General features: G+C 72.0%; 53 protein-coding genes (1 of these 53 only partly in view). 17 read left to right on the top strand and 36 right to left on the bottom strand.

Going from position 1 to position 54,867, the window contains the following annotated elements; genetic code table 11:
• On the top strand, positions 1-607 hold the 3' portion of the coding sequence (locus tag ABFJ78_RS09665; protein ID WP_436385541.1) for an FAD-dependent monooxygenase. The gene continues 575 nt to the left of window position 1, outside the view; only the last 607 of its 1,182 coding nucleotides appear in the window; its start codon lies beyond the left edge, outside the window; it ends in the stop codon at positions 605-607.
• Here ABFJ78_RS09665 and ABFJ78_RS09660 read toward each other — a convergent pair.
• The 7 genes from ABFJ78_RS09660 to ABFJ78_RS09630 all read right to left on the bottom strand — a co-directional run bounded on the left by ABFJ78_RS09660 (position 554) and on the right by ABFJ78_RS09630 (position 6,007).
• On the bottom strand, positions 554-1,111 hold the full coding sequence (locus ABFJ78_RS09660; RefSeq protein WP_436385540.1) for a hypothetical protein: 558 nt from the start codon (positions 1,109-1,111) through the stop codon (positions 554-556). The two genes, ABFJ78_RS09665 and ABFJ78_RS09660, sit on opposite strands and share 54 nt — an antisense overlap.
• 64 nt (positions 1,112-1,175) lie before the next feature.
• Positions 1,176-2,150 carry an ArsR family transcriptional regulator gene (locus ABFJ78_RS09655; protein WP_436385539.1) on the bottom strand — a complete coding sequence of 325 codons (975 nt, stop codon included), beginning with the start codon at positions 2,148-2,150 and terminating at the stop codon, positions 1,176-1,178.
• A 15-nt stretch (positions 2,151-2,165) separates the two neighbouring features.
• Entirely contained in the window at positions 2,166-2,510 is a 345-nt protein-coding gene (locus ABFJ78_RS09650) for a DUF3253 domain-containing protein (protein WP_436385538.1), read from the bottom strand.
• Between the two features lie 18 nt (positions 2,511-2,528).
• Positions 2,529-3,518, bottom strand: a complete 990-nt coding sequence (locus ABFJ78_RS09645; RefSeq protein WP_436385537.1) for an Acg family FMN-binding oxidoreductase — start codon at positions 3,516-3,518, stop codon at positions 2,529-2,531.
• A gap of 227 nt (positions 3,519-3,745) precedes the next feature.
• The gene (locus tag ABFJ78_RS09640) at positions 3,746-3,919 is read right to left on the bottom strand and encodes a hypothetical protein (RefSeq protein ID WP_436385536.1); all 174 of its coding nucleotides are present in this window, start codon (positions 3,917-3,919) and stop codon (positions 3,746-3,748) included.
• A 743-nt stretch (positions 3,920-4,662) separates the two neighbouring features.
• A complete protein-coding gene (locus ABFJ78_RS09635) occupies positions 4,663-5,391 on the bottom strand; it encodes a hypothetical protein (RefSeq protein ID WP_436385535.1) in 729 nt (242 codons plus the stop codon).
• A 34-nt stretch (positions 5,392-5,425) separates the two neighbouring features.
• Entirely contained in the window at positions 5,426-6,007 is a 582-nt protein-coding gene (locus tag ABFJ78_RS09630) for an RNA polymerase sigma factor (RefSeq protein ID WP_436385534.1), read from the bottom strand.
• 342 nt (positions 6,008-6,349) lie between these two features.
• On the opposite strand from ABFJ78_RS09630, the gene ABFJ78_RS09625 reads away from it, so the two are divergent.
• Genes ABFJ78_RS09625 through ABFJ78_RS09610 form a run of 4 tightly spaced genes read left to right on the top strand, consistent with a single transcriptional unit; the run spans position 6,350 to position 8,148 of the window.
• The gene (locus ABFJ78_RS09625) at positions 6,350-6,802 is read left to right on the top strand and encodes an LEA type 2 family protein (protein WP_436385533.1); all 453 of its coding nucleotides are present in this window, start codon (positions 6,350-6,352) and stop codon (positions 6,800-6,802) included.
• 10 nt (positions 6,803-6,812) lie between these two features.
• Positions 6,813-7,256: a hypothetical protein gene (locus tag ABFJ78_RS09620; RefSeq protein ID WP_436385532.1), complete on the top strand. Its 444-nt coding sequence runs from the start codon at positions 6,813-6,815 to the stop codon at positions 7,254-7,256.
• The gene (locus tag ABFJ78_RS09615; RefSeq protein ID WP_436385531.1) at positions 7,253-7,735 is read left to right on the top strand and encodes a hypothetical protein; all 483 of its coding nucleotides are present in this window, start codon (positions 7,253-7,255) and stop codon (positions 7,733-7,735) included. The genes ABFJ78_RS09620 and ABFJ78_RS09615 overlap by 4 nt, the downstream gene beginning before the upstream one ends.
• Positions 7,732-8,148 (top strand): hypothetical protein, encoded by a 417-nt coding sequence (locus ABFJ78_RS09610; protein ID WP_436385530.1) that lies wholly within the window; start codon positions 7,732-7,734, stop codon positions 8,146-8,148. Before ABFJ78_RS09615 ends, ABFJ78_RS09610 begins: the two co-directional genes overlap by 4 nt.
• Positions 8,149-8,231: 83 nt before the next feature.
• Here the strand turns inward: ABFJ78_RS09610 and ABFJ78_RS09605 are convergent, their stop codons facing one another.
• Entirely contained in the window at positions 8,232-9,080 is an 849-nt protein-coding gene (locus ABFJ78_RS09605; protein ID WP_436385529.1) for a helix-turn-helix transcriptional regulator, read from the bottom strand.
• Between the two features lie 130 nt (positions 9,081-9,210).
• Here ABFJ78_RS09605 and ABFJ78_RS09600 point away from each other — a divergent pair, with 130 nt between their 5' ends.
• The 3 genes from ABFJ78_RS09600 to ABFJ78_RS09590 are packed head-to-tail and all read left to right on the top strand — an operon-like array spanning position 9,211 to position 13,641.
• Positions 9,211-10,071, top strand: coding sequence for an SDR family NAD(P)-dependent oxidoreductase (locus ABFJ78_RS09600; protein WP_436385528.1), 861 nt, complete (start codon positions 9,211-9,213; stop codon positions 10,069-10,071).
• Between the two features lie 52 nt (positions 10,072-10,123).
• Positions 10,124-12,097 carry a hypothetical protein gene (locus ABFJ78_RS09595; protein ID WP_436385527.1) on the top strand — a complete coding sequence of 658 codons (1,974 nt, stop codon included), beginning with the start codon at positions 10,124-10,126 and terminating at the stop codon, positions 12,095-12,097.
• Positions 12,098-12,099: 2 nt separating this feature from the next.
• Positions 12,100-13,641 carry a hypothetical protein gene (locus ABFJ78_RS09590; RefSeq protein ID WP_436385526.1) on the top strand — a complete coding sequence of 514 codons (1,542 nt, stop codon included), beginning with the start codon at positions 12,100-12,102 and terminating at the stop codon, positions 13,639-13,641.
• Between the two features lie 86 nt (positions 13,642-13,727).
• Here ABFJ78_RS09590 and ABFJ78_RS09585 read toward each other — a convergent pair whose 3' ends face one another.
• Positions 13,728-14,639 (bottom strand): NADP-dependent oxidoreductase, encoded by a 912-nt coding sequence (locus ABFJ78_RS09585; protein WP_436385525.1) that lies wholly within the window; start codon positions 14,637-14,639, stop codon positions 13,728-13,730.
• A gap of 77 nt (positions 14,640-14,716) precedes the next feature.
• Here ABFJ78_RS09585 and ABFJ78_RS09580 point away from each other — a divergent pair, with 77 nt between their 5' ends.
• On the top strand, positions 14,717-15,286 hold the full coding sequence (locus ABFJ78_RS09580; protein ID WP_436385524.1) for a TetR/AcrR family transcriptional regulator: 570 nt from the start codon (positions 14,717-14,719) through the stop codon (positions 15,284-15,286).
• On the opposite strand, the gene ABFJ78_RS09575 is transcribed toward ABFJ78_RS09580, so the two are convergent.
• The 17 genes from ABFJ78_RS09575 to ABFJ78_RS09495 all read right to left on the bottom strand — a co-directional run bounded on the left by ABFJ78_RS09575 (position 15,270) and on the right by ABFJ78_RS09495 (position 37,990).
• Positions 15,270-17,099 (bottom strand): OmpL47-type beta-barrel domain-containing protein, encoded by a 1,830-nt coding sequence (locus ABFJ78_RS09575; protein WP_436385523.1) that lies wholly within the window; start codon positions 17,097-17,099, stop codon positions 15,270-15,272. The two genes, ABFJ78_RS09580 and ABFJ78_RS09575, sit on opposite strands and share 17 nt — an antisense overlap.
• A 59-nt stretch (positions 17,100-17,158) precedes the next feature.
• Positions 17,159-21,106, bottom strand: coding sequence for a ThuA domain-containing protein (locus ABFJ78_RS09570; protein WP_436385522.1), 3,948 nt, complete (start codon positions 21,104-21,106; stop codon positions 17,159-17,161).
• Positions 21,107-21,117: 11 nt separating this feature from the next.
• Positions 21,118-22,095: a multicopper oxidase domain-containing protein gene (locus ABFJ78_RS09565; RefSeq protein WP_436385521.1), complete on the bottom strand. Its 978-nt coding sequence runs from the start codon at positions 22,093-22,095 to the stop codon at positions 21,118-21,120.
• A gap of 19 nt (positions 22,096-22,114) precedes the next feature.
• Entirely contained in the window at positions 22,115-22,969 is an 855-nt protein-coding gene (locus ABFJ78_RS09560; RefSeq protein ID WP_436385520.1) for a TIM barrel protein, read from the bottom strand.
• A gap of 9 nt (positions 22,970-22,978) precedes the next feature.
• Positions 22,979-23,983 (bottom strand): sugar phosphate isomerase/epimerase family protein, encoded by a 1,005-nt coding sequence (locus ABFJ78_RS09555; RefSeq protein ID WP_436385519.1) that lies wholly within the window; start codon positions 23,981-23,983, stop codon positions 22,979-22,981.
• On the bottom strand, positions 23,980-25,128 hold the full coding sequence (locus ABFJ78_RS09550; protein ID WP_436385518.1) for a Gfo/Idh/MocA family protein: 1,149 nt from the start codon (positions 25,126-25,128) through the stop codon (positions 23,980-23,982). The genes ABFJ78_RS09555 and ABFJ78_RS09550 overlap by 4 nt, the downstream gene beginning before the upstream one ends.
• A 32-nt stretch (positions 25,129-25,160) precedes the next feature.
• Positions 25,161-26,216 carry a substrate-binding domain-containing protein gene (locus ABFJ78_RS09545; RefSeq protein ID WP_436385517.1) on the bottom strand — a complete coding sequence of 352 codons (1,056 nt, stop codon included), beginning with the start codon at positions 26,214-26,216 and terminating at the stop codon, positions 25,161-25,163.
• 20 nt (positions 26,217-26,236) lie between these two features.
• The gene (locus tag ABFJ78_RS09540) at positions 26,237-27,238 is read right to left on the bottom strand and encodes an ABC transporter permease (RefSeq protein ID WP_436385516.1); all 1,002 of its coding nucleotides are present in this window, start codon (positions 27,236-27,238) and stop codon (positions 26,237-26,239) included.
• Positions 27,235-28,734, bottom strand: a complete 1,500-nt coding sequence (locus tag ABFJ78_RS09535; RefSeq protein WP_436385515.1) for a sugar ABC transporter ATP-binding protein — start codon at positions 28,732-28,734, stop codon at positions 27,235-27,237. Before ABFJ78_RS09535 ends, ABFJ78_RS09540 begins: the two co-directional genes overlap by 4 nt.
• Entirely contained in the window at positions 28,731-29,888 is a 1,158-nt protein-coding gene (locus tag ABFJ78_RS09530; protein ID WP_436385514.1) for an ROK family protein, read from the bottom strand. The genes ABFJ78_RS09535 and ABFJ78_RS09530 overlap by 4 nt, the downstream gene beginning before the upstream one ends.
• Positions 29,889-30,538: 650 nt before the next feature.
• Positions 30,539-31,711, bottom strand: a complete 1,173-nt coding sequence (locus ABFJ78_RS09525; RefSeq protein WP_436386743.1) for an ROK family transcriptional regulator — start codon at positions 31,709-31,711, stop codon at positions 30,539-30,541.
• A gap of 67 nt (positions 31,712-31,778) precedes the next feature.
• Positions 31,779-32,384, bottom strand: coding sequence for a hypothetical protein (locus tag ABFJ78_RS09520; RefSeq protein ID WP_436385513.1), 606 nt, complete (start codon positions 32,382-32,384; stop codon positions 31,779-31,781).
• A 29-nt stretch (positions 32,385-32,413) separates the two neighbouring features.
• A complete protein-coding gene (locus tag ABFJ78_RS09515) occupies positions 32,414-33,553 on the bottom strand; it encodes a hypothetical protein (RefSeq protein WP_436385512.1) in 1,140 nt (379 codons plus the stop codon).
• Positions 33,550-33,888, bottom strand: a complete 339-nt coding sequence (locus ABFJ78_RS09510; RefSeq protein ID WP_436385511.1) for a hypothetical protein — start codon at positions 33,886-33,888, stop codon at positions 33,550-33,552. Before ABFJ78_RS09510 ends, ABFJ78_RS09515 begins: the two co-directional genes overlap by 4 nt.
• Positions 33,889-33,911: 23 nt before the next feature.
• A complete protein-coding gene (locus tag ABFJ78_RS09505) occupies positions 33,912-34,385 on the bottom strand; it encodes a YbaB/EbfC family nucleoid-associated protein (RefSeq protein ID WP_436385510.1) in 474 nt (157 codons plus the stop codon).
• A 295-nt stretch (positions 34,386-34,680) separates the two neighbouring features.
• Positions 34,681-35,640: a glycine betaine ABC transporter substrate-binding protein gene (locus ABFJ78_RS09500; RefSeq protein ID WP_436385509.1), complete on the bottom strand. Its 960-nt coding sequence runs from the start codon at positions 35,638-35,640 to the stop codon at positions 34,681-34,683.
• 19 nt (positions 35,641-35,659) lie between these two features.
• Positions 35,660-37,990, bottom strand: coding sequence for an ABC transporter permease subunit (locus ABFJ78_RS09495; RefSeq protein ID WP_436385508.1), 2,331 nt, complete (start codon positions 37,988-37,990; stop codon positions 35,660-35,662).
• Between the two features lie 208 nt (positions 37,991-38,198).
• Here ABFJ78_RS09495 and ABFJ78_RS09490 point away from each other — a divergent pair, with 208 nt between their 5' ends.
• Together ABFJ78_RS09490 and ABFJ78_RS09485 are read left to right on the top strand one after the other, a co-directional pair.
• Positions 38,199-39,467, top strand: coding sequence for a hypothetical protein (locus tag ABFJ78_RS09490; RefSeq protein ID WP_436385507.1), 1,269 nt, complete (start codon positions 38,199-38,201; stop codon positions 39,465-39,467).
• Positions 39,464-40,114, top strand: a complete 651-nt coding sequence (locus tag ABFJ78_RS09485) for a hypothetical protein (protein ID WP_436385506.1) — start codon at positions 39,464-39,466, stop codon at positions 40,112-40,114. The genes ABFJ78_RS09490 and ABFJ78_RS09485 overlap by 4 nt, the downstream gene beginning before the upstream one ends.
• Here the strand turns inward: ABFJ78_RS09485 and fahA are convergent.
• The 9 genes from fahA to ABFJ78_RS09440 form a co-directional block, all read right to left on the bottom strand.
• A complete protein-coding gene (fahA, locus tag ABFJ78_RS09480) occupies positions 40,111-41,277 on the bottom strand; it encodes a fumarylacetoacetase (protein WP_436385505.1) in 1,167 nt (388 codons plus the stop codon). The two genes, ABFJ78_RS09485 and fahA, sit on opposite strands and share 4 nt — an antisense overlap.
• The gene (locus tag ABFJ78_RS09475) at positions 41,274-42,104 is read right to left on the bottom strand and encodes a hypothetical protein (RefSeq protein ID WP_436385504.1); all 831 of its coding nucleotides are present in this window, start codon (positions 42,102-42,104) and stop codon (positions 41,274-41,276) included. The genes fahA and ABFJ78_RS09475 overlap by 4 nt, the downstream gene beginning before the upstream one ends.
• On the bottom strand, positions 42,071-43,270 hold the full coding sequence (locus tag ABFJ78_RS09470; RefSeq protein ID WP_436385503.1) for a homogentisate 1,2-dioxygenase: 1,200 nt from the start codon (positions 43,268-43,270) through the stop codon (positions 42,071-42,073). The genes ABFJ78_RS09475 and ABFJ78_RS09470 overlap by 34 nt, the downstream gene beginning before the upstream one ends.
• Positions 43,271-43,377: 107 nt before the next feature.
• On the bottom strand, positions 43,378-43,899 hold the full coding sequence (locus ABFJ78_RS09465) for a MarR family winged helix-turn-helix transcriptional regulator (RefSeq protein WP_436385502.1): 522 nt from the start codon (positions 43,897-43,899) through the stop codon (positions 43,378-43,380).
• A 32-nt stretch (positions 43,900-43,931) separates the two neighbouring features.
• Complete coding sequence (locus ABFJ78_RS09460) at positions 43,932-45,233, bottom strand: MFS transporter (protein WP_436385501.1); 1,302 nt, start codon at positions 45,231-45,233, stop codon at positions 43,932-43,934.
• Positions 45,230-46,660: an FAD-dependent oxidoreductase gene (locus ABFJ78_RS09455; RefSeq protein ID WP_436385500.1), complete on the bottom strand. Its 1,431-nt coding sequence runs from the start codon at positions 46,658-46,660 to the stop codon at positions 45,230-45,232. The genes ABFJ78_RS09460 and ABFJ78_RS09455 overlap by 4 nt, the downstream gene beginning before the upstream one ends.
• Positions 46,657-47,433: an SDR family NAD(P)-dependent oxidoreductase gene (locus ABFJ78_RS09450; protein WP_436385499.1), complete on the bottom strand. Its 777-nt coding sequence runs from the start codon at positions 47,431-47,433 to the stop codon at positions 46,657-46,659. The genes ABFJ78_RS09455 and ABFJ78_RS09450 overlap by 4 nt, the downstream gene beginning before the upstream one ends.
• A complete protein-coding gene (locus ABFJ78_RS09445) occupies positions 47,426-48,250 on the bottom strand; it encodes an SDR family NAD(P)-dependent oxidoreductase (RefSeq protein WP_436385498.1) in 825 nt (274 codons plus the stop codon). Before ABFJ78_RS09445 ends, ABFJ78_RS09450 begins: the two co-directional genes overlap by 8 nt.
• A 24-nt stretch (positions 48,251-48,274) precedes the next feature.
• Positions 48,275-48,661, bottom strand: coding sequence for a nuclear transport factor 2 family protein (locus tag ABFJ78_RS09440; protein WP_436385497.1), 387 nt, complete (start codon positions 48,659-48,661; stop codon positions 48,275-48,277).
• Positions 48,662-48,769: 108 nt separating this feature from the next.
• Here ABFJ78_RS09440 and ABFJ78_RS09435 point away from each other — a divergent pair, with 108 nt between their 5' ends.
• The gene (locus ABFJ78_RS09435; protein ID WP_436385496.1) at positions 48,770-49,459 is read left to right on the top strand and encodes an IclR family transcriptional regulator; all 690 of its coding nucleotides are present in this window, start codon (positions 48,770-48,772) and stop codon (positions 49,457-49,459) included.
• Positions 49,460-49,826: 367 nt separating this feature from the next.
• Here the strand turns inward: ABFJ78_RS09435 and ABFJ78_RS09430 are convergent, their stop codons facing one another.
• Positions 49,827-50,582, bottom strand: coding sequence for an IclR family transcriptional regulator (locus ABFJ78_RS09430; RefSeq protein WP_436386741.1), 756 nt, complete (start codon positions 50,580-50,582; stop codon positions 49,827-49,829).
• 140 nt (positions 50,583-50,722) lie between these two features.
• Between ABFJ78_RS09430 and ABFJ78_RS09425 the strand changes: the two genes are divergently transcribed.
• From ABFJ78_RS09425 to ABFJ78_RS09405, 5 genes are all read left to right on the top strand, one after another.
• Positions 50,723-51,493: a CoA transferase subunit A gene (locus ABFJ78_RS09425; RefSeq protein ID WP_436385495.1), complete on the top strand. Its 771-nt coding sequence runs from the start codon at positions 50,723-50,725 to the stop codon at positions 51,491-51,493.
• 1 nt (position 51,494) lies between these two features.
• On the top strand, positions 51,495-52,124 hold the full coding sequence (locus ABFJ78_RS09420; protein WP_436385494.1) for a 3-oxoacid CoA-transferase subunit B: 630 nt from the start codon (positions 51,495-51,497) through the stop codon (positions 52,122-52,124).
• 47 nt (positions 52,125-52,171) lie between these two features.
• The gene (locus ABFJ78_RS09415) at positions 52,172-52,759 is read left to right on the top strand and encodes a TetR/AcrR family transcriptional regulator (RefSeq protein ID WP_436385493.1); all 588 of its coding nucleotides are present in this window, start codon (positions 52,172-52,174) and stop codon (positions 52,757-52,759) included.
• Positions 52,756-53,946, top strand: coding sequence for an NADH:flavin oxidoreductase (locus ABFJ78_RS09410; RefSeq protein ID WP_436385492.1), 1,191 nt, complete (start codon positions 52,756-52,758; stop codon positions 53,944-53,946). Before ABFJ78_RS09415 ends, ABFJ78_RS09410 begins: the two co-directional genes overlap by 4 nt.
• Positions 53,947-54,022: 76 nt before the next feature.
• A complete protein-coding gene (locus ABFJ78_RS09405; protein ID WP_436385491.1) occupies positions 54,023-54,841 on the top strand; it encodes an IclR family transcriptional regulator in 819 nt (272 codons plus the stop codon).
• The last annotated feature ends 26 nt before the right edge of the window (positions 54,842-54,867 follow it).

The following is a 54,867-nucleotide window of genomic DNA, read 5'->3' as shown; positions in this document are numbered from 1 at the left end:
CGGCCTCCACCGCGAAGGCATCGCGTGGAGCACGCCAGGCAAGGGCGCGGCGCTCTACTCGGTCCTCGACAGCGACGAAATCCACGGTTTCCTGGTGTTCGCGCGGCAGGACCCGCCGATCGAGGCGTTCCGCGACCCCGGGGCCCAGCGCGACCTGGTCGCCGAGACGTTCGCGGGCGAGGGCTGGGAAACCGCGCGCATGGTCGCGGCGATGCGCGAAGCCGACGACCTCTTCTTCGACGTCGTCAGCCAGATCCACCTGCCACGGTGGACGGACGGCCGGGTCGCGCTCGTCGGCGACGCCGCCCACGCGCCGTCGTTCCTGACCGGGCAGGGCACCAGCCTCGCCCTGGTCGGCGCGTACGTGCTCGGGCACGCCCTGGCCACGATTCCCGACCACACCACGGCTTTCGCGGCCTACGAGAGCCGGTTGCGGGACTTCGTCGAACGCAACCAGGCCACGGTGTCGGAAGGCAAGTCGACGCTGTTCCCCGCGACGGCCGAAGACCTCGAACGCCGCAACGTCGCCCTTCGCCGGCTGGCGGAGAGCCCGTCAGGGAGCCCGCGGCCCGAGCATTCGGCCTTGACGCTGCCGGACTTCCCCTGACCGGTTCAGGTGCGCGACCAGGATTCCGGCCGCTTCCCGGGGCGTGCACGCGCCGATGAGCACGTGCGCGGTGAGGCCGTCGACCAGCGCCGAAGTCGCCCGCGTTTCGTTGCCGGACACCGGTTCGGTGGTGGCGACGCGCGTGTGGAGCTCCCGGTGCAGGGCGCCGAAGCGCAGGCGCACCGGGTCGGCGAGGTCCGGGCCCGCCGTCGAGCGGACGAGCAGGCCCAGCCACGGCCGGTGCCCGGCCAGGTCCGGCACCGCCTGCCCGGCCAGCGCGCCGAGCAGGCCGGGCTCGTGCCGGGCGGCGGCGATCCGGCGGTCCACGGCGTCGACGGTGTTCGTGAGGGTCAGGCGCAGCAGCAGTTCTTCGGCGGCGGCCTGGCGCGCCGCCCACTCCGCCGGCCGCCGGGCTTCCGCGGCGACGGCGGGCGCGGTCACCGCCGCCAGCCCGTCCCGCGCGATGATCCGCACCACCGCGTCCGCCACCTCGGCCCTGCGCATCCCCGGCCTCCCCGCCTCGATCGGTACCGCCATCGTCGCCGCGCGGGCGGGGGCGGCGCGACGATTAGGGCAGCACCGAATCGTCGTGCAGCAGGCCGGCGCCGCGCGCGGTGCGTTCGTAGAGCACGACCCGGCCGGCGCGGCGGGACCGGACCAGGTGGTTGAGCCGCAGCACGGCGAGGTGTTCGCTGACGGTGGCGGGCGTGACGCCGAGGTGCCGCGCGAGCTCGGTCGTGGACCGGGGCAGGTCGAGCAGGGCGAGCAGCGCGGCGCGGCTGCGGCCGACGAGCTCGGCCAGCGGTGCCCGCGCGACCGGCTCCTGTTCCCAGAGCCGGCCCACGCCGCGGGCCGGGTAACCGATCGAAACCTGGTCGTGGCCGTCGCAGACGCTCAGCCGCGGCCAGATGAACGCGCTCGGCTTGAGCAGCACGCCGACGCCGTTCACGGTGTGCCGGACGTCGTGGTGGGGCAACAGGACCCGCAGCACGTCGCCGGCGTACTCGATCCGCGGGTGGAGGTCGTCGAAGAGCCGGGCGAGGCCGCCGCCGGTCAGGGTGGCGGACCGGTGGACGAGGTCGGCGTCGTGCACCGCGCACAGCCGCGGCCAGACCGGCTCGATCGCCGCGCGCCAGTACGCGGCGAGCAGGTCGCAGAACGGGCCGAGCTCGCGCCCGGGGTCGTCGTACAGCGGGCGCAGGACCGCCGGGATCTCGCCGGGCGCCCAGCCTTCGTCGAAGTAGCACCGGACCCCTGCGTCGTCGGTGGCGCGCACGCGGTCGAGCTGGTCGGCGAAGGTTTCGCCGGGTTCGGTCAGCGGGTTGAGGAAGCCGGGGAAACCGTGGTCGAGGGACAGCAGGGTGAAGAGCGGGGTGAGGTCCAGGTCGGCCAGCCGGGAGCGGGCCATGGTGATCCACGGCCGGTGGAGGTCCGCGCCGCGGCGGCCGGCCAGGACGTAGACGCTGTTGCGCAGCTCCTCCATCGGCGACCGCGCGAACCGCACCTTGGCCAGGTCGAGCGTTCCCAGCAGCAGCTCGATCACGGGACCGATCGTACGTCAGGCGCGGGAAACCCGGATCCGGATCGGGCCCGTCCAGGCGCCGCCGGGGTCGAGCGGGCGGCCGTGCTGGGTGAGCTGGACCTCGCCGGTCTTCGCCAGTTCGCGGGCGAGCTCGCGGGCTTCGGGGAGCAGGGGCCGCCAGTCGTCGGCGATCGCCCTCGCCGCGTCCGACGGGCACGTGCTGCTCTCCGGTCCCCGTGCCGACGCCAGGGCCAGGATCGCGGCCCGGAGCCGGTCGGGTGGGGAGGTCGCCGTCAACGCCGTGCGGGCGTGGTCCGCGCCGGGGCCGCCGCCGTCGCGGACGCGCTCCAGTTCACGCCGCGGGGCCGGCTGATCGGGCATACCCCAGCATCGCACCGATCACCGCGGCCTGCCCGGCACCGGGTCGTCCCGGCGGGTGAGCACGTCCTCGACCGACCGGCGGGCGGTCGGCCGTGCCGGGTAGCCGTAACCGATGCGCAGCAACGTGTGCGGCTGCCCGAGCCCGGCGAAGAGCCGGTCGAGCGACTCGCGCGTGCGCGGGGTTTCGAACGGCTGCGACAGGAACGACGTCGCCAGGCCCTCGGCGGTCGCGGTGAGCAGCACGCGCTGCATCGCCATCCCGGCGCGGACCTCCGCGTGCGGCCCCCGGTCCCGGGTCAGCACCACGCCCAGCAGCGGTTCCCGCTCGTACGCGCGCTCGGGCAGGCGGGGGTTCTCGTGCGACGCCCGCATCGACACGACGCCGGGAGCGTCCGGCGGCGGCCCGGAGGCGGTCTCGGGCACGCCGTCGGGGCTGCCGGCCGCGCGGTGGGTCCAGAACGCGGTTTCCGCCTTGAAGGCGTGGTCGTCCGCTTGCAGCGCTTCGGCTTGCCGGACCAGCGACGCGACCGGCGTGTAGCAGCCGGTGGCGTCGAGGTATTCGACCTGGCCGCCTTCGCTCAGCGCCGCCGACTCGAGGGCCGCCCGCACCGCGGGCGGCACCTCCTTGTCCAGCAGCGGACGGCGGTTGGTGTGCCGGCGGAACACGGCTTCGGCGAGCTTGCGTTCGACGGCGGTCGCCTTTTCGTTGCCGTCGAGCCGGATCACCGCGACCAGATCGGGCTCGGCCGGGTCCGGCAGCAGCCGCACGACCGCGGCGAGCCCGTTGGCGCGCAGGCAGATCTGCAGGTTGAAGGCGGCCGCGCCGCAGGCGAGCCGGGCCTCCCGCCCGTGCGGGTCGGCGACGGTGAGCACCCGCGCGCGGTCCAGCCGCACTTCGGCCCGATCGCGCCCGAGCACGAACCGCCAGGGCTGGGTGTTGTGCGGCGACGGCGCGCGCACGGCGGAGGCGAGGGCCTGGTCGAACACGTCGGGCAGCGGTCGGTTCATCGCGGGCTCCGGTTTCCGAAGGGCGGACCACCCCAGCATCACCGGCGACGGTCCCGCGCGGCGACGGTCGCCGGTCTGGCGGGACCTAGGTCCTCACTTTCCGCCGGCACCACCTATGTCCACAGTGGACGGCGTCGTCCGCCGGTTCGGTTCGGCGAGGCCGATCAGCAGCAGTCCCTGCGGTACGCCGGGCAGCACGCCGGCCTGGCGGGCCCGCTCGGCGGGGGTCAGGAGGGGCAGCGGGACGCGTTCGGAGGCGAAGCCGCGGACCGCCGGGTCGCGTGGAGGGCCGCGCCGGCCAGCACGCTGTGGCGGCGGCTGTCGGCGGGCGTCGTGACGAGCAGGGACGACTCCCCGGTGAGGTGGGCGCCGAGCCGTTCGAGCGCCGGGGCATGGGCCACCTCACGGATCTCCGGGTGGGAGGGTGGGTGGGCGCGGCCGGCCAAGGGGTCGCGCCCACCCACCACTCGTCGCCGGACCAGGAAACCCCGGACCGGACGTTCGGCGCCTCGGCCGGATTCCCTGGGCGGGCGGGTCTTTCGGCACCTTGCGCGGACGGTCCCTCTTGGCGGTGGGCCAAAGAGGGGGCGGGCCGCAGCGGTCGCGTGGTCCGGCCGCAGCTGCGCATACGCCGGCCGGCGACCAGCGAGACCGCGGATCCCGAACATCGGCCACGACGGCAGGCGCTGCCTACCCGGCGAGCAGGTCCCCGACCGCGCACATCCTCCGCGACGGCAAGCCATGCCGACCGCCCGAAAATCTCCCGCGCCCGCCGCGGCTGCGCACGCGCTGCCCACCCGGCAAGCAGGCCTCCACACCGCGCACACCCACCACGACGGCAACCACGCCCACCGCCCAAAACCCGCACCCGCCGCCCACCCGGCAACCAGACCTCCACACCACGCACACCCACCACGACCGCAACCACGCCCACCGCCCAAAACCCCGCGCGGCCGCAAGGCATGCGGCGCGACGCCGATGCGCTACCCCGGGCCCGGCGCGCGGAGCCGGCCGAGCGCGACTTCACCCGTTCTTGAACGGGCGGCGACCGGAAACATTGGGGGTGGTCGGCCGCCGCCCGTCCGGGCGCGGCGATCCCGGAATGGGGGTGGTGGGATCGCCGCTGGTCCGTGGTCCGGCCGGGTCAGTGGCCGGGCCGGCCGGGTGGGGGGCCGTTCGGGTGCGTGCCCGGCGGGCCGTTCGGGTGTGTGGCGGCCGGGTGGTCCTTGCCGTTGTCCGCATTGCCCGGGCCGGTGGCGTGCCCCCGGCCCGAAGATTCGTCGTCCAGGAGGGCCGCGCAGTAGCCGTCGACCTTGGTCCGGTCCCCCGCCGCCGTGATCAGCGCCGTGAACGCGGGGCTGTCCAGCGCCTTGCCGTGCTCGGCCTTGCCGCCGGCAACGTAGGCGTGGCACAGGCCGGTCAGCGACGGGGATGGCGTCGCCGGGCCGGCCGTCCGGGTCCCCTCGCTCGGGCGCGCCGAGGTGGCCGCGGCCGACGAGCCGGCCGGCGGCCGGCCGTGCTCGGACGCCGCGGGGGCGGGGGTACCGCCGCCGCCCGGCAACGGCAGCACGCCGGTGGCGGCCGCGGCGACGCCGCCGACGGCGAACACCGCCGCCGCGACGGCCGCGACCTTCACCGCGCGCAGCCTGCTCTTGCTCATCGAGGGGCTCCGTGGTCGAGGGGCTCGGTCGTGACGAACCGACTCGAGGAACGCCGTCACGGCCGCGGGCTCCCCACCCAGCTCGCCGTCGCGCGGTGGGGCGGCCGCGGCGGCGAGCAGGCCGGCCAGCGCGTCCGAGGTGTCGGCCGGCGCACCCCGCAGCAGCTGCTCCGCGGTGTGCCGGTCGAGCCGGCGCCCTTCGTGCTTGCTCATCACACCTCCCTCAGCGCCGGGCGGCCCGAAAGTGTCACACCTGACCGCCGAGCCGGTCGGCGAGCGTGCGAAGTCCCCGGTAGGCGGCGGTGCGCACGGCCCCGGGGCGCTTCCCGAGCACCGCCGCGGCGGCCTTGGCGTCGAGGCCGACGACGGCCCGCAGCACCACGGCTTCGGCCTGGTCACGCGGCAGCGTCGCGATCAGCGCCAAGGCCGCGTCGGTGGTCGTCGCCTCGATCGCCGCGCTCGCGGTGTCGTCGGGCGCGGCGCGTTCGGGGAACCACTCGGCCGGCGCGTCGGCGACCGGGCGACGCCGCCGGTGACGCAGGTGGTCCAGCGCCCGGTGCCGCCCGATCGTGGCGGTCCACGCCCGGAAGCCGGCCAGGTCGCCCCGGAACGACGTCAGGTCGCGGGTGATCTGCAACCACGCTTCCGAGGCGACGTCCTCGGCGTCCTGGCCCACCAGCACCCGCAGGTACCGGCACAGCCCGGGCTGCACCGCCCGGTACAGCACCCGGAAAGCGTCCTCGTCACCCCGCCGCGCCCGCTCCAGGGCCGACGGCAGATCGGCGTCCCCCGCCGCGCGGCAAGGGACCGACTCCAGCTCCACACGCATCCTTCGCGGTCTGCCCCACCGCATTGGTTCCGAGCCATCATGAGTCATCGGCCGGACGCGCGAAAGCCCGCCCCCCGCCCCCTGGTCACAACGCCGCATCGGATCACGGCGACGCGTAGCACCGCCGCAGGAGATCGATCGCCCGCGCGCGTAACACGGCCTCGTCGCACGGGCAAGTGACATCGGTCCCCTTTGATCAGGCCGGTCGCCCGGGGACCACTCAGGCCGGTCGCCCGGAGTGACGAACGTCTCGGATTCCGCACACTCTTCGTGACGGTCCGCTTCGGACCAGCCGGTGCTCCCCGCCCCGGCGTCCTCCCGTAACAGCCAAGGAGCCTTCTCATGCGCAAGATCAGCAAGCGGTCCGCGGTCGTCCTGGGCGCCGCCGGCGCCGTCGTCGTGGCCGGCGTCGCCTACGCGGCCTGGACCAGCACCGGCGCGGGCTCCGGCTCCGTCACCTCGACCACTGCGGTCAACTCGGTGATCGGTTCCGACACGACCGGCACGCCGCTCTACCCGGGCGCGGTCAAGACGTTCACCGTGAAGATCGACAACCCGAACGACTACCCGGTCGTGGTGAACAGCATCAGCGCCGGCTCCTCCACCGCGACCGCCGGGGGCTGCGCGGCGGGCACCGTGACGAGTGCCGCAGCCACCAGCCCGAGCGGCACCATCGCCGCGCACGGCAGCTCGGTCTACACCCTCACCGCCACGATGAGCGGCTCGGCCACCGACGCGTGCCAGGGCGCGACCTTCACGCTGCCGCTGACCGCCACCCTCTCGTCGAACGCCTGATCGCGCGCCGATGTCCAGGTGGCGCTTCGCCCTTCCGGCCGGCGCGCTGGTGGTGTGCACGTGGCTCGTGGTAGGCCCGTCGGCACCGGCGCCGGCCGCGAACGGCAACGGCATCAAGCAGTTCGCGATCACCGACGTGCCCGGCCGGGCCACCGCGCTCGTCCCCGGCGCCACCGGGACGCGGTGGATCCGGCTCGGGAACGGCGAAAACTTCCCGATCCTCGTGCAGACCGTCACCACGACGGTCGGCAGGCCCGTCGACGGCGGCGGGCGGCCCGTGCCGGCCTGCCCGGCGTCGGCGGTGCGGGTCGACGCGCTCGCCGCGCCGGTCAAGGTCGCCGGCAACGGCACCGCCGACGTCGCGCTCACCACCCACCTGGTCGCCGGCGCGCCCGACGCGTGCCGCGGCCTCACCTTTCCCCTGACGTACACAGGAACGGCGGTCAAGCCATGAACAGCCCCACCCTGCGCCGCGCGGTCGTCGTCACCGCGGTGGTCGGCGCGACGCTGGGCGGCGGGATCGCCGTCGCGGCCTGGACGAGTTCCGGCTCGGGCTCGGCCACGGCGAAGGCCGGCACGGCGAGCGCCCCGACGACCGGCGCGGTGGACGCGTCGGCGATCACGACCGGCCTGCTCTACCCCGGCGGCACGGGCACCGCGAAGCTCCTGGTGACCAACCCGAATTCCTACCCGGTGACGGTCACGCACGTGGCCGCCGGGACCGGTGCGCCGACCGGTTCCAGCGGTATCGGCACCTGTACGCAGACCGGCGTCTCATGGGTCAAGGACCAGACACCGGGCACGCCCATCGCGGCGGGTGGCAGCGCGACGCTCACCCTGCCGGACGCTGTCGCCATGGCGTCCACTGTGGACGACGGCTGCCAGGGCGCGGCGTTCTCGATCCCGGTCGTCGTGACGGTGGCGAGCGCATGAGCCGCATCGTGTTCGCCACGGGCCTCGTGGCGGCGGCGTGGGCGCTGGCGATCGGCGGATCGGTCGCGGTCGGCGACGCGCGGGCCGAGGCCGCCTGGCTAAAGGACGGAACCGGGAGCGCGGGCGCCAAGGCTCTGCAGCTCGCCGTGCCGGCTTCCTTCTCGGTCACGCCGGCGAAGTGCAATGGCAACAACAAGTCGGTGAACATCGGCTGGGCCGCGGTCACCGGCGCGCTGAGCTACGAGGTTTACGCGACCGATTCCACCGGTGGCAGAGGCCAGGTGCTCACAACCACGACCGCGACCGGCCTGACCGGCTACGACCTGCCGTACAAGCCCGCGGTGATCACGGTGCGCGGCCTCAACAACAAGTGGCGCGGCCAAACTTCGCCCACCGCTACCGGCTGCCCCTAGCGGCGTTGGGGCGCGGTCCCGACGGTAGGCCGCGGACAAGCGCGCGGCTGTGGCCGTTCGTCCCCGGCGCCGGGACGAACGGCTCACTCCGCGGCGAAGCTCTCCGTGCCGAGCACCGTGAGCAGGGCGAGCTTTTCGTGGCTTTCCGTCCCCGGCGTCGCGGTGAAGACGAGCAGCGACTGGCCCTGGTCCGGCTCCAGCAGCAGCTGGCAGTAGAGGTCTAGCCGGCCGACCTGGGGGTGCGCGAACCTCTTGGTTTCGCTCCACCGCAAGCCCACTTCGTGACGGTCCCACAGCCGGGCGAACTCGTCGCTGGTGCGCCGCAGGACGTCGGCCAGCTCCGCCGCCGCCGAACCCGGTCCGTCGCGGGTGACCGCCCCGCGCAGCTGCGCGACGGTGATCCGGCCGTTCTTGTCGTGCTCCGCGGGGTCGTACCGCTCGCGGGCGGCGGGATCGGTGAACCAGCGGTAGGCCGCGCTGCGGGCGTTGCCGGTGTAGCGGGTCTCGTCGCCGAGCAACGCCACCGCGGACGGCGTCTGCAGCAGCGTCTCGCCGAGCGGGCCCATCACCTGGGCGGTGGTGCCCGTCAGGCCGTCCATGATCCGCATCAGCCCGGGACTGACGTGCCGGGCCCGCAGGTCGCGCCGGGCGGTGCGGTAGCCGGCGAGCAGGAACAGGTGGTCGCGCTCGTCGGGCGTCAGCCGCAGGCCGCGGGCGATGGCCGCGACCATCGGCTCGGACGGCTGCGGTCCGGTGCCGCGTTCGAGCCGGGCGAAGTAGTCGGCGGACATGGCGCACAGCTCCGCCACCTCCTCGCGCCGCAGGCCCGGAGCGCGCCGGCGCTGCCCGCGTCGCAGCCCGACGTCCTCCGGTTGCAGCGCCGCGCGCCGGGTGCGCAGGAACGCGCCCAGCGAGGCGAGGTCGAAGCTCATGGTCACCATCGTCGACGAACCGACCGGGTTCAGCCACGGTCTGCGAGTCAGTGGCTGAGCGCGTCCTTCCTCCCCTCGCGGCCGCCGCGTTCACTGGGGAAGCGATCGGACTTCGAGTCGAGGAGCGGAAATGACCAAGTGGACGACGGCCGACCTGCCGGACCTGACCGGACGGACGGTGGTGGTCACCGGCGCGGGCCGCGGCCTGGGACTGATCACGGCGCGGGAGCTCGCCCGCGCCGGCGCCCGGGTCGTGCTGGGAGTGCGGGACGTCGGCAAGGCCGGTGCCGCGGTCGCCGGGCTGCCCGGCACCTTCGACGTCCGGCCGCTGGACGTGGCGGACCTGACGTCGGTGCGGGCGTTCGCGGACGCGTGGTCCGGCCCGCTCGACGTCCTGGTCAACAACGCCGGCGTGATGGACGTCCCGGCCGCGCGGACGGCCGACGGGCTCGACCGGCAGACCACCACCAACCACACCGGCCCGTTCCTGCTGACGAACCTGCTGCTGGGGCACGTCACCGACCGGGTCGTGCACGTCACCAGCCAGCTGCACCGGCAGGGCGAGCTCGTCCTCGACGACCTGGACTGGCGGACCCGCGACTACCACGGGATGGCCGCCTACCAGGCGTCGAAGCTGGCGGTGGTCCTGTTCTCCCTGGAACTGCAGCGCCGGCTGGACGCGGCGGGCAGCCCGGTCCGCTCGGTGCTGGCCAGCCCGGGGATCGCGCGCACCGCGCTGGCCGCCCATTCGCGGTCGAACGTCGTCAACCGCTTCAAGTTCCTGACCAACTCACCGGAACAGGGCGCGCTCTCGGTGCTCTACGCCGCCACGGCGGACGTCCCCGGCAACGCCTACGTCGGGCCGGACGGGCCGGGCGGCCTGCGCGGCGGCCCGGCCCTGCGCCGGGCGGGCAAGGCCGGCCTCGACGCGGCGCTGGCCCGCCGCCTGTGGGACGCGACCGCCGGCCTCGTCGAAGCGGCAGCCCGGTAGGGAATTCCGCGTTTGCTCGTATCGGGCACCGGTACCTCCTACTCTCACAGGAGTGGACGGCATCGACAGTCTCCGGCACGCCATCGAGACCATTCCCATTCCCGGCGCTCCGCCCCGCCTGTCGCGGCAGGGGGCCGCCGTCGGGCTGGCCCTGCTCGACACCTCGTTGCGGCTCAACCACGTGCGCCGGCTCACCGAGCGGCTCACCGTCGTCGAGCACGGGACCGCCCGGCGCAGCACCGAGGTCGACGTCAGCCTCAAGCTGCTCGACGAAGGCCAGCGGCAGGCGACCGCGCAGCTGCAGGACCTCATCGGCCGGGAACACGGCGAGCGCGCCGCCTCCAGACCCGCGCGGCAGCGGTCCCTCTGGGTGCCGCTCGCCCGGCTGCCGCGCCGGGACGTCTCCCCCGTCGACGTCTTCGACTCCTCCGGCCAGAAGCTGCCGCGGCTGACGCAGCACGAGGCGTCCCGGCTGGTCGCCGCCGGGCTCTACCGGCTGCTGCGCGGGATCCTCGCCAGCGACGAGAACGCGCAGACCGCCAAGCACGAGCTGAACACCTTCCTGTTCCAGGTGCACGAACCCCGCTGGCTCATCCAGCAGGCACTGCTGACGCTGCTCACCGAACGGAACCACCCGGAAGAGCACTTCACCCTGGCTCCGACCGGCGGCACGGTCCCCGGGTACGGGCGCCAATGCCGGGAACTGGCGCTGGACATCCTCGCGGGCTGTTCCGAACTGCTCGTCGAATACGCGTACCTGCTCAACGTCGCCGTCCGGGACTACATGCTGGTGGTCGCGCTCGACGACTCGGTCGAGGAACACCGGCTCAGCTACGAAACCCCGCTGCACGTCGACGCGCGGCGGCCCGCCGCGCAGGAGCAGTGGCGGCGGCTCGCTTCCAGCCGCCGCGGGTACGTCGTCAGCTACGAGACCATGATCCCGGCGACGCTGAAGTCCTACCACCTGGTGGCCGGCACCGCGCCGGAGGCCGAGATCTCGCGGATGTACCTGTCCACGGACGCCGACCAGCACCAGGTCGACGGCTTGGCCGAGGACCTGGTTTCGCTGGCCGAACGGCAGGACGCCGCCCCGCTGCAGGAAGCCGACGGCGCCCGGCACAAGATCCTCGAGCTGCAGGCGCAGACCGTGCTGCGCCGGCTCGCCGACCTGCTGCGCCGCCGCAAGTGGGAGGCCGGCCAGTCCGGCGTCGAGCTGTCCCCGCGCAGCCTGCCCGCCTGCCACCGGCTCGCCGCCGCGGCCACGACGGGCGAGGCCGTCCGCATCGACACGAACGAGCTGGACAACTCGCTGCGCCGGCACCCGGAGTTCACCGCCGCGAACCTGCGCGAGGCCGCGCGCGAGCTGACCGACCGGGAGTTCGGGCAGGACCTCGTGCTGGTCACCGGCATCGCCGACAACGAGGCGCGCGCGTACTGGCGCCGCTCGGGCGGCCGCGACCCGCGCGGCGACCACGTCCGGGTGCGCGCGACGCTCGTGCTCAAGGACTCCACGAAGTCCGGCCCGCTCAACGTGACGTTCTACGCGCTGGCCGTCGCGGCGGTGTCGTTCGTGCTCGGGTGGATGCTCGTGGGCAGCCCGTGGCCGTACGGCCGGGCCGCCACCGACGCGCTCGGCCACATCGGTGACGGCCAGTCCGTGATCACGATGCTGCTGCTGTTGCCGGGTTTCCTCTACAGCCGCCTGTCGCTGCCGCCGCGCCGGACCGTGCTCGGTTACCTCGGGACGTTGCCGCAGGCGCTCGTCCAGCTGAGCATCGCGGCCGTCGCCGCGTTCGCCGCGGCCGTCGCGACGCAGAGCCGCGGCGAAGTCGTGCAGACCACGCTGACCGTCGCGGTGGCGCTGCCGGTGCTCGCCGCGCTGGTGCTGTTCGGCCAGGCGTCGTGGCGCGAGTCGGCGATCCCGCTGTCGCGCATCGGGGCGCCGCGCTGGGCCGGCACCGGGGCGTGGGACCGGCGCAAGCCGCTGGAAGCCGACGTCCGGTTCGACTCGTCCGGGGGGTGGTGAAGGTGCGCAGCCAGCGCGTTTCCGTGCGGAACGTGGCCGACCTCGCGCGGGCCGGGTTCGAGATCGCGCGCCAGCCGGTGACCAAAGTGGACTTCGAGGTGCACCACGCGCTGGCCCGCAACGGCTACCTGCGCGACCTCGTGTCCGCGGACGCCGACAGCGCGGTGTTCCTCGAGACGCTGTGCTCGGCCACGAACGGCGCCGGCGTCGTGATCGGCACCCGCACCCGGAAACCCCTGGACGGCACCGAAGCCGTCGAGCACAGCGACGGCAGGCAGCCGGCGGAACGCCCGGAGGAGAACTCGGGCGGCTGGGTCTTCCACCAGACGACCTCGCCCAACCCGACGTTCATCTACGAGTCCGCGCAGACCTTCGAGGGCCTGATCGCGATCGACCCGGGCGCGCGCGAGGTGTGCGAGTGGCACGGCCTCGCGGTCCGCGACCTGGTGCGGGAGATCTCGGACGCGGCGTCGGCGCTGATCGACGCGCCGCTGCTGTCGCTGCAGTGCCCGGCCCAGCTGCCGACGATCGTGAAGACCCGCAACCACGACCTGCGGACCCGCAAGGAGGTGGCGCCGCCCTGCTCGTCGCTCGCGGTCCGGTTCGCGATCGCGCTGCGGGACGTGTCCGCGGCCGCCCGGTTCGAGCTGGCCGACCGGTTCCGCGAGCTGTGCGAGAAGCACGGGTACAGCTTCTGGCTCGCCGACACGCGGCCGGGGCACCGGCAGGGCAACTGGTTCGAGGTCTACCACGCCGACGGCGAGTTTTCCCCGCTGTACAAGGGCGACCTCCGGTCCCGCCAGCGGATCGGCACGTGCCTGCCGGTGACGTTCGTCGGCCCGGCGCGGATCGGCTCGACGCACGCGATCGTGTCGTTCCTCCAGCGCTACCCGCAGGTGGGGGTGGTGGGCTGCGCGGGCACGACGCTGTCGGACGTGGCGTTCGTCCACCTGCAGCTGTCGGTCCAGGGCGTGGCGGCCGATCGGCTCAACCGCATCCTGACGAAGCTGCTGGGCGAATCCACGACCCCGGCCCGGCCGCAGAAGCTGCTGCGCGAGCTGTTCAAGCGCCTCGGCCTGCCCCCGGACCCGGAGGAGACGAGCGGGCCGTTCGCCGACCCGACGGCGGACTACCAGACGTTCGCGGGCCCGGCGCTGCCGTACCGCCCCTTCCAGATGCCGGAGAGCATGGCGGTGTGGGTGTCGTGGGAGATCGCCCGCCAGCACCGGGGTCTGGCGGCGCCGCTGGAGTGCCTGTACCGGGCGTTGGCCCAGGTGGCGTCGGCGGACGAGCTGGCGACGGTCGAGTACTTGATCTGCCGCGCGACGGAGCAGTCGGTGGTCCGGGGCAAGGCGAAGCTGGCGGTGCCGAAGTCGGTGTTGAAGCAGTTCACGGCGGGCGGGGTCGAGCTGCCGGCGTCCAAGCTGTGCGCGTCGCTGGAGGAGGCTTGGAAGGCGCAGGTGGATCGGTCCGGTGTGGACGGGGTGAGCGAGTTGACGGTGGCTTGGCGCGAGTCGTGGCTCGGCCATTGGACGTACTCGTGAGTCCTTGCAGCGGCCGGCTCGCATCCGGCCGCCGCGGTCTGCTTCGGTCGCCTTCTCGTCCACGCTGACCGCGGCCGGCCGCGCCCTCACAACGTCAGCACCACCTTGCCGTGGACGTGGCGGCCCGCCTGCAGCTCCACCGCCTCGCGCACCCGCTCGAGCGGGAACGTCGCCGCGATCGGGACCGTCAGCTCCCCTGACAGGATCGCGTCCGTGATCCGCTTCAGCTCGGCCGGCCCCGCGTCGATGCCGCCCGTCGCGCGGACTCCGCCCGGTGGGTTGGGCCCCGCCGCGATCGTCGAGATCCGCTCCGGCGGAATGCCGAGCGACAGCGCCGCCGAGGCCGTCTCCGTGCCGAACAAGTCCGTCGCCGCGGTCGGCGCGAACGACCGGACCCGGTCGGCCAGCCCCGGGCCGTACGCCACCGGCTCCGCGCCCAGCTCACGCAGGAACTCGAACGTGCCCGGAGAAGCCGTTCCGATCACCCGGGCGCCCGCCACGCGCGCCAGCTGGACCGCGAACACCCCCACTCCGCCCGCCGCGCCGCCGATCAGGACCGTGTCTTCCGGCCCCACGCCGATCGCCGACAACGCCGCTGCCGCGGTCATGCCCGCCACCGGCAGCGTGGCCGCCACGACGTCGGAAACCCCCTCGGGCGTCGGCCAGAGCGTCTCGGTGGGTGTCGGCACCACCGCGAAGTCGGCCGCCGCCGCGGCCATCACGCCGCCGAACACCCGCTGGCCCACCGAAAAGCCCGTCGCGCCGGGGCCGACCTCGTCGATCACCCCCGCCAGGTCGTAGCCGAACCCCGAGGGCACCGTCACGCCGAACTGCGCCGCCAGCTCCGGGCGCGCCGCCAGGCCCCAGTCCATCGGGTTCAGGCCGGCCGCCGCCACGCGGACGCGGATCTCGCCCGGTCCCGCGTGCGGCTCCGGCACCTCACGCACTTCCAGGACTTCGGGACCGCCGAACTCTTCGTAAACCACCGCACGGCTCATGAGCCACCTCCGAGTGATGAGACTTGGTCCCATCACCGTACACGAGATGACGGGACCAAGTCCCGTACACTCGGTTCATGGCCCGCTGGCAGCCCCACGCCCCGGAGCGGCTCGTCGTCGCCGCGCTCGACCTGTTCGAGGAACGCGGCTACGAAAACACCACCGTGATCGAGATCGCCGAACGCGCCGGGCTGACGAAGAGCACCTTCTTCCGGCACTTCCCGGACAAGCGCGAGGTCCTCTTCGGCAGCGACGCGATGGCCGGCCTCCTCGCCGGCGGCATCGCCGACGCCCCGGACACCGCCACCCCGCTCGAAGCCGTCGCCCACGCCTTGGACGCCGTCGGGCGGGAGGCCTTCACGCCCGAGCGTCGCGACTTCACCGCCCGGCGCCGGGCGGTGATCGCCGCCAATACCGAACTGCGGGAGCGCGAAGCGCTGAAGGGGCTCGTGCTCACCGCGGCGATGGCCGACGCCCTCGAGCGCCGCGGGGTGCCCGACCCGGCCTCGCGGGTGGCCGCCCAGCTCGGCGCACTCGTCATGACGCTCGCCTACGAACGCTGGTGCGACCCCGCCGAAGAAATCACCTTCGGCGAGGCCGCACGAGACGCTCTTCGTGAGGTGCAGGCGGCTACAGCAGCTTCCTGACGTCACCCGCCCGGGCGCCGGCGGTGGGCGCGCCGCCGATGTCCGACTCGATCGCCGCCGTCACGATGCGGTTGCGGTCGCCCGACGACAGCACCCCGTTGCCGACCAGCTCCTGGGTCACCGCCTTCACGTGCTTGACGAACCGGTCGTGCGACGCGTACTCCGCGTTCGCGTCGATGACGTCGCTGATCGTGCAGCCGTTGCCGGTGTCGACGTTCACGACCTGGCTGTCGATCTCGCCGATCACCACGGTCTCGCGGGTGTCCGAGACCGGGCAGGCGTCCGGCGGCGGCGGGGCCGCGACCACCGTGAACGTCCCCGGCGCCTCCGCCGAGACGTTCCCGGCGACGTCCGTGGCCCGTGCCCGCACCGTGTGCTCGCCCAGCGCGGTGAGCACCACCGGCGCGGTGTACCGCGTCCACCCGCCACTGTCCACTTCGTACTCGATGGAGGCCACGCCGGACTCCGGGTCGACGGCGGCCAGCGTCACGGTCGCCTTGCCGACGAAGTCCCAGTTGCCGTCCTGGTCGCCGGTCACCTGCATGGAGACCACCGGCGCCGTCGTGTCCCCGCCCGCGACCACGGTGAACGCCACGCTGCCCTCGGCAGACGCGTTCCCGGCGACGTCCCGGGCGCGGTAAGCGACCGTGTGCGCCCCGGCCGAAGAAACCTGGACCGGCGCGGAATACGGCGACCACGTTCCACTGTCTACTTTGTACTCGATCGCGGCGACGCCGGACCCGGTGTCCGACGCCGTCACGGTCACGACAGCTTTGCCGATGTAGTTTCCGTCCGCGTCCTGGGTCCCGGCCACCGAAGCCGAGACGGTCGGTGCCGTCGTGTCGCGCTTGACCACGGTGAAGCTCGACATGCCCTCCGGTGAGGTGTTGCCGGCGGCATCGGTCGCCCGGAAGTGGACCATGTGCGCGCCCGCCCCGGTCACCGCGACCGGCGCCGAGTACGGCGTCCACGCGCCGCCGTCGAGCTGGTATTCCACCGAAGCGACCGGGGAGTCGGCATCGGTCGCCGTCAGGGAAACCGTGGCGACGTCGAGGTAGTTGCCCGCCGAGTCCCGGTCTCCGGAGAGCGAAGCGGTCACCGTGGGCGGCGTCGTGTCACCCTGCCCCTCGACGATCGTGAAGTGTTCCATCCCTTCCGGGGACGTGTTCCCGGCGACGTCGGTCGCCCGGTAGTGCAGCATGTGCATGCCCACCGCGCTCACCACCACCGGCGCCGAATAGGTGGTCCAGGTGCCGCCGTCGAGCTGGTACTCGACCGAGGCCACGCCGGAACCCGCGTCGGTGGCCGAAAGCGAAACCGTGGCCGACTCGATGTAGTTGCCCGACGAATCGCGATTCCCGGCCACGGACGCGGTCACCACAGGTGCGGTGGTGTCGCCACCGCCGTCGGAGACGACGAACTCCCCCACCATCGCCGTGTGGCCGGGGATCGTGCAGAAGTACCGGTACTTGCCCGGGGTCAGCGTGACGACGGCTTCGTGCCGCCCGTTCTGCGGGTCGAACGGGTTGGCCAGGATGTTGAGCGAGACGTCGTGGTTGTAGCCCGGCGTCGAGGTGTCGAACGTCAGGGTGTGCGACATCCCCGTCGTGTTGCCGGTGGCTTCGCTGTTCTCGAAGACGATGGTGGTCTCGCCGGGCAGGGCGCCGCTCGGCGCGGACCCGTATTCGGTGGTGCTGTTGTTCCCGGTCCAGGTCAGCGTCTGGACCGGCGCCGCCAGCGCCGCCGCCGGAGTGGCCAGCCCGAGCACCGCCAGCAGAGCCGTCAGCAGCACGGCTATCGGTCGTGGGGACATCGCGGGGAACCCTTCCTGAAGAGAGGGATGGGGGCCGGGCACGCCCGGCCCCCATCGCGCTACAGCTGCCGCACCCGGATGTTGCGGAACTCGATCAGGTCGTTGTCGCTGTGGTTCTGCAGCCCGATGAACCCGCTGACGAACTGCCGCAGGTCGGTCGGCGGGTCACCCGCGCGCGACGACTGCTGGCCCGGCGTGTTGTCGAACTCGTTGATCACCACGCCGTTGCGGATCATCGTGTAGTGCTGCCCGACGACCTTGATCTCGTACTCGTTCCACGTTCCCTTCGGCCGCGCGCCCGCCTGGTCGAGCGGGCGCGGGTCGAAGTTGTAGACCGACCCGGTCTTCTGCGGCTCACCGGTGTCGCCGTCGTAGATCTGGATTTCGTGGCCGCAGTAGATGGCCACCCACGCCTGCGACGTCCGCGCCGAGCCGACCGTCCCGCAGCTGCCCGGCGGCCGCTGCTCCAGCGGTGTCCGCGGATCCGGGAACCGGACGAAGAGGCCGCTGTTGGCGCGGTATCCCTCGGGGGCGATGTCCTTGAACTGCACCTTCACCGAGAAGTTCGCGAACTGCCGCTGGGCGTACCAGAGCATCCCCAGCCCGCCTGCCGAGCGGATCGACCCGTCGGGTTGCAGCGTGAACTGCCCGGAAGGTGCTTGCTCCCAGGCCCGCAGCGACGCGGCGGTGCCGTCGAACAACGCCTCATAGCCCGTCGTGCCCGGCTTCCCGATCGGCGACGCTTCGGCCGCCGCGTTCAGCTCGTCGGATTCGTCGCCGTTGATGACGCCGAGGTCGGAGAGCGTCTCGGTGGCCTGCTCGACGTGGTTGACGAACGCCGCGTGGGTGGTCCACACGCCTTCGTCGTCGATGAAGTCGTCGACGGTGCAGCCGCCACCGGCGTTGCGGTTGACCACCTTCGTGATGCTGTCGCCCAACGTCACCACCGGGCTCGGGTCGGCCACCGCGCAGCCGACGTTCACCGAGGTCCGGGTCGTCACCGCTTCGCCGTTCGCGTAGGTCACGGTCAGCTTGGCGGTGAAGAGGCCGGTGCGCGGGTAGGTGTGCCGCGGGTCGGCCTGGGTGGACACCGAGCCGTCGCCGAACTCCCAGCGGTAGGACACGCCGCCGGACTTCGAGCCGGTGAACGCCGCCGTCAGCGCCTTGTTCTGCACCATCGTCGACGAGGCCGCCGGCGCCGGGGTCGGCGCGCCACCCGTGTAGCTGATCTTCAGCAGCTTCTGGTTGGCGTCCAGGGAGAAGAACCCGTTGCCGTAGTCCAGGACGTACAGCGCGCCGTCCGGCCCGAACTTGGCGTCCATCCAGCTCTGCACCCGGGTGTCACCCGCGCCGCCCGGGATGATCTGCCGGAACGTCTCGGCGAACACCGGCGGCTGGTGCGTCGGCACGCCCGCCGGGTCGACGGTCACCGCGACCCGGTTCTGCGCGTTGGACTCGTCGCCGATGAACCACTTGTTGTCCCAGTACGCCGGCCACGCGACGCCGCTGTTCGTGTTGACCAGCGAACGGTGGTACGTCGGCCCGGACATGACCGCCTGGCCGCCGCCCCGCAGGTACGGCTGGGTGTAGGTGGCGTCCGCCGCGACGTACGTCGGGATGGACGAGCCCGGCCGCTTCGGGAAGACCGGGCCGCCGCCGTCCGGCGAGTACCAGATCATGTTGTCCTTGATCGGCGGCAAGTTGACGAGCCCGGTGTTGCGCGGCGAGGTGTTGACCGGGTTGTCGCAGTCGTACCAGCCGGTCAGCTCGGCCGCGTTGGTGCTGCTGCGGTCGCGGTAGGGCTGCCGGTTGCCCATGCAGTACGGCCAGCCGTGGTTGCCCGCTTCGGTGATGATGGTCGCCGTCTCGTACTTCGCCGGGCCCAGTTCGGGGCTCGGCGAGGACGCGTCCGGACCGACCCAGCCCGCGGTCATCCAGTTGTGCACGGGGTCGATCTGCAGCCGCGAGATGTTGCGGACGCCCATCACGTAGATCTCCGGGCGGGTCTTGTCCGCCGGACCGTTCGGGAACAGGTTGCCCGGCGGGATCGTGTAGGTCCCGTTCGCCTCCGGGTGGATGCGCAGGATCTTGCCGTCCAGGTCGTTCGTGTTGCCCGCCGTGCGGCGCGCGTCCTGGAAGGAGATGCCCTTGTAGTCGAGCGTCCAGTTGTTTCCGGAGTAGCCGTTCGAGCCGCCCGAGGAGTTGTTGTCCCCGGACCCGATGTAGAGGTTGCCGTCCTTGTCGAACGCCATGCCGCCGCCGGCGTGGCAGCAGCTGTGGATCTGCACGTCCCAGGACAGCAGGTCCTTGCGGGTGGCCTGGTCGAGGGTCTGCGCGGTCAGGTTGTAGGTGAACCGCGAGACCGTGCGCTTGCCGATCCGCTTGTCGCGGTCGATCGACTCGTGCGGCATCCAGTAGGCGTACATGTAGCCGTTTTCGGCGAACTTCGGGTCCAGGGTCAGCCCGAGCAGGCCCTCTTCGTTCTTGACCAGCTCGTCACCGCTGCCCCGGTTGCCCATCACGCGCAACGTCGTGAGCAGCTTGGGCTTCTTGGTGACCGGGTCCCACTGGTGGATCGTGCCGCAGCCGAGGCCGACGTTCGGGTCGTCCCAGCTGACGACCGGGCCGGTCGGGCAGGCCGCCTTGCCGATGTAGAACACCTTGCCGTCCGGGGCGATCGTCAGCCCGTGCGGCTCGCCGATCTGGTCGAGCTGCCCGGCCGCGTTCTTGCCGGTCAGCCGCTCGACCTTGTAGTTCGCGGCGATCCCGGCCTGGCAGTCGCCGCGCACCATGCCGGTCGTCCAGCGCAGGGCGCCGAGCAGGTGCTTGCGGAACTGGTCTTCGCCGTAGGAGCCTTCGGTGCGGCCCATCCCGGTGTAGAAGGAGCGGCCGCCGTCGTAGTCGCGGCACCAGGAGATCGGGTGGAACGCGCCGTTCGCGCCGACCCCCGGTTTGTAGCCCTTCTCCTCGACCTGCGCGACGGTGTGGACGGTGCCGACCGGGTTGGTCTCCCAGTTGAGCCAGCGGTCGGTGCGCGTCCAGTTCTGCGGCAGCCCGGCGGTGGCCGGGTGCTGCGCGTCGAGGACGTCGATGACGGCCTGCTGCGGCTCGGGCTCGGGCGGCGGCGGGGTGGTCGAGGTGTCCTTGAACAGCTTGAGGTCCGCGAGCTGGATGATCGGGTCACCGGCGTTCGCGGTGATGTTCAGCCGGTAGTTCGCGTACGCCGTGGTGTTGGCGAAGGTGAAGGTCCGGGTCTGGAACGGATCGGTGAACACCTCGTTCGCCCGCGTGTCCAGGTCGGTCCACGTGGTCCCGTCGGCGGAGCCCTGCAGGGTCCAGTTCTTCGGGTTCCGGCCCGCGAAGTCGTTCGCCGACACCAGCGAGTAGCTGCTGACCGCGACCGGCGCCGCCATCTTGTAGGCCGCCCAGCCGGTCGGCGAGAACGTCAGCCACTTCGTGTTCTCGTTGTTGTCGGCCAGCTTCTCCTTGGTCTCGTTCGGCGGGTTCTCCCCGCTCGCCGTCACCGCCGCGACCGCCTCGGGCGTGGGCCGCGCGCCGACCGGCCGTGCGCCGATCAACCCGGTGAACCACTGGGACGAGTCCTGCGCACGGGCCGCGTCGGAAATGCCGAGGAAACCGCCACCCGCCTTCATGTAGGCCTGCAGCGCGCCTTCCTGGTCACGGCTGAGCGTCACGCCCTGCGCGGACAGGTACACGACACCGCGGTACTTCGCGAGGTTGGCGGCGCTGAACACGGCCGGGTCCGAGGACGCCGTCACCGTGATGCCGTTGTCCGTGCCCAGCCTCGCGATCGCGTCGGCCGCGCGCAGCACGGGGTCCTTCTGGTCCGCCGCCGCGCCGTGGAAGACCAGCACGTTGACGGGCACGTTCACCGCGGCGGGCGCGGCCTGCGCCACCGGCATCGTGATCAGCGGGGCCCCGGCCGCCAGGACCGAGCCGATGGCGAGCACGAGCGCCCCGCGCCTTCCGAACCACCGTTTTCTCATAGCTCCCGTCCTCATGCGTGCGTCCGTCCATCCGGGTTCATGTCGTGCCCGGAGTGGTCATGCAGCTTGAACCGGTCGATCGCTTCCTGCGCTCCCTCGGGGAGGCTGCCGTCGGCGTTGCGGACCAGGAACAGGCCCACCATCCCGCCGTCGGAGTGGGTCTGGACGTGGCAGTGGTACATCCACGCGCCCGGCCCGACGCCCTCGCCGGCGATCACCTGGAAGCCGAACGAGCTGCCGGGGTCGAGGTTCTTGTTGTCGACGATGGCAGCGTTGTCAGCGGCTCCGCTGAGCATCCCGGTGCGGGTGTCGGCCCAGCGGTGGGCGTGCAGGTGGAACGTGTGCGGCAGGCTGCCGTACCCGACGCACACCCATTCGACGCGCTCGCCGAGCCGCGCCTCGAGGATCGGTGTGTCCGGTGCCATCTTGTGGTTGATCATCATCTCGTTGAACACGACGGTGTACTGCTTGCTCGGCAGCAGGTCGCCGCGCTTGCGCACGATCAGCCCGCCGTAGAGCCCGCGCGCGAGGCCCGCGGTGCCGTGGTCGGTGCCCATGGCGTGGTCGTGGTAGTGCCAGTAGCCGGCGTTGCCCGGCATCCAGAACCCGCCGCCGGCGTCGTACCGGGCCCGCGTCTTCCAGGTGTAGGTCCGCGTCTCGTACGGCTTGTTGAACGACGCGTTGAGCGGGGCGCCGTCGGATCCGGTGTCGTAGTTGACGCCGTGCGGGTGGATCGACAGCCGCTGGTCGGTCCGGTTGACCAGTTCGATCTCGAGGGTGTCGCCCTCGTAGATCTCCAGCAGCGGCCCCGGGATCGTGGCCTTGCCCGGTTCGAGCCCGTAGCCGTAGAGGCCGCCGGGCAGGGCTTCGGCGTAGATGGTGATCTGGCGGTTCAAGCCCGCCGCGAAGGCCGAATCGGCCACCCCGACCGCGGGCGCGAGGACGCCCGCGGCGGTTCCGGCCAGCATCGACCGACGTGACACTCGCATGCGACTTTCCCCCGGGGTCTCAGAAACGCACGGTGCGGAGGTATTCGAAGCCGACCTTCGCGGTGTTCAGCGGGTCGGCGGGCTGGTCGTGCTCGACGATGTACTCGCCGATGGTGTGGCAGGACGCGGCGAAGATGCGCGGGAAGTTGATGACCCCCGCGCCCGGGTCGACCATCTGCCCGTCCGCGGTCCGGTCCTTGACGTGGTACTGCGTCACGCGCGGGTAGTTGCGGCGGAACAGCTCGACCGGGTCCGCGCCCCCGTTCACCGCCCAGAACAGGTCGATCTCCAGGTGCACGAGCCGCTTGTCCGTCTTCGCGGTGAGCACGTCGTACGGGACCACGCCGCCGATCGGGGCGAACTCGTGGTCGTGGTTGTGGTAGCCGAGCTTCAGCCCGGCCTTCTTGAAGGCGACCGCGGCGGTGTTCATGCGGCCCGCGAAGGCTTCCCACTCCGCGATGGTGCCGAAATTCGCGTACGGCACGACGACGGAGCGGTTGCCGAGGACCTGCGCGTCGGCGATCGTCTGGTTCAGGTCGCCGTCGATGCCGACGTGCGTCGAGGAGGCCTTGATGTGGTTGCGGTCGAGGATGGCGCGGAACTCGGTGGCGCTGCGGCCGTACGTCCCGGCCAGCTCGACCTTCCGGTAGCCGATGTCGGCCAGCGCCGACAGCGTGCCCTCGGGGTCGTTCTGGAGCAGGGAACGCAGGGAGTAGAGCTGGATGCTGATCTTGTCGAGCGGGATGCGCCGGCGGGCCGGGGAGGCGCCCGCGGTGCCAGGCAACGCGATGGCCGCCGCCCCCACCGTGAGGGCGGCTGTCGCCACGTTCAGGAACGTCCGTCGGGAGTGCTGCTCAGCTTGGGGACCGCACATGGAACTCCCTCATTTCTGGTTGCTGAAAGCCGCGTCGAAAGCCGCCGACGGCTGGTCGAACAGGTGCTCGCGCAGGTACTTCACCGCCTCCGCCGCGCCTCGGAGCCGGTCCATCCCGGCGTCTTCCCACTCCACCGAGATCGGGCCGGTGTAGCCGATCGAGTTCAGCGCCCGGAAGCAGTCCTCCCACGGGACGTCGCCGTGGCCGACGGACACGAAGTCCCAGCCGCGACGGGGATCCGCCCAGGCCAGGTGCGAGCCGAGCCGGCCGTTGCGGCCGTCGAAGCGCTTTCTCGTGTCCTTGCAGTCGACGTGGTAGATCCGGTCGGCGAAGTCGAGGATGAACCCGACCGGGTCGAGGTCCTGCCAGACGAAGTGCGACGGGTCCCAGTTCAGCCCGAACGCCGGCCGGTGGCCGACGGCTTCGAGCGCGCGCTTGGTCGTCCAGTAGTCGTACGCGATCTCCGACGGGTGAACCTCGTGCGCGAACCGGACACCGACCTCGTCGAAGACGTCCAGGATCGGGTTCCAGCGCCGGGCGAAGTCCGCGTAACCGTCATCGATGTCATCGCGCGTGACCGGCGGAAACATCGCCACGTACTTCCAGATCTTCGATCCCGTGAAGCCGATGACCGTGTCGACGCCGAGCTTGGCCGCCGCCCGCGCGGTGTCGGCCATTTCGGCCGCCGCCCGCTGCCGGACGCCCTCGGGTTCGCCGTCGCCCCAGATGCGGGACGGGAGGATCGCGCGGTGCCGGGCGTCGATCGGGTCGTCGCAGACGGCCTGCCCGACGAGGTGGTTCGAGATCGCCCACACCTTGAGCCCGTGCTCGGCGAGCAACGCCAGCCGCGCCGGCACGTAGTCCTCTTCGGACAGTGCGCGGTCCACCTCGAAGTGGTCGCCCGAGCAAGCGATTTCCAGGCCGTCGTATCCCCAGTCGGCGGCCAGCTTGCAGACCTCGGTGAACGGCAGGTCCGCCCACTGGCCGGTGAACAACGTGACCGGACGGCTCACTTCTCCTCCTCCACCGGCGTCCAGGCGGCCTGCGCGGCCGCGCTCTTCTCGACGGCGTCCAGCACGCGCTGGACGCGCAGGCCGTCGTCGAAGCTCGGCGCCGGGTCGGTGCCCGCGCCGATGGCGTCCAGGAGGTCGGCGACCTCGTGCGTGAACGTGTGCTCGTAGCCGAGCAGGTGCCCCGGCGGCCACCACGCGCCGACGTACGGGTGCTGCGGCTCGGTGACGAGGATGCGGCGGAACCCGGCTTCGGTCCCGCTGCCCTCGTACCACTGCAGTTCGTTCATCGACTCGAAGTCGAACGCCAGGCTCGCCTTCGACCCGTTGATCTCCAACCGCATCGCGTTCTTGCGGCCGAGCGCGAACCGGGTCGCCTCGAAGGTCGCCACCGCTCCCCCGGCCAGCCGGGCGAGGAACAACGCGGTGTCGTCGACCGTCACGTCGTCCGTGCCGCCGGTTTCGGAGGGCCGTTGCTTCACGAAGGTGTTCGTCAGCGCCGAGACGCCGGTGATCACGTCACCGGTGACGAACTGCGCGGCGTCGACGATGTGCGCCCCCAGGTCGCCCAGCGCGCCCGACCCGGCGGACTCCTTGCGGAGCCGCCAGGTCATCGGCGCCTCGGGGTCGGACAGCCAGTCCTGCAGGTACACCGACCGCACGTGCCGGATCTCGCCGAGCGCCCCGCCCGCCACGAGTTTCCTGGCGTGCGCGAGCGCGGGCACCCGGCGGTAGTTGAACGCGACCATGGCCCGCACCCCGCGGTCCCGGGCCCGCCGCGCCGCCTCGGCCATCGCCTCGGCCTCCGCGACCGAGTTGGCCAGCGGCTTCTCGCACAGCACGTGCTTGCCGGCGTCCAGCGCGGCGATCGCGATCTCCGCGTGGCTGTCCCCCGGCGTGCAGACGTCGACCAGGCCGACGTCGTCCCGGGCGACGAGCTTCCGCCAGTCGGTCTCGACGTCCTCCCAGCCGAACTTCTCCGCGGCGGCCTTGGCCCGGGCCTCGTCCCGGCCGCCGAGCACGGCGAGCCGCGGCACCAGCGGTGGATCGAAGAACCGGTGGACGCTGCGCCAGGCGTGCGAATGCACCGCACCCATGAACGCGTGGCCGACCATGCCGATCCCGATGGTTTCCCGTCCCGGGCTCATACCCCTCCTTTGGTCCAGCTGGAAAGTTCGCGTCAGGAGTCGAAGCCGACGTCGAGGTACTGGTCGACGTTCTCCTTGGTGACGACCGCCGAATACGTCGTGATCTCGGCCGGGATGTCGTGCTCGGCCAGATCGCCGATCCCCTTCTGCTGCCCGAGCAGCCGGGCGAGCGCGACCGCCGTCGAGGCCATCGACGGGCTGTAGAGCACCGTCGCCTTGATCGGCGAGCTGTCGGCCTTGATCAAGTTCATCATGTTCTTCGAGCCGGCGCCGCCGACCATGATGAACTCCTTGCGGCCCGCGGTGTCGATCGCGGCGTTGACGCCGATGCCCTGGTCGTCGTCGTGGTTCCAGAGGGCGTCCAGCTTGGGCGCGCCCTGCAGCAGGTTCGCGGTCTGCTGCTCTCCCGACTCCGACGTGAACTGCGCCGACACCCGCGGGCCGACCTTGAACCCCGCGCGGCCCAGCGCGTCCGCGAAGCCCTTGCTGCGTTCCTGGGTCAGCGGCAGCGAGTCGATCCCGGCGACCTCGCCGATGATCGGGTTGGCGACGTTCTTCTTCTTGAGCTCCGCGGCGATGTAGTTGCCCGCGTTGACGCCCATCCGGTAGTTGTCGCCGCCGATCCACGTTCTGTACGCCAGCGGAGTGTCGAAGACGCGGTCGAGGTTGATCACCGGGATGCCGGCGTCCATCGCCTGCTGGCCGACCGCGGTGAGCGCCTTGCCGTCGAACGGCAGGATCACCAGGACGTCGACCTTGGCGTTGATCAGCGTCTCCACCTGGGAGATCTGCTGGTTGACGTCGTTGGTGCCCTCGGTCGCGTTGAACTTCACCTCGCTGAACTTCTGCGCCTGGGCCTTGGCGTTCTTGGTGATCGCCGCGATCCAGCCGTGGTCCGCGGCGGGTGCCGAGAAGCCGATCGTGACCGGCTTGCCCGGCTGGGCGTTGTTGCCCGCGTTGGCGACCGGCGCGTTCGACTCCGAGTTCGCGGGCGTGTTCGACGTGCAGCCGGCCAGCAGCGCGCCGGCGCCGACGGCGGCCCCGCCCAGCAGGAATCCCCGGCGGCCGAGGAAGGGTTGTTCGGTCATGACGGCCTCCAAAGGTGTTTCTACGGACCGGTCCTGGCTTTCCTGGCCCGGAACTGCAAGAGCACGGCGAGCACGATGATCACGCCCTTGGCGATGTTCTGGATGTCGGTGTCCAGGTTGTTCAGCGTGAAGATGTTCGACAGCACCGTGAAGATCAGCACGCCGACGAGGGTGCCGATGAGCGAGCCGCGGCCACCGGTCAGCAGCGTGCCGCCGATGACCACCGCCGCGATCGCGTCGAGCTCGTAGAACATGCCGTTGGTCGACGCGCCCGCCGTCGTCCGCGCGACGACCATCAGCGCGGCGATCCCGCAGCACAGCCCGGCCACGCCGTAGACGAGCGCGAGGTGCCGCTTGACGTTGATGCCGGCCAGCCGCGACGCCTCGGCGTTGCCGCCTACCGCGTACGTCCGCCGGCCGAACGTGGTGCGGTTGAGCACGACCCAGCCGACCGCGAACACGAGCGCGAACAGCCAGATCAGCGTCGGGATGCCGAGGAAGCCGCCGCGGAAGAAGGCGAGGAAGTCCTGGTCGGCGACGACCTGGGTGCGCCGGCCGCTGATCCGCTCGGCGAGCCCGCGGGCCGAGACGTACATCGCCAGCGTGGCGATGAACGGCACGACCTTGCCGTAGGCGACGAGGACGCCGTTGATCAGCCCGCAGCCGAGACCGACCGCGAGTCCACAGAGGACCATGACCCACGGCCCGTAGGACTGCGTGGCCAACGTCGTCAGCCAGACGCCGGCCAGGCCGACCATCGAGCCGACGGAGAGGTCGATGCCGCCGCTGATGATCACGAACGTCATCCCGACGCTGACCACGCCGATCGCCGCGGCCAGCCGCAGGATCGTCGAGATGTTGCTTTCGGTGAAGAACAGCTCGGGCCGGGTGAACTGGCCGACCAGGCACAGCACGACGAGCACGCCGGCCAGGCCGAGCAGCCGCGGGTCGGCGGAGAAGGCGAACCGCCGCTTCCGTTCGGCGGGAAGCGCTTCCTGTGGCGGTGCTTGCGTTTCGGTCATGCCGCGCTCCCCTCGAGAATCACGTCGAGCACCTCGGCCTCGGTCAGCCCGCCGGAGCGCCGGTCGGCGAGGACACGGCCCTCGCGCAGCACCAGCACCCGGTCGGACAGCCCGAGCACCTCGGGGATTTCGCTGGAGACCAGCACGATCGCGACGCCGGTCGCGGCCAGCTCGTCGATCAGCCGGTACAGCTCGGCGCGGGCGCCGACGTCGACCCCGCGCGTCGGCTCGTCGAGCAGCAGCACCCGGCACCCGCGGACCAGCCACCGCGCGAGCACGGCCTTCTGCTGGTTGCCGCCGGACAGCGTGCGGACGATCCGCCGCGGATCGGCCGGCCGCAGGTCGAGGCGCCGCAGGCTCGCGCCGGCGTCGTCCAGCTCCTTGGCGCGCTCGGTGAACCCGAGCTTCGCGTACCGGCCGAGGCTGGCCAGGGTCACGTTGTGCACCACCGGGAGGTCGAGCAGCAGGCCCTGGCTCTTGCGTTCCTCGGGTGCCAGCCCGATCCCGGCCTTGACGGCGGCCCGGACGTTGCCGGTGCTCAGGGGTTTCCCCTGCACGGTGATGGTTCCGGAGTCGGCCTTGCGCGCGCCGAAGATCGTCTCGAGCAGCTCGCTGCGGCCCGAGCCGACCAGCCCGGCGATGCCGACGACCTCACCCGCGTGGACGGTGAAGCTGACGTCCTCGAACTCGCCCTGCCGGGAGAGGTGCTCGACTTCGAGGGCCGGCTCCGGCCGGGCGTGGCCGTCGTGGCGCGGCCCGAAGACCGTCTCGACCTTGCGGCCGGCCATCAGCGCGACCAGGTCGGCGGTCGGCGTCGCGCGGGCGTCGAGGCCGGTGCCGACGGTCCGGCCGTCCTTGAGCACGGTGACCCGGTGCCCGATCCGGCGCAGCTCCTCGAGCCGGTGGGAGATGTAGACGACCGCGACGCCGTCGGCGGTCAGCTCGCCGACGATCCGGAAGAGGTTGTCGACCTCCTCGCCGGCCAGCGCGGCGGTCGGTTCGTCCATCACGAGCAGGCGGGCGTCGTGGGCCAGCGCGCGGGCCATCGAGACGAGCTGCTGCCCGGCGGCGGACAGCTTGCCGACCTCGGTCGACGGCCGGATGTCGGGGTGGCCGAGCCGGGCCATCAGGCGGGCGGCCTCGTCGCGGGCCTGCGAGATGCGCGTGAAGCCGAAGCGGGCGCGTTCGTGGCCGAGGAAGATGTTGTCCGCCACCGAAAGGCCGGGCACCAGGTCGAGTTCCTGGTACATGGTGGCGATGCCGAGGCGCAGGGCGTCGACCGGCGAGGCAAGCGTGACGGGTGCGCCCTGCCAGGTGATCTCGCCGGTGTCGGGCTGGTGCGCGCCGGCGAGGACCTTGATGAGCGTCGACTTGCCCGCGCCGTTCTGCCCGAGCAGGCAGTGCACCTCGCCCGGTTCGACGTCGAGGTCGACGCCGTCGAGCGCGCGGACACCGGGGAAGGTCTTCACGATCCCGCGGACGGAAAGCAGGCTCATACCGTTGCCTCCTCGACGAGCGTCGGGTTCGCGAACAGCCGCTCGGCGGCCAGGTGCGCGGCGCCCCGCAGCGGCGCCCCCAGGCCGAGCCGGGACGGCACGATCCGGGCGTGGCCGAGCGGCCGGGCGGCGAGCTCGACGCGGATCGGTTCCACCAGCCAGTCGCCGAGCTCGGCGAAGTAGCCGCCGAGCACGACGACGTCCGGGTCGAGCACGTCGACCACAGTGGACAGTGCGACGCCGAGCGCGACGCCGAGTTCGTGGACGGCCGTGCCCGCGCGCTGGTCGCCGAGCCGGACGCGCTGCTTGAGCAGAGCGACCCGGCCGCCGACGCCGAGAGCGGGGTCGTGCAGCGGATCGCCGGGCGCGGCCGCCGCGCGCAGGACGGCGGCCAAGCTCGCCTTCGTCTGCAGGCAACCGGTCCGGCCGCAGGAGCACCGTTCGCCGGACGGGTCGACGGCGATGTGCCCGACCTCGCCCGCGAACCCGCGCGCGCCACGCAGGATCGTTCCCCCGGAGACGAGTCCCCCGCCGACGGCGGTGCCGCCGCTGAGGTAGAACAGCTCGCTCCCGGCGCCGTCAGCGGCTTCGGCGAGGGCGCCGAGGTTGGCGTCGTTGTCGACGGCGACGGCCTCGGCGGGCACGCCCAGCCGGGCGGCCATCAGGCCGGCGATCTCGGCATCGCGCCAGCGCAGGGCCGGGGCGAGCCGCAGCACGGCGGCGGCCGAGTCGACGAGCCCGGGTACGGAGACGGCGACCCCGACGGGGGTGCCGGGCAGCACCTGGTGGGCGAGGTGGGCGAGTTCGTCCATGCAGCGCGGCAGCCCGAGCGCGGCGACGTCGACGATCTCGGCTCTTTCGGCGAGGGTCCGGCCGGCGAGGTCGGTGACGACGGCGGACAGCCGGTCGGCTTCGATGCCGAGGGCCAGGGCGTAGGCGTCTTCGCCGTGGAGTTCGACGAGCCGGCTCGGCCGCCCGTTGCCGGTCCGGACCCCGGCGGCCCGGACGAGCCCGCGGCCGGAGAGGTCGGCGAGCAGTCCGGGAAGGGCGGACTTCGCGATCCCGCACCGGGCGGCGAGCTGGGTGCGCGAGAGGGGGCCGGCACGCAGGGCGCGGAGGACGGAGGCGAGGTTGGCTCGCCTGGTGTCGGCCACGGTGCCCCCACTTGTGTCGAAGATCGACGGACTTTGTCGCTCAGGCAGCGAAAGTAGGGTGGCGCGCATCACTCGTCAAGGTGAAGGAGTAGCCCAGTGCCCGGTTTTCACCCGGATAGACGTGCGAAACCGGACAGACTTTCGATCGGTTCATGCGAAAGTCTGTCCGGTTCAGACATTACTAGGACGACTGGCCCAGCGACCGCATGTGACTTCTCAGCCGGCTCCAGACGACGTGAATGACTCATTCATGTCGTCAGGTGACAGGGCTCCGGCAAAGTCGTGGCCGCGCGGTCTGCCCGGCGTCGCGGCGATGTCATGAAAGGGTCGTTCATGTCGTCTGACGAGGTGAACGACCCGTTCATGACGTGCGGCGACCGGAGCGGCCGCGCTGACCTGCCGTAGCCGGACCCTGTCGTCAGGTGACAGGGCTCCGGCAACGGCGTGGCCGCGCGGTCTGCCCGGCGTCGCGGCGATGTCATGAAAGGGTCGTTCATGTCGTCTGACGAGGTGAACGACCCGTTCATGACGTGCGGCGACCGGATCGGCCGCGCTGACCTGACTTTGCCGGACCCTGTCGTCAGGTGACATGAATGAGTCATTCACGTCGTTCGTGCGGGAGCGGGAGGGGGAGCCGGCGAGCGCGCGGCTCAGCTGCTGAGCGTGAACGCCCGGTCGGTTGCCGACCAGGCCGCCCCGATGACGCCCGCCGTCTCCCCCAGCTCCGACAGCACGATCGGCAGGTTCCCCGTCGCCAGCGGGAGCGACCGCCGGTACACCGCGCTCCGCACCTCGGCCAGCAGCTGGTGCCCCAGCTGGGCCACCCCGCCGCCGATCACCACCATCCCCGGGTTGATGAAGCACACCAGCGAGGCGATCACCTGGCCGAGCCGGCGCCCGCCGTCGCGGATGAGGTTCACCGCGCCGAAGTCGCCCGCCGCCGCCGCTCTCCCCACGTCGCGGGCCGTTACCGCGCCGCCCTCCGCCGCCACCTCCGCGAGGTGCGCCGAACGGCCGCTGCGGGCCAGCGCCAGCCCGTCGCGGGCCAGAGCCGCGCCGCCGAAGTACGCCTCCAGGCAGCCGACCTCGCCGCACGCGCACGTCGGCCCGTAGTCGTCCAGCCGGATGTGCCCGATGTCGCCCGCCGTGCCCGCCACCCCGCGGTACACCTTGCCGCCCAGCACGATCCCGCAGCCGATCCCGGTGCCGATCTTGACGAACATCAGGTCGTCGGTCGAACGCGCGACCCCCGCGTGCCGCTCCCCCAGCGCCATCGCGTTGACGTCGTTGTCCACCGCCACCGGGCAGCCCCACAGCCCGCCGAGGTGGTCGCGCACGTTGAACCGGTCCCAGCCGGGCATGATCGGCGGCGCCACCGCCATCCCCTCGGCGAAACTGACCGGCCCCGGCAGCCCGATCCCCGCCGCGACCAGCCGGCCGGGCGCCTGGTCCCGGATCTTCGCCGCCAGTTCGGCGACCCGCCGCAGCACCGGGTGCGGCCCCTGCCGGACGTCGCAGTCTTCGATGGTGTGCGCGAGCACCTCGCACGAAGCGTCCGTGACGGCCAGGCCGACCGACGTCGCCCCGACGTCCACCGCCAGCACCCGCAGGTCACCGGCGAGCCGGACCAGCGTGGACCGCCGCCCGCCGCGACTGGCCGACGGCCCCGCCGTCTCGACGAGCCCGACCTCCCCGAGCCGGGTCACCTCGGCGCCGACGCGGGCGCGCGGCAGCTCGAGGCGCTCCCCCAGCTCGACCCGGGACATCGGGCCCTCGTCCCGCAGCAGGGTGAGCAACCGGGTCTGGTGCCGGGTCTCGACCATCGACTGCTCCGGACTGGATACCGCGCTCATTCGGTTGAGCGTAGTGCGTCCGCGCGCCGGCCCGGCGTCACTCGGGCCAGCGCACCTCGTCCGGGTACGAGTGGAACTGCCGCAGGTGCCGCTCCTCGGTGCGGCCCTGCAGCGGGAACTTGAAGCGCGAACCGTCCGGCCAGGTCAGCGTGCGCTTGCGGAAGCTGACCTCCGGGGCCGCGTTCCCGCGCGCCTCCCACACGATCCGCGGCTCGGGCGCGTCGGCCGGGTCCAGGTACGTCGCTCCGGTGTCCACGAACGCGACCGACGACGGCGAGCACACCAGCCACGGGCCCTTCGCCCGCCGCAGCCCGTCGAGCGGTTCGAGGACCTGGGCGTCCGCCGGGCCGGTCACGTGGACCTCCGGCTCGCCCTTGCCGCCGCCGCTGCCCGCCGCGCTCGCCAGGTACGCGACGTACCCGACGGCCGCGCCGATCCCACGCGCGACGGTCAGGAAACCCTGCCGCACCAGGCCTTCACCCTCGACCGTGCCGTCCGGGCGGCGGCCGGGAACGGCGAACCGCACGTCCGGGTCACCCAGGCGCAGCACGATCACCGGCTCCCGCCAGTGGTCGCGCATCAGCGCTTCGACGCGCTCCCGGAACCCCGGGCGTACCAAAGCGGCGTCCTTGACGGACTCCATGCGGTCGCCGAACTCGACGGCCTTCCGCTCTAGATGTCCAAGTTCCGCCGGGTCTCCTCCGGCGTCCGGTCGCCACCGATCCGGCTCTTGTCGAACCACGGCTCGTCCTCCTCGGGAGTAACGGCTTCCTTGCCTTCGGTGAACGCCGTCTTGCCCGCGGCGATCCCGGCCTTCACACTCGCGCCGGCGACCAGCGGGCTCGCGCCGACCGACGTGCCGAACATCGTGGAGAGCATCCGGTTCCCGGGCGTGAACGCCACGCCGGCCGTGTTCTCCAGCGTGTCCAGGCCGAACCGCGACTCCCCGGCGTACCGGCCGAGCCGGAACTTCCGGGTCATCTCCACGACCTTCGTCGAGTACTTCGCGAGGAACTCGATGAACGTGTCGAGCAGCTTGCCGAACTTGCCGAGGTAGCGGGTGACCTTCTGCAGCACGCTCGCGGCCTTCGCGATGGACGCCGTCATCGCCGCGGCGACCGAGCTGCCGAAGCTGATCACCGACGCGGCCAGCGCGGGCAGCCAGATGGTGATCAGCCAGGACACCAGCTCGGTGATGATCGCCTTGATCACCTCTTCGATGACCTGCATGACCATCGACCACATCTGCAGCACCTCGGCGACCGACCCGGCCGCCGAGCCGACGCCGCGGATGCCCGAGGAGAAGTCGCCGAGCGCTTCCTTGGCCGCCTTGCCCGCCTCGTCGACCCACTCGGCCAGTGCGGTGTCGCCGGTCTGCTCGAAGTCCTCGGCCAGCGCGACGAAGCCGTGCGCGATCGAGGCGAAGTTCTCCGACGCGTGCCCGATGGCCGGCCCGTCGCCGGTGACGGCGTGCAGCGCGTCCTGCAGCGGCTGGACCAGCTCGAGCAGCATGTTCAGCCCGTGGCTGACCAGCCAGCCGATCGGGTCCATCGCGAAGGTGACCATGTCGGTCGCGGCGGCGCCGACGAACGCCGCGCCGTCGCCGACCAGCGCCTTGCCGGCCGAAGCCAGCTCACCCGCGCTGTCCGCCGAAGCCGCCTGCTGGGCGTGCTCGGCGATCGACTTGCCGGACTTGTACACCGTGCCGACGACCGGCGTGGCCTCCGCCGCGCGGTCGAGGTTCGCGCTCATGCTCTCGTCGTACGGCTGGACGTCGAGGGCGTCCGCGATGCTCTTCTTGGGCTCGGTCACTTGCCCTGCCCCCCGATCGCGTCGATCTCCGCCTCGTACCGGCCGAAGGCGATCACCCCGGCCTCCTCGGTGCCGCGGTACATCTCGGCGGCCTTGGTCATCTTGGTGGTGAGCCCGTCGACGCCGTCCTTCAGCTCGCCCAGCAGCGACCGCAGTTCGCCGAGGCGCTCGGTGTAGCCCTGCTTCGCCCAGATCCCGACGACGCCCCAGGCGGTGTCGGTCACGTCGGCGGCGTCGATCTTCGCGCCGAACTTGTCCGCTTCCTGCTCGTAGTACGGCAGCTGGCGCGCGTATCCGGAGATCGCGTCGATGTTCGTCTGGATTCCGTCTGGCATCGCGGAGAGTTCCCTCGGTCGGATCAGGAGCGGCGGAGGATCGGGCCTTGGTCGAAGTCGTCGTCGTCCCCGGGATCGGGACGGCGCCGCGGCCGCGGCGCCTGCGGCTCCGACGCGGGCTCGGGCGCCGCGGTTCCGAACGCTTCGGCCTGCGCCTGCCGGACCTGGCCGCTGACGTCGGAGCCGAACGCCTCGTCGACGATCCCGGCCTGCTGCTGGGCGGCCCCGGCCACGGCCTGGCGCAGGGTGGCCATGATCCGCTGGGCGAGCTGGCCCGCTTCCAGGTGCATCGCCCCGGCGGTGAGCCGCAGGTCGGTGACGGTGCCGCCGGCCCCGGCGACGACGGTCACGGTGCCATCCGGCGAAGTCACCGACGTCGAGACCTGCGCGACGCGCTCCTGCAGGTCGCCGACCTCGGCGAACCGGGCCTCGGCCTGGCGCACCTTGGCCTGGAAGGTCTCGAACTGGGCGATCAGCTGGTCCATCTCGGCCGACATCGTCACTTCCTTCGCGGTACGGGGGCGTGGCCGGAGCATGACAGATCCGGCGCGTCCCCGCGGCATTTCGCCGGAATGCGAAGATGGTCCCGCCCGGTGGACGGATTCCGGTGCCGCAGGCATCGACCGGCCGGCAACTCCCCGGCCCGCCGTGGCGAGCACGCGTCCCAGCCGGCGTTTCTCTCTCCCGCCCGGGGCAGGTGCACCTCCCGCCGCCGTCCCCGATCTGCGCCACACACGGCGCGGACCGACGGGCGGCAAGCGAGCTCGGTGAGCGACCGAAGCCCCGCCGGCCTCAGCCGATGAAGCCCGCCGCCTTGAGCCAGTCGTGGGCCACCGTCGCCGGCTTCTGGCCGTCCACGCTCACCTTCTTGTTGAGGTCCGTGAGCGTCGCGGTGTCGAGCTTCGCGGCGATCGGCGTGAAGACCTGCTCCAGCTGCGGGTACTTCTGCGCGACCCCGGCGGCGATCGAGATCGCCGGGTTGTAGGTCGGGAAGAAGTGCTTGTCGTCCTCCAGCACGGTCAGCTTCTGGCCGGCCACCCGCCCGTCGGTGGACGCGACCGAGCCGAAGCCGCACGTGTCGCCCTTGCCGACGCTCGGGTAGACGACGGCGTCGTTGAGCAGGTGGACCTGCGGCTCGGGCAGCGTGAACCCGTAGGCCTTCGCGAGCCCGGGGAAGCCGTCGTCGCGGCTCTTGAACTCCGGGCCCATGCAGGTCGACGCCGTTGCCGGGTCCCGCTTCACCAGCGCCGCGTAGTCCGAGATCGTCTTCACGCCGGTCTTGGCCACGACGGCCGCGTTGCCCGCGATCGCGTAGGTGTCGTTGGCCGGCGACCGGGCCCACCACGTGACGCCGTTGGCGGCGTCGGCCTTCTTGACCGCGTCGTACTGCGCCTGCGCGTCGGCGATCGGCTTGGTCTCGTGGAGGTAGCTGATCCACGCGGTGCCGGTGTACTCCCAGTACAGGTCGACCGCGCCGCTGGTGAGGGCCTGGCGCACGTTGCTCGACCCGGTGATGTTGGTCTTGTCCTGCGGGCTCGCCCCGGCCGCCTGCAGCGCGACGAGCGCGATCTGGCCGAGCAGCAGCTGTTCGTCGAACTCCTTGGAGCTGACGCGCAGCTGCGCGCCGCTCAGCGCGTCGATCTTCTTGATGGACCCCTCGCCCACCCCGGCGCCGGGCTGGTCCTTGCCGATCGTGCACCCGGCGGCGAGCGCCGTGACGAAGGCGAGAACGACGGCTGTCGTGCGTCGCATGGCTTGTCCTCCTTGGGGTTCACAGTCCTCGCGGGTGCAGGACCTCCTCGGCGACCAAGCCCAGCCAGTCGGCGAAGAGCGCCAGTGCGGCGACGACGATGCCGAACGTCAGGCTCAGGATCGGCCGGTACAGCCCGATCCCGGCGACGAGCCCGCCGCCGAGACCGCCGCCGTCGATGAACGTCGCCAGCGTCGCGCTCGCGACGGTGAGCACCAGCGCCGTCCGGATCCCGGCGAGGATCACCGGGACCGCGAGGGGCAGCTCGATCCGCCACAGGATCGCCGTCTTCGTCATGCCCATGCCGCGCGCGGCGTCGACGAGGGTCGGGTCGACGCCGTCGAGCCCGACGATCGTGTTGCGCAGCACGGGCAATGTCGCGTAGACGACCAGCGCCGCGACCGCCGTCGCGGTGCCCGTGCCGACCCAGAGCGCGAGCAGCACGACGAGCCCGATCGACGGGATCGCCTGGCCGAGGTTGCCCAGCCCGAGGCCGATCGGGCGGGCCCACCGGGCGCCCGCCCGGGTGAGCAGGACGCCGAGCGGCAGGGCGATGGCGATGGTGCAGACCGTCGAGATCAGTGTCAGCCGCAGGTGCGCGCCCAGTTCGGCGAAGATCTCGCCGGCGTTGAGGTAGCGCTGTTCGATCGAGTCGAGCGGGTACGCGCGCACGACGAGGAACAGCGTCAGCAGCGCGAGGGCGAGCAGGACCGGACGGATCAGCAGGCCGAGCCGGCGTCGGCGCGGCCGTCCCGGGACCGTCCTCTGCGGGGTTTCCGCGACGGCCGCCGGCGGGGTTTCGACGGCGGGCTGGAGGGCCGCGAGCAGTCGCGGGAGGTCGAGTGTCCGCCCGTTCACCGAGACCGCCGTGCTGCCGGTGCGCACCATCGTGTCCAGCGCGTCCCGCAGGGTGGCCTCGCGCGGGATCCGCGGCAGCCCGTCCGCCGCGGGCCCGAGGTCGAGGTCCGCCACCGGGATCAGCGCCAGCCGCTTCAGGTTCCGCTTCGAACCGGCGAAGGACGCGACGTAGTCGTCGGCCGGCGCGGCGAGGATCGCCTGGGGCGTGTCGTACTGCGCGATGACCGAACGCGGGCGCAGCACGGCGATCCGGTCGCCGAGCTTGAGCGCCTCGTCGAAGTCGTGCGTGACGAACACGATCGTCTTGCGCACTTCCCGTTGCAGGCGCAGGAACTCGTCCTGCAGCCGGGCGCGCGTGATCGGGTCGGTGGAGCCGAACGGCTCGTCCATCAGCATGACCGGCGGGTCCGCGGCCATCGCCCGCGCGACGCCGACGCGCTGCTGCTGGCCGCCGGAAAGCTCGCGCGGATAGCGGTCGCCGTGTTCGCGGGTCAGGCCGACGACGTCGAGCAGCTCGCGCACGCGGCCGGCGATCCGCCGCCGCGTCCAGCCGAGCACCCGCGGGACCACGCCGATGTTGGCGGCCACCCGCAGGTGCGGGAAGAGCCCGATCTGCTGGATGACGTACCCGGTGTGGCGCCGGTGCTCGTCGAGGTCGAGGGCCGAGACGTCGGTGCCGCCGACCGTGACGGCCCCGGACGTGGGCTCGACGAGCCGGTTGATCATCCGCATGGTCGTCGTCTTGCCGCACCCGGACGGGCCGGTCAGCACGACGATCTCGCCGGCCGGGATCCGCATGGTGAGGTCCTCGACGGCGGGTGCCGCCTGTCCCGGATAGTGCTTGCGCAGGTTCCGCAGCTCGATCGTCTCGCCGGCGGTGCCGTTGCCCTGCTCCGGCTCGATCTCGCCGAGAGGCCGCGGCCGCCGCCACGTCGTGAGCTTGCCGATCACCACGAAGGCGAGGTCGAACAGCAGGGCCAGCAGCATGATCCCGAGCGTCCCGGTCAGCACCTGGTTCAGGGAGTTGACCGAGCCGAACCGGCCGAGGCCGTCGAAGATCTCGTTGCCGAGCCCGGGCCCCTTGACGTAGGCGCCGATCGCCGCGATCCCGATGGTGATCTGCGTCGAGACGCGGATGCCGGAGAGGACGACCGGCCAGGCCAGCGGCAGCCGCACCCGCCACAGCACCCGCGCGCGGCCGAGCCCCATGCCGCGCGCGGCGTCCACGACGGCCGGGTCGACGCCCCGCAGCCCGACGATCGTGTTGCGCGTGATCGGCAGGAGCGCGTAGAGCACGAGTGCGAACAGGACGTTGGTGAGGCCGAGCCCGAACGGGCCGATCAGGATGCCGAGCAGCGCGATGGAGGGAATGGTCAGGAAGGCGGCGGTGGTCGTGGTCGCGACCTCGCCGAGCCACCGCCGGCGGTAGGTGAGCAGCCCGAGCGCCATGCCGACGAGCACGGCCAGCGCGACGGCGGCGAGGGTGAGGTCCACGTGGAGGATCGCGTCGTTGACGACGTCGATCCAGTTTTCGCGGAGGTACTCCCAGAGGCTCAGTGCCGCGCTCCTCGACGTCGGTGAATTACCGCCCGGCTGTCAGCCCAACACGACCGGCGGGCTCTTGTCCACCGTCCGCTTCGGAATCCGGGTGTATCACCGGCCCCGCTCGCGGCTCCGTCTCGGTGAGGGAAGGGGAGAAACCGTGAGCGTCCTGCTGATCGTTCTCGTCCTCGTGCTGGCGGCCGTGCTGCTCGTGCGCCGGAGTCGCCGCCGGCGGACCACCGCCGTGCTCACCGGTCCGCCCGGTGGGATCCCCGCGTTCCGGATCGTCACGCTGGGGCTGCAGGGCTCGGGCAAGACCCTGCTGCTCACCGGCATCTACCGCCGCCTGCAGACACCGGGCGACCGCGGCTTCTACCTGCGCGTGCCGCACGAACAGCTGATCGAGCTGAACCGGTGGTACCGCAAGGCGGCCGACGTCCACGAGGAGTGGCCGCGCGGCACCACCCGCGGCGAGCTGCGCGAGTTCGAGTTCAGCGTCATGGCCGACGTCGGCGGGGCGACCGAGCCCGTCGTCAAGCTCGGCTACCTCGAGTACCCGGGCGAGCTGCTGACCGACCCGGACGCACCGGGCTCGACCGCGCAGGCGACGCTGCTGCAGGCCATCGCCGGCGCCGACGCGCTCGTCGGGATCATCGACGGCTTCCGGCTGCTGCAGGCCGAACAAGGCGACCAGCGCGGCGCGCTCATGCTCGAAGCCTCCCTCGACGCGATGATCAACGCCATGCTGCCGGTGCGCAGCCCGATCGTCTTCGTGATCACCAAGTGGGACCTGCTCGACCACCTGCACCCGGACGAGAACGAGCGCCTGCGGATCGTGCGCGACCGGCTGATGGCGACACCGGGGTTCGCCGACCTCGTCAAGGTGCACAGCGCCCGGCGGATCGTGCGGCTGATCCCGGTGACCGCGGTCGGGCACGACTTCGCGGTCTTCCGCGACGGGGCGGTCCGCAAGAAGCCCGAGGGCCGGTTCCGGCCGGGGAACGTCGAAGCCGCGTTGTCGGTGGTGGTGCCGGACATCCTGCGCCAGACCGAACTCGCCCTCGACCGCGCCACCCGCGAGGAACTCCTGAACGCCGCGCAACGGCGGTTGCGGATGGGGCCGGCCGAGGCCCTGCGGACGCTGGGCGCCCACCTCACCGCGCACGCCGCGCGGGCGCTGGCCGCCGCGGTCGGCGCCGGGGTGGTCGCCGAGTCCGGCCTGATGCTGCTGCTCGACACCCTCTCGCCGCACGACGACCCGGCCGGGCGCACCGAACGGCTGGCCCGGCTCGGCGAGGCCGACCGGCTGGCGGAGGACTTCGTCCAGGCCCGGCGGCGGGTGGTCGGCGAGCTGCAGCGGCAGGTCGCGGTGCTCGAGGCGAAGCTGCCGGTGTCCCGCCTCGGCGGCGACCGCTGGGGTGACTGGTGACCGGCCGCGCGTGGCCGTTCCTGGTCGCCCGCGGCCGCCGGCGCGGGTACTCGGCGCTGCTGGTCCCGGGTTTCCTGCGGGAGCACGGGTTCCTGGAGGCGACCGCGACCCCGCTGGACGACGTGCCGTCCCGGGCGGCGCCGACCCCGCACGGCGTGCTGGTCTGGGCCGAGCACGCGGTGACGGCGGCCGAAGCCCACGGCGAACCCCGCGACGAGTACGGCCGTCCGCTGGTGCTGCTGCACGGTTTCCTGTGCCCGGACGGCGATCCGGTGACGGTCGCGGACGCGCTGGCCCGGACGGAGACCACCGCGCTCGCGGTGTACGACCGGTTCCTCGCCGACGAGGAAGGCTTCACGGCACAGCGTTCGGAGCCGTTCGGAATCGAGGTCGTCGCGGTGGCCCGGCCGCGGGCGGCCCCGCCGGTGGAGCCGGCCCGGCCCGCTCGCGCCCTGGTGTGGGCGGGAGCGGGCGCGCTCGTGCTGGCGGCGGGAGTGGCCGCGGTGGTCGGCTTCGCCTCCGGCGGCGAAGAAGCTCCGCCGGCGTGCGCCCCCGAAGTCGTGGCACTGACAGTCACGCCGACGACTTCGGTGGCGACCTGCGTCCGCGACGGGAAAACGGTGCAGTACTCGTCCTCCCGGCCCTAGCCGGCCGGGAGGATGCGGCCGCGGACCTCGCCGAACGCGATGCGCTCGCCGTTCGCGCCCGGGGCCGTCGCGGTGATCACCACCTCGTCGCCGTCCTCCAGGAAGCTGCGCTCCTCACCCTTGACCGTCAGCGGTTCCTTGCCGCCCCAGCTCAGCTCCAGGAACGCGCCGCGCTGGTGCTTCTCCGGGCCCGAGATCGTGCCCGACCCGTAGAGGTCGCCGGTGCGCGACGACGCGCCGTTGACCGTCAGGTGGGCCAGCATCTGCGCCGGCGACCAGTACATCTCGCGGTACGGCGGGCGGCTGACCTCCTCGCCGTTCCACGCCACGACCAGCTCGACGTCCAGCCCCCACGGCCGGGTTTCCCGCAGGTACGGCAGCGGCTCCGGGTCCTGGCCGGGCAGCGGGGTCCGCGCGGCCTCCAGCGCCAGGATCGGCACGACCCACGCCGAGATCGACGTCGCGAAGCTCTTGCCGAGGTTCGGGCCCAGGGGCACGTACTCCCACGCCTGGATGTCGCGCGCGGACCAGTCGTTGAGCAGCACCGCGCCGAACACGTGCCGCGCGAAGTCGTCGGGGGCGATCGGGGTGTTCAGCGGCGTGCCGGTGCCGACGACGAACCCCAGCTCCGCCTCGATGTCCAGGCGGGTGCTCGGCCCGAACACCGGCGCCGGGTCACCCTTGCGCTGGCCGCTCGGGCGGACGATGTCCGTACCCGAGACCAGCACGGTCCCGGCCCGCCCATGGTAGCCGACCGGGAGGTGCTTCCAGTTGGGCAGCAACGGTTCCGCGTCCGGCCGGAACAGCCGCCCGACGTTCGACGCGTGGTGCTCGGACGCGTAGAAGTCGACGTAGTCCGCGACTTCGATGGGCAGGTGCAGGGTGACGTCGGCGACCGCGTGCACGGCGTCGTCCGGGACCTCGCCGGCGACGAGCTCGGTCACGCGCGACCGGACGGCCACCCAGCGGTCGTAGCCCTGTGCCATGAACGGGTTCAGGGTCGGCGCGGCGAAGACGTCGTCGCCGAGCGCGCGGGCCAGGTCGAGCACCGAGTCCCCGACGCGGACGCCGACGCGCGGGGCGTCGCCGTCCACCGAGAACACGCCGTAGGGCAGGTTCGCGGTGCCGAAGGGGGAATCGGCGGGGATGTCGATCGTGGTCATGCCTCTCCTCGGGGCAGCAGGCCGAGCGCGGCCAGCTCGGTCAGGGGGTCGCCGATGCTGCAGGTGCCGAACGACGTGAACCGGGTGCGGACGCCCTCGTCCAGGTCGCGGACCAGCCCCGCGACGACCGTGCCGTCCCGCTCGGCCAGGTGCGCTTCGGCGTGGTCGGGGTCACCGGCCGCGAGCAGCAGGTTGAGGAACCCGTGCTGCTCGAACCCGGTTTCCGGGTCGGTGTTGCGCAGCGCGTGGTGCAGCCCCGCGGTCGCCTTGAACGGGACGTCGGCGTCGACGGCGGCGCAGATCGCGGCGGCCAGCTCGGCCTCGGAGGGGTACAGGTCGGCGCGCACCCCGCCGGTCCGGAACTTGGCCCGGTGGCCCGTCCCGGAGAGCGCCCGCAGCAGCGGGACGCGCCGGTCGTCGCGCGGGATCTCGACGTAGACCGGGGCGGTCGCGGCCGCGACGGCGTCGAGGACTTCGTCCGGTCCCATGCCGTCCGGCACCGCGATCTCCAGCGCTTGGAGGTCCACCGGCAGGGCCGGCACGGCGGCGAGCACGCCGGGCAGCTGCGCCGGACCGCCGGGCAGCGTCACCGCGACCGGCAGCGGGGTGGCGCGCGGCCCGAGCAGGTCGCCCAGCGCGTCGAGCGCCGGGGCGGCGAGCACCAGCGGGCCGACGAGGTCGCGGTACCAGGCCTTGGTGTGCGCGTCGTGCGCGGCGACCGCGTCCGGCAGCGGCGCCAGGCCGGGCGGGAACACCGCGGCGTCGTCGCACAGCCCGGCGAAGAGCGCGGGGATCACGCGTCCGGCCCCCGTCCGGACCAGGTCCACGCGTAGCCGGGGTCCTCGCTCGCCAGGCCGCCTTCGCCGAGCTCGAGCGGGCGGAACGTGTCGACCATGACGGCCAGCTCGTCGAAGAACTCCGCGCCGAGCGACCGCTCGACCGCGCCGGGCTGCGGGCCGTGGCTGTGCCCGCCCGGGTGCAGGCTGATCGAGCCCTGGCCGATCCCGGATCCCTTGCGGGCCTCGTAGTTCCCGCCGCAGTAGAACATCACCTCGTCGGAGTCCACATTGGAGTGGTAGTACGGCACCGGCACGGCGAGGGGGTGGTAGTCGACCTTGCGCGGGACGAAGTTGCAGATGACGAAGTTGTGGCCTTCGAACACCTGGTGCACGGGCGGCGGCTGGTGCACGCGGCCGGTGATCGGCTCGAAGTCGGCGATGTTGAAGGTGTACGGGTAGAGGAACCCGTCCCAGCCGACGACGTCGAAGGGGTGGGTCGGGTAGACGTACCGGGTGCCGGTGACGCCGCGCGAGCCGCGGTGCTTGACCAGCACCTCGACGTCCTCGCCCTCGGCGAGCAGCGGCTCCTCGGGCCCGTGCAGGTCGCGCTCGCAGTAGGGCGCGTGCTCCAGGAGCTGCCCGAACTTCGAGAGGTACTGCTTCGGCGGCGTGATGTGCGAGTTCGCCTCGACGACGTACGCGCGCAGCGGCTCGTCGCCGGTCGGGACCCACCGGTGCGTCGTCGCGCGCGGCAGGATGACGTAGTCGCCTTGCCGCGCTTCCAGCAGGCCGAACACCGTCTCGACACGGGCCTCGCCGGACTCGACGTACACGCATTCGTCGCCGACGGCGTTGCGGTAGAGCGGCGATGCCTCCCCCGCCGCGACGTAGGAGATCCGGACGTCGCCGTTGCCGAGGACGAGCCGCCGCCCGGTGACGACGTCGGCGCTCTTGTGGTCGTGGCCCGGGAACAGCTCGTGCAGCTTGAGGTGGCGCGGCACGAGCGGGCGGTTCTCGGTGAGCGTCTGGTCCGGCAGGTCCCACGGCGTCGCGCCGACGATCGCCGACGGCACCCCGCGGTGGTAGAGCAGCGAGGAGTCCGACGAGAAGCCCTCCTCGCCCATCAGCTCTTCGTAGTACAGCCCGCCTTCGGGCGTGCGGTGCTGGGTGTGCCGCTTCGGCGGGATGGTTCCCGCTCGGCGGTAGTACGCCATGGTCGCCTCCTGACCGATCGGCTGATTTAGTTCACAGTTTTACTATCTCCTGGGCAGCCTAACGCGCTGCCCAGCCCTCGGGAAGAGGCTCGCCGTCGCGCCGGTGGCTAGCGGCGGCGGCGGGTGTCGGCGCCCGCCCGGCTGGTGATCAGCTTGCCCAGCAGCATCACCAGGATCCGCTGCTCGGTCTCGGTGAGGGCGTCCGTCCAGCCGAATTCGCGCTCGTTGTGCTCGCGGAACACCGCGACCATCTCCTCGTGGCCCGCGTCCGTCAGCGACAGCCGGACCGACCGGCCGTCGCGCTCGTCCGGGACGCGGTCGAGCAGGCCGTCCGCGACCAGCGTCTTCACCAGGTTCGACACCGCCGCCCGGCTCATCCCGGTGAGCCGGGCGGCGGCCGACGGGTCCATCGGCCCGGCCAGCCAGACGACGAACAGCAGTCGGAAGGCCGACCACGAGCGGCCGCGCGGCCGGTGCACCGCGGCCTCCAGGTCGTAGGTGACCAGGTCGGAGGCCCGGTTGAGGGTCAGCAGCACCTCGGTGGCCAGCTGGTGGCGGAAGCCGTACTCCGTCGCGAGCCGGCGGTTCGCCAGCTCGACGAACGACCAGAAGTCCAGCTCCGCCTCCATGCCCGCAGCCTAGCAACTAGTCAAACTCGAAACTAGTTGCGCTCGCGGGGGACCTTGAGGAACGCGAGCATGATCGCCGAGAGCACCAGGCAGCCGATCGGGAAGTACAACCCGACCGTGACGTCGGTGTCGGTCGCCGCGAGCCCGATCGCGTAGGGCCCGAAGAACCCACCCAGCGCCGCGATCGAGTTGATCGCCGCCAGCCCGACCGCCGTGTACTCCTTCGACAGCACCTTGGACGCCATCGCCCAGTACGGCGCCAGGTAGCCGAGCACGCCGATCGCGGCCAGCGACAAGCTGATCAGCGACAGCGCCGGCACGGACTTGAACTGGATGGCGCCGAAGAAGCCCAGCGCCGCGACGAGCACCAGCGCGATCACGTGCCCCTTGCGCTCGCCGGTCCGGTCGGAGTTGCGGGCGAGCAGCAGCATCCCGACCGCGCCCACGACGTACGGGATCGCGCCGAGCAGGCCGATGTTCGTCGAGGAGTACTTCGGGTCGAGCTGCTTGACGATCAGCGGCAGGAAGAACGTCAGCCCGTACAGCCCGCACGCGATGAACAGGTTCGAGAACGCCAGGTGCAGCACCTTGCCGTTGCGGACCGCCTTCAGCTGCCCGAGGAAGGTTTCCTTCTCCTCCGGCACGTACTCCTTGTCGATCTCGGCCTGCAGCCAGCCGCTTTCGGCCTTCGTGAGGAACTTCGCGTCGGCCGGCTTGTCCGGCAGCCACAGGAACGTGACGACGCCGATCAGCACGGCCGGCGCGCCCTGCAGCACGAACACCCACTGCCAGCTGCTCATCCCCAGCCAGTGCGCGTGGTCGAGGATCCAGCCGCCGGTGAGGCTGCCGAGGATCAGCGCGATCGGCTGGGCCAGCGCCAGCGTCGCGATGGCGCGGCCGCGTTCCTTCCCGCGGAACCACAGCGTCAAGTACAGCAGCAGGCCCGGGAACAGCCCCGCTTCCGCGATGCCGAGCACGATCCGCGCGATGAACAGGTGTGTCGTGCTCGCGACGAACCCGGTCACGACCGTGACGATGCCCCAGCTGACCGCGATCCGGCTCAGCCACAGCCGCGCGCCGACCCGTTTCATGATCATGTTGCTGGGGACCTCGAACACGACGTAGGCGAGGAAGAAGATCGCCGACGCGGCCCCGAAGGTCGCGGCGTTGATCGCCAGTTCCTTGCCCATGCCGAGCTGGGCGTAGCCGATGTTGGCCCGGTCCATGTAGTTGAAGATGTAGAGCAGGCCGACGATCGGCATGATCCGCACGGCGACCTTGCGGACGGTGCGTCTCCCGACCGCGACGCTCGCGGGTCCGGTGTGGACGGTCATGGGGTGCTCCTCGGCGTTGAGTGAGTGGCGGCGCGGCCGGCGACCCGGCCCATGGTGATGGCGTTGGCGACGGCGTTCCCGCCGCCGACGTACCGCGGCCCGAGCACACCGGCTCCGGCCTCCCCCGCGGCGAACAGCCCGGGCACGCGCTCCCCGCGCGCGTCGAGGACGGCGGCGGTGCCGTCGATCTCGAGCCCGGCGTGGGTGCAGACGAGCTCGGCGGGCCGCGTGCGCGCGGCGTAGAACGGTGGTTTCCCGAGCGGCTCCGGTGGTTCGGTGCGGCCCTTGGCTTTCAGGGTTTCGTGGCGCAGGAAGTCCGGGTCCTCGCCGGTGGGCAGGTGCGCGTTCCACCGGTCGACGGCCGCCCGCAGCGCGCCGGCGGGCACGCCCAGCTTCCCGGCCAGTCCCTCGACGCTGTCGGCGCGGACGGTCCGGCCCGCCTCGGCTTCGGCGAGGACGTGGCCGGCGTCCCAGTGCGCGTACCCGGCGGGCAGGCTCAGGCGGGCCTGCTCGTCGAAGACCGTCCACACAGGACCGTCCTGGGCGTCGATGATCCCGCCGGACACGGCGTAGGAGGCGTCTTCGTCCATGAACCGGCGGCCGTGGGCGTTGACCATGATCCGCGACACCGGCGGGAAGCCGGACTGCCAGTGGTGCAGCCGCTGGAAGTAGGCGGTGGGCAGCAGCAGGCCCCAGCCGTCACCGGCGACGGCGGCGTCGACCTGCTCGCCGAACGCCAAGTGGTCGCCCCTCGATCCGGGGGCCGCCACGACGAACAGGTCCTCGCCCGCGGCGTCGGCGGCCGGGTAGTACCGGGTGACCAGCGCCGGGTCCCGCGCGAATCCGCCGGTCGTGACGATCACGGCCTTCGCGGGCACCTCGATGCCGTCGGCGACCACGCCGGTGACGCGCCCGCCGTCGACGAGCAGCCGTTCGACCCGTGTGTTCAGCACGGCTTCGACGCCGGCCTGGCGTCTGGCCCGGTCGAGGACCTGGACAAGGCCGTAGCCCTGGTCCTTCGGGACGTGCGCGCGCCAGACGTCCTCGACGCCGGCCCGGGTGAGGCCCGGCGAGTGCGCGTTGTGCGACACCTTCGCCGGGATCTCGGCGCCCAGCCCGATCAGCCATTCCAGCGCCGGGCCTGCCTCTTCGCAGAACGCGCGGACGAGACCGGGCTTGAGCTGCCACTGGTTGAGGTCCATGTAGTGCTGGAAGAACTTCTCCGGCGTGTCCTCGATGCCCAGTCCCTTTTGGACGCTGGTGCCGGCGGCGGTGAACATCCCCGCCGACAGCTGTGTCGACCCGCCGAGTTCCTTCTCGGCCTCGAACAGCAGGACGGACGCGCCGCGCTCGGCGGCGGACACGGCGGCCGCGAGGCCCGCTCCCCCGCCGCCCACGACGACGACGTCGTACTCCTCGGCGCTCATCCGAGGTCACCTCCCGACTCCGCGACGATGCGGTGGTAGAGCCCGTTGGAGACGAGGCCGCCGTCGACGGTGACCTCGCTGCCGGTCATGTAGGTGGACCGGTCGGACAGCAGGAAGAGCACGGCGTCCGTGATCTCTTCCGGGCGGCCCACGCGGCCGGCCGGCACACTGTCCACAGCGGACTGGACGAAGCTGCCGGCCCCGGCGAGCAACGCCGTGCCGACGAGTCCCGGATGGACGGAGTTGACGCGGATACCCCACTTCGCGAAGTTCCCGGCGGCTGATTTGGACAGTCCGGTGAGACCCCACTTGCTGGCCGAGTACGCGGGCGAGAAGTACCCGATCTGCCCGGAGATCGACGAGATGTTGACGATCGACCCACCGCCGGAGTCGCGCATCAGCGGGGCGGCCGCGTGCATCCCGTGGAAGGGTCCGGTCAGGTTGACCGCGAGCACCTGGTCCCACACCTCGGCCGTGGTGTCCATGAACTCCAGCCGCCGCGAGATCCCGGCGTTGTTGACGAGCCCGCCGAGTTTCCCGTGCTGCCGCTTGATTTCGCCGATCACGACAGCCCACTGCGCGGCGTCGGTGACGTCGAGGTGGTGGGCCGAGGCCGAGCCGCCGCCGGCGACGATCTCGCCGGCCACATCGGACGGATCGGCGACGTCGGCAACGCAGACGTGGACGCCCAGGTCACCGAGCGCGCGGGCGTGGGAAGCGCCCATGCCACCCGCGGCGCCGGTGACCAGGACGACGTCCGGGTACTCAGACATGACGAGACCCGCCGTCGACGGCGATGCTGTGGCCGGTCACGTACCGGGCGCTGTCCGAGAGCAGGAACAGCAGCACACCGGCGACCTCCTCGGGCGAGCCGATCCGGTGCAGCGGGACGGCGTCGAGGGCCTTGGCCAGCGCGGGGGCGTCGTCCTGGATCCACCGGGTCATCTCGGTGTCGATGTAGCCGGGCGCGATCGAGTTGACGCGGATACCCTGGTCGCCGAGCTCGACGGCGAGCGACTCGGTGAGGTGTGCGACGGCGGCCTTGGAACTGCAGTACGCGCCCCGGCCCTTGCGCACGCGCACGGCCGACACCGAGGACATGTTGACGATGGCGCCACCCGGACGCATGTGCTTCGCGGCGGCCTGAGCACCGAACAGCACACCCTCGACGTTGACCGACAGCGTCGCGCGGATCTGCTCCGGCGTGATCTCGGGAACCTCGGCGAACGGGAAGATGCCGGCGTTGTTGACCCAGAAGTCGATCCGCCCGAACTCGTCGATCGCGCGCTGCGCGAGGGCGAGGTGGTCCTCGGCTTTCGTGACGTCGAGAGTGGCCGGCACGATCCGGCCGGGCTTGGCTTCCAGGGACTTCTCGCGGCTCAGTTCGGCGGCGGTGGCGGCCATGGCAGCACCGTCGATGTCACCCCCGACGACGTCGACCCCGCGGGTGGCGAGCGCGGCGGCGAAGCGGGCGCCCATCCCCCGGGCGGCGCCGGTGACCACGGCGACCTTGCCGGGGAACTCGGGGTAGAGCGTGGTGACCGGCTGGTGCAGGACCCGCCCGGGACCGGTGGGCTCGTGGGTCGTCATCAGTGTTCTTCTCTCTTTCGTGGATCAGGAATCGCGGCGGACGGTGCGCCGCCGGACGAGCCAGCCATCGCCGGCGCGGACGAGCTCGTCCTCGAGGACGGTCAGCCGCACCAGGTGCGTGGGCGCGACGATCTGCAGGTAGGCATCGGCGCGCAGCGTGTCCGGGGTATCGCCCGGGCGGACGTGGACAGTGCTGATCACATGCCTGAGCGTCTCCCCGGAAGCGTGGAAGCGCTCGGCGAAGGCGGTCAGCTCACCGGTACCGGCGGCGGGCTCGGGGTAGGTCGGCGAGCGGAATTCGCCATCGGGGGTGAAGGTGGCGGCCCAGTCGGCGGCGCGCCCGGAGTCGATGGCGTGGCTCTGCCGGCCGTAGAGCTGGTGCACGGCCACGACGTCCTCGGTCGCCACCATTCGGAACCTCCGTTGTCCCTGTCGCCTAAACGTGCTATATTCGCACGCAGTGTGCGAATATGTGTAGGACAGTAGGTCGCCACTTTCGTGTCGTCAAGGGAGCCGTGTGTGGAATCGACGCTGCCCGCGTCCGGGACATCGAAGACGCTGCACCACGGGCTGCAGGTGCTGGAGCTGCTGGTCCAGCACCCGGGGGGCCTGACATTGACCGAGATAGCGGACGGCATCGGCGTCCACCGCACGGTCGCGCACCGGTTGGTGAGGACGCTGGAGGCGCACTACCTTTGCCGCCGCGACCGGTTCAAGCGCATCTCACTGGGAACGGGCTTGGTCCGCCTGGCCGAGCCGGTGGAGCAGGACTTGCGCACGCTGGCCCGCCCGGTGCTGGAGGAGCTGACGGATTCGGCTCAGGCATCCGCACACCTGGTGGTGCGCGAGAACGCGGACCAGGTCCGCATGCTGATGATCGTGGAGCCGAGGAGGGCGGCAATGCACGTGGCGTTCCGCTCGGGCCAGCTGGACCCGATCGGCCGCGGCTCGGCAGGCTTGGCCTTACTGGCGGCGGGGCCACCGGTGGAGGGCGAGCGCGCAGAGGTGACGCTGGCGCGGGAGCGGGGATACGCGGTGTCGAAGGGCGAGATAGCACCGGGCATCACGGGCATTTCAGCGGTGGTGAAAACGGGACGCGACCAGCCGGAGACGAGCATCGGCCTATCGCTGTTCGAGGCACCGGACCCGGACGAGCTGGGGAGATTGGTGGTAGCGGCCGCACAGAGGCTGAGCGCCCAGCTCGGCTGACGTCCGAAACCGCCGGCCGCCCCGAAAACCCAGCCCCCGCAAGAAGAGCCCAGACCCCGCCAGCGGCCGGGCGACCCGAAAACCCGGCCCCCTGGGAGCCCACACCCCCCGCAACCCCGATCCGAAGCCAGAACACGGCCGGCGGTGCCGGGTCAAGGCACGCTTTCCCGCCTTGACGCGGTGCCGCCGGCCGTAGTCACAATCGGGCGCCGGGGTTGCGAAGAACAAAACGGACACCGCTTCACCCCACCAAAGGCGGCCGAGACCCACGGGACCGCCAAGGCCACCGGCGAGGCCGGGGCCGCCGACAAGGCCGGGCGCTACCAAGACCACGGGAGGCGAAGCAGACCGAAAGAAGCCGCCGGTCTCAGCCGCGCACCTGCCCCCGCGCCAAGGTCTCCGAAAGCGCATGGGCTTCCCGCAACAACAGCGCCCCCAGCTGCGGAATCCGATCACCGCCGAACCGATGCTCGACCCCGGTCAACGTCAACGCCCACCGCGGCGCCCCGGCCTGATCGAACACCGCGGCAGCCAACCCCCAGCTGCCCTCGACCACCAACCCGGGATTGACCGAATACCCCTGCTGACGAGTCAAAGCGATGTGCCGCCGAATCTCCCCCACCTCGTGCTGAGGCCCGTGATCGGCAGCCAGATCGACCCGAGCCAAGTACTCGTCGATCTCCCGATCAGGCAAATGCGCCAGCACGACCATCCCAGCCGAGACGACCCCCAGCGGAAACCGCGCCCCTTCGAAGAGAACATGGCTCCGAATCGGAAAAGCCCCGTCCTCCCGAATCAGACAGATCGTCTCCTCCCCCCGTCGAGCCGAAAAGAACGCACTCTCCCCGGTAGCCAGCGCCAACCGCCGCACGACCGGCAAAGCGGCCTCCGTGACGTCGTACCGCCGCGCCGCGGCCACCCCGAGGAAGTACAGCTCCGGCCCCAGAACCCACCGGTCGGCGTCGCGCTCCACCAACCCGACTCCCTGCAACGACATCAGCAGCCGGTGCACCGTCGGCCGGGGCAACCCCGCCTCCCGAGCCACAGCGGTCGTAGTGGCCCCACCAGGCTCATGAGCCGCAACGGCCCGCAGCGCCAGGTGAGCCCGCCCGACGAGATCCACAGGTGCGTCCACTCAACGGACACTACCCGCGTCCACTCAACGGACACTACCCCACCGAAACCGACCACCAGATGAACAATCGCCAGGTGGCACGCGTTCACTGGTTGACCACGAACGAACTCTCATCGTCTGATGACCCCATGGACAAAGTGTTCGCTACCGCCGGGGAGGCCGTCGCCGACATCCCCGACGGCGCCACCCTTTCCGTCGGCGGGTTCGGGATGTGCGGCGTCCCCGCCGTCCTCGTCGGCGCCCTCTTCGAAGCCGGGACCACGGACCTCGAAGTCGTGTCGAACAACGCCGGCGTCGACGGCTGGGGCCTCGGGATCCTCCTGGGCGCGGGCCGCCTCCGCCGCGTGGTCGCCTCCTACGTCGGGGAGAACAAGGAGTTCGCGCGCCAGTACCTGTCCGGTGAGCTGGAGGTCGAGCTGACGCCGCAGGGCACGCTCGCCGAGCGGCTGCGCGCCGGCGGCTCCGGCATCCCCGCGTTCTTCACCGCCACCGGTGTCGGCACCCAGGTCGCCGACGGCAGCCTGCCGTGGCGGTACGCCGCCGACGGCACTGTGGCCAAGTCCAGCCCGGCGAAGCAGACGCAGACGTTCGACGACCGGGAGTACGTCCTCGAGCGCGCGATCGTCGCCGACTTCGGGCTGGTCCGCGCCTGGCGCGGCGACCGCCACGGCAACCTCGTCTTCAAGGACGCGGCCCGCAACTTCAACCCTCTCGCCGCGATGGCCGGCCGGGTCACTGTCGCCGAGGTCGAAGAGCTGGTCGAACCCGGCGAGCTGAACCCGAACGACGTCCACCTGCCCGGCGCGTTCGTCCACCGCGTGGTCGCGCTGACGCCCGAGCAGGCCGCGGACAAGCCGATCGAAAAGCGCACCGTGCGCATCGCCGAGGAGGGTGCCTGAGATGGCCTGGACCCGCAACCGGATGGCCGCCCGCGCCGCCGCGGAGCTGCGCGACGGCGACTACGTCAACCTCGGGATCGGCCTGCCGACCCTGGTGCCCAACTACGTTCCCGACGACGTCGAGCTGGTCCTGCAGTCGGAGAACGGCATCCTCGGCGTCGGCCCCTACCCGGCCGAGGACGAGATCGACGCCGACCTGATCAACGCGGGCAAGGAGACGGTCACCGTCCGGAAGGGCGCGTCGTTCTTCGACTCGGCCTTGTCGTTCGGGATGATCCGCGGCGGCAAGATCGACGCGGCCGTCCTCGGCGCCATGCAGGTCTCCGCGTCCGGCGATCTCGCGAACTGGATGATCCCCGGCAAGATGGTCAAGGGCATGGGCGGCGCGATGGACCTGGTCCACGGCGCGAAGAAGGTCATCGTCCTGATGGAGCACGTCGCCCGCGACGGCTCGCCCAAGATCCTCGACGAGTGCACGCTGCCCTACACCGGCCGCGGCGTCGTCCAGCGGATCATCACCGACCTGTGCGTCCTGGACGTCACCCCGGACGGGCTCGAGCTGGTCGAACTCGCCCCCGACGTCGAGTTCGACGAGGTCCAGGCGAAGACCGGGGCCAAACTCAATCACTGATTGAATCACTGCTTGAACGTCGGCGTCCGCAGTGGTGTACTCGGCGGATGGCGGAAACGATCGACTCGACGCGGGACCGGCTGCTGACCACCGCGGAACGGCTGCTGCTGGACTCCGGCTACGACAGCGTGTCCGTCCGGGCGATCTGCACGGCGGCCGGGCTCAACCCGGCCGCCGTCCACTACCACTTCGGCTCGAAGGACGCGCTGGTCGCGGCCATGCTGGAGGACCGGCTCGCGCCCGTCTGGCGGGACGTGCTCGACGACGTCGAGCGCCGCCGGCAGGAAGGCTGGGTGCCCGCGGCGGCGGACCTGGCCGACGCCGTCCTGGCGCCGCTGGCCGGGCTGGCCGCCGACCCGGTGGGCCACCTCCGGCTGCACCTGCTCGCCCGGGTTCTCCTTTCCGGGCAGCGGATGCACTGGCGGTCGCCGTGGTTCAGCCTGGACCCGTGGGTGGGGCTGCTGCGCGCGGCCCGGCCGGATCTGACGGCGGAGCAGGCGGCCGGCCGGTGGACCCTCGCGTTCCAGCTGCTGCTGCAGGTGTTCGGCACGCCGGCCGCGCCGGCACCCCGACCGCCAGGGCTCCCGCTCGCCGCGGTGCGGTCGTTCGTCGTCGCCGGGCTGGACGCGCCGTGAGCGCGCCGGACGTCTTCGCGCCGGCTCGCCTGGGGCCGGTCGAGCTGCGCAACCGCGTCATCAAGGCGGCCACCTTCGAGGGCCGGACGCCGGACGCGCTCGTCACCGACGAACTGATCGAGTACCACCTCCGGCCGGTCCGCGGCGGCGTCGGGATGACCACGCTGGCCTACTGCGCGGTGTCACCGGAAGGCCGCACGGACCGCCACCAGATCTGGATGCGGCCCGAGGCGGTCCCGGGACTGCGCCGCTTCACCGACGCGATCCACGCCGAAGGGGCGGCGGCGTGCGCGCAGATCGGGCACGCCGGACCAGTCGCGAACGCGGCGTCGAACCGGCTGCCCGCGCTGTCGCCGACCCGCCGGTTCAGCCCGCTTGGCCTGCGCCCGACGCGCGCGCCCACCCCCGCGGACCTGGACCGCATCATCCGCGCGCATGCGGACGCGGCCCGCACGGCGCTGGAGTCCGGGTTCGACGCCGTCGAGATCCACTTCGGACACAACTATCTCGTGAGCGCGTTCCTCAGCCCGCGCCTCAACCACCGCACCGACGCCTACGGCGGCAGCCTCGCCAACCGCGCGCGCCTCGCGCTGGCGATCGCCCGCGCGGTGCGCGACACGGTCGGCGGTCGCCTCGCGATCACCGCCAAGCTGAACATGGACGACGGTGTCCCCGGCGGGTTCTGGCTGGACGAAAGCATCGAGGTGGCCCGGTGGCTGGAGGCGGACGGCACGGTCGACGCCCTGGAACTGACCGCGGGCAGTTCGCTGCTCAACCCGATGTACCTGTTCACGGGCGACGCCCCGGTCCGGGACTTCGCGGCGGCGTTCCCCCAGCCCGCCCGGCTGGGCCTGCGGCTCGGCGGCCGGTTCTTCCTGCGCGAATACCCGTACCGCGAGGCGTACCTGCTCGACCGGGCCCGCCAGTTCCGCGCCGCGCTCGACCTGCCGCTGATCCTGCTCGGCGGGATCACCACGGTGGAGACGATGAACCTGGCGATGGCGGAGGGCTTCGCGTTCGTCGCGCTGGCCCGGGCGTTGCTGCGCGAACCCGACCTGGTGCACCGCATGCGGGCGGACGCGGGGGTCCGCGGCCTGTGCGTCCACTGCAACCACTGCATGCCGACGATCTACCGCGGGACGCGGTGCGTGCTCACCGAGAGCGTATCGCCCACCGGAACGAGCTAAGCGAGCTGACACCCCGAAGTGCTACGATAAGACGGAAATCGTTCCTGTCAGCGAAACAGTTTTGAGGACCACGAGCTTGGCCGTCAACAGTACCGCCGGGCGCAAGCCCGCCACGCCGTCGGACAACGCCGGCACCGAAGCCGCCGCGCGGGTGGCCGATGTGCTGCTGCTCTTCACCGGTGGTCCCCGCTACCTGGGCGTCAGCACGATCAGCCGCGAGCTCGACCTGTCCAAGGCCGTCGTCTACCGGATCCTGCAGTCGCTCGTCTCGCGCGAAATGCTGGCGACGGACTCCGGCGTCGCCGGCTACCGGCTCGGGCCCGCGGCCGTGGCCCTCGGGGCCAGCGCTTTGCGACGGTTCGACGCCCGCGTCGCCGCCACCCCCGTCCTGCGCCGGCTGCGCGACGAAACCGGGGAGACTACGACCCTGTCCGGCCTGGTCGGCGACGAACGCGTGTACCTCGACCAGTTCGAGAGCCCGCGCGAGATCAAGATGACCGTCGAACTCGGGCGGCGATTCCCGCTGCACGCCGGGTCGTCCGGCAAGGTCATTCTCGCGTCGCTGCCCGAAGACCGCAGGGAAGCCGTGCTGCACCGGGAACTCCCCGCGCTGACCGAGCACACGATCACCACCGCCGAACGGCTGCGCGAGGCCCTCGCCGAGGTGGCCCGCGACGGTGTCGCCGTGTCGCTCGGGGAACGGCAGCCCGGCGCAGGGTCCGTCGCTGCTCCCCTCTTCGGGCCGGACGGGGAAGTCCACGGCTCGATCAGCATCTGCGGTCCGCAGTACCGCTTCACCCCCGACGCCGTCGGCCGCTACCGCGATCTCGTGCGCGAAGCGGCGGCCGAGATCCGGCAGAGCTGGGCCTGGCTGCAGGAGCCGGGCGGTCGGTAGAACGTAGTGAATGACTCATTCCTGTC

The organism is Amycolatopsis sp. MEPSY49 (assembly GCF_051337345.1).
Classification (GTDB): domain Bacteria; phylum Actinomycetota; class Actinomycetes; order Mycobacteriales; family Pseudonocardiaceae; genus Amycolatopsis.
The sequence above is the reverse complement of the archived record's forward strand: the minus strand, read 5'-3'. Positions and strand labels throughout refer to the sequence as shown.

What these genes read in the sequence shown, in the direction of transcription:
- ABFJ78_RS09660 (WP_436385540.1), bottom strand. Translation starts at nt 1,111, where the DNA reads ATGCGCAGGGCCGAGGTGGCGGACGCGGTGGTGCGGATCATCGCGCGG.
- ABFJ78_RS09650 (WP_436385538.1), bottom strand. Translation starts at nt 2,510, where the DNA reads ATGCCCGATCAGCCGGCCCCGCGGCGTGAACTGGAGCGCGTCCGCGAC.
- ABFJ78_RS09645 (WP_436385537.1), bottom strand. Translation starts at nt 3,518, where the DNA reads ATGAACCGACCGCTGCCCGACGTGTTCGACCAGGCCCTCGCCTCCGCC.
- ABFJ78_RS09635 (WP_436385535.1), bottom strand. Translation starts at nt 5,391, where the DNA reads ATGAGCAAGCACGAAGGGCGCCGGCTCGACCGGCACACCGCGGAGCAG.
- ABFJ78_RS09630 (WP_436385534.1), bottom strand. Translation starts at nt 6,007, where the DNA reads ATGCGTGTGGAGCTGGAGTCGGTCCCTTGCCGCGCGGCGGGGGACGCC.
- ABFJ78_RS09625 (WP_436385533.1), top strand. Translation starts at nt 6,350, where the DNA reads ATGCGCAAGATCAGCAAGCGGTCCGCGGTCGTCCTGGGCGCCGCCGGC.
- ABFJ78_RS09620 (WP_436385532.1), top strand. Translation starts at nt 6,813, where the DNA reads ATGTCCAGGTGGCGCTTCGCCCTTCCGGCCGGCGCGCTGGTGGTGTGC.
- ABFJ78_RS09615 (WP_436385531.1), top strand. Translation starts at nt 7,253, where the DNA reads ATGAACAGCCCCACCCTGCGCCGCGCGGTCGTCGTCACCGCGGTGGTC.
- ABFJ78_RS09610 (WP_436385530.1), top strand. Translation starts at nt 7,732, where the DNA reads ATGAGCCGCATCGTGTTCGCCACGGGCCTCGTGGCGGCGGCGTGGGCG.
- ABFJ78_RS09605 (WP_436385529.1), bottom strand. Translation starts at nt 9,080, where the DNA reads ATGAGCTTCGACCTCGCCTCGCTGGGCGCGTTCCTGCGCACCCGGCGC.
- ABFJ78_RS09600 (WP_436385528.1), top strand. Translation starts at nt 9,211, where the DNA reads ATGACCAAGTGGACGACGGCCGACCTGCCGGACCTGACCGGACGGACG.
- ABFJ78_RS09585 (WP_436385525.1), bottom strand. Translation starts at nt 14,639, where the DNA reads ATGAGCCGTGCGGTGGTTTACGAAGAGTTCGGCGGTCCCGAAGTCCTG.
- ABFJ78_RS09580 (WP_436385524.1), top strand. Translation starts at nt 14,717, where the DNA reads ATGGCCCGCTGGCAGCCCCACGCCCCGGAGCGGCTCGTCGTCGCCGCG.
- ABFJ78_RS09575 (WP_436385523.1), bottom strand. Translation starts at nt 17,099, where the DNA reads ATGTCCCCACGACCGATAGCCGTGCTGCTGACGGCTCTGCTGGCGGTG.
- ABFJ78_RS09570 (WP_436385522.1), bottom strand. Translation starts at nt 21,106, where the DNA reads ATGAGAAAACGGTGGTTCGGAAGGCGCGGGGCGCTCGTGCTCGCCATC.
- ABFJ78_RS09565 (WP_436385521.1), bottom strand. Translation starts at nt 22,095, where the DNA reads ATGCGAGTGTCACGTCGGTCGATGCTGGCCGGAACCGCCGCGGGCGTC.
- ABFJ78_RS09560 (WP_436385520.1), bottom strand. Translation starts at nt 22,969, where the DNA reads ATGTGCGGTCCCCAAGCTGAGCAGCACTCCCGACGGACGTTCCTGAAC.
- ABFJ78_RS09550 (WP_436385518.1), bottom strand. Translation starts at nt 25,128, where the DNA reads ATGAGCCCGGGACGGGAAACCATCGGGATCGGCATGGTCGGCCACGCG.
- ABFJ78_RS09545 (WP_436385517.1), bottom strand. Translation starts at nt 26,216, where the DNA reads ATGACCGAACAACCCTTCCTCGGCCGCCGGGGATTCCTGCTGGGCGGG.
- ABFJ78_RS09540 (WP_436385516.1), bottom strand. Translation starts at nt 27,238, where the DNA reads ATGACCGAAACGCAAGCACCGCCACAGGAAGCGCTTCCCGCCGAACGG.
- ABFJ78_RS09535 (WP_436385515.1), bottom strand. Translation starts at nt 28,734, where the DNA reads ATGAGCCTGCTTTCCGTCCGCGGGATCGTGAAGACCTTCCCCGGTGTC.
- ABFJ78_RS09525 (WP_436386743.1), bottom strand. Translation starts at nt 31,711, where the DNA reads ATGGTCGAGACCCGGCACCAGACCCGGTTGCTCACCCTGCTGCGGGAC.
- ABFJ78_RS09520 (WP_436385513.1), bottom strand. Translation starts at nt 32,384, where the DNA reads ATGGAGTCCGTCAAGGACGCCGCTTTGGTACGCCCGGGGTTCCGGGAG.
- ABFJ78_RS09510 (WP_436385511.1), bottom strand. Translation starts at nt 33,888, where the DNA reads ATGCCAGACGGAATCCAGACGAACATCGACGCGATCTCCGGATACGCG.
- ABFJ78_RS09505 (WP_436385510.1), bottom strand. Translation starts at nt 34,385, where the DNA reads ATGTCGGCCGAGATGGACCAGCTGATCGCCCAGTTCGAGACCTTCCAG.
- ABFJ78_RS09500 (WP_436385509.1), bottom strand. Translation starts at nt 35,640, where the DNA reads ATGCGACGCACGACAGCCGTCGTTCTCGCCTTCGTCACGGCGCTCGCC.
- fahA (WP_436385505.1), bottom strand. Translation starts at nt 41,277, where the DNA reads ATGACCACGATCGACATCCCCGCCGATTCCCCCTTCGGCACCGCGAAC.
- ABFJ78_RS09470 (WP_436385503.1), bottom strand. Translation starts at nt 43,270, where the DNA reads ATGGCGTACTACCGCCGAGCGGGAACCATCCCGCCGAAGCGGCACACC.
- ABFJ78_RS09465 (WP_436385502.1), bottom strand. Translation starts at nt 43,899, where the DNA reads ATGGAGGCGGAGCTGGACTTCTGGTCGTTCGTCGAGCTGGCGAACCGC.
- ABFJ78_RS09460 (WP_436385501.1), bottom strand. Translation starts at nt 45,233, where the DNA reads ATGACCGTCCACACCGGACCCGCGAGCGTCGCGGTCGGGAGACGCACC.
- ABFJ78_RS09455 (WP_436385500.1), bottom strand. Translation starts at nt 46,660, where the DNA reads ATGAGCGCCGAGGAGTACGACGTCGTCGTCGTGGGCGGCGGGGGAGCG.
- ABFJ78_RS09450 (WP_436385499.1), bottom strand. Translation starts at nt 47,433, where the DNA reads ATGTCTGAGTACCCGGACGTCGTCCTGGTCACCGGCGCCGCGGGTGGC.
- ABFJ78_RS09445 (WP_436385498.1), bottom strand. Translation starts at nt 48,250, where the DNA reads ATGACGACCCACGAGCCCACCGGTCCCGGGCGGGTCCTGCACCAGCCG.
- ABFJ78_RS09440 (WP_436385497.1), bottom strand. Translation starts at nt 48,661, where the DNA reads ATGGTGGCGACCGAGGACGTCGTGGCCGTGCACCAGCTCTACGGCCGG.
- ABFJ78_RS09425 (WP_436385495.1), top strand. Translation starts at nt 50,723, where the DNA reads ATGGACAAAGTGTTCGCTACCGCCGGGGAGGCCGTCGCCGACATCCCC.
- ABFJ78_RS09420 (WP_436385494.1), top strand. Translation starts at nt 51,495, where the DNA reads ATGGCCTGGACCCGCAACCGGATGGCCGCCCGCGCCGCCGCGGAGCTG.
- ABFJ78_RS09415 (WP_436385493.1), top strand. Translation starts at nt 52,172, where the DNA reads ATGGCGGAAACGATCGACTCGACGCGGGACCGGCTGCTGACCACCGCG.